The sequence below is a fragment of the Pseudomonas sp. NY15364 genome, assembly GCF_048068235.1.
GTDB lineage: Bacteria > Pseudomonadota > Gammaproteobacteria > Pseudomonadales > Pseudomonadaceae > Aquipseudomonas > Aquipseudomonas mendocina_D.
In genome coordinates, this window is the sequence record NZ_JBLUPX010000001.1 from 451,916 (window position 1) to 503,469 (window position 51,554).

Annotated in this window: 49 protein-coding genes and 1 pseudogene (1 of these 50 cut by a window edge); 18 read left to right on the plus strand and 32 right to left on the minus strand. The window is 63.3% G+C overall.

Features of this window, described 5'->3' with window-relative positions; genetic code table 11:
• The 4 genes from ACNFCJ_RS02120 to ACNFCJ_RS02135 form a co-directional block, all read right to left on the minus strand.
• On the minus strand, positions 1 to 536 hold the 5' portion of the coding sequence (locus ACNFCJ_RS02120; RefSeq protein WP_179575306.1) for a choline ABC transporter substrate-binding protein. 409 nt of this gene lie to the left of the window's left edge; 536 of the gene's 945 nt are visible here — the first part of the coding sequence; its start codon is at positions 534 to 536; its stop codon lies beyond the left edge, outside the window.
• A gap of 30 nt (positions 537 to 566) precedes the next feature.
• On the minus strand, positions 567 to 1,451 hold the full coding sequence (locus ACNFCJ_RS02125) for an ABC transporter permease (protein WP_099522842.1): 885 nt from the start codon (positions 1,449 to 1,451) through the stop codon (positions 567 to 569).
• The gene (locus ACNFCJ_RS02130; protein WP_099522841.1) at positions 1,444 to 2,649 is read right to left on the minus strand and encodes a quaternary amine ABC transporter ATP-binding protein; all 1,206 of its coding nucleotides are present in this window, start codon (positions 2,647 to 2,649) and stop codon (positions 1,444 to 1,446) included. Before ACNFCJ_RS02130 ends, ACNFCJ_RS02125 begins: the two co-directional genes overlap by 8 nt.
• Before the next feature lie 941 nt (positions 2,650 to 3,590).
• Entirely contained in the window at positions 3,591 to 4,568 is a 978-nt protein-coding gene (locus ACNFCJ_RS02135; protein ID WP_416769520.1) for an ABC transporter substrate-binding protein, read from the minus strand.
• Between the two features lie 692 nt (positions 4,569 to 5,260).
• Between ACNFCJ_RS02135 and ACNFCJ_RS02140 the strand changes: the two genes are divergently transcribed.
• Positions 5,261 to 6,355, plus strand: a complete 1,095-nt coding sequence (locus ACNFCJ_RS02140) for a GlxA family transcriptional regulator (RefSeq protein ID WP_099522839.1) — start codon at positions 5,261 to 5,263, stop codon at positions 6,353 to 6,355.
• 103 nt (positions 6,356 to 6,458) lie between these two features.
• Here the strand turns inward: ACNFCJ_RS02140 and ACNFCJ_RS02145 are convergent, their stop codons facing one another.
• From ACNFCJ_RS02145 to ACNFCJ_RS02180, 8 genes are all read right to left on the minus strand, one after another.
• Entirely contained in the window at positions 6,459 to 6,710 is a 252-nt protein-coding gene (locus tag ACNFCJ_RS02145; RefSeq protein WP_099522838.1) for a hypothetical protein, read from the minus strand.
• A gap of 25 nt (positions 6,711 to 6,735) precedes the next feature.
• The gene (locus tag ACNFCJ_RS02150) at positions 6,736 to 7,509 is read right to left on the minus strand and encodes an electron transfer flavoprotein subunit beta (RefSeq protein ID WP_099522837.1); all 774 of its coding nucleotides are present in this window, start codon (positions 7,507 to 7,509) and stop codon (positions 6,736 to 6,738) included.
• A 101-nt stretch (positions 7,510 to 7,610) separates the two neighbouring features.
• Entirely contained in the window at positions 7,611 to 8,840 is a 1,230-nt protein-coding gene (locus ACNFCJ_RS02155) for an electron transfer flavoprotein subunit alpha/FixB family protein (protein ID WP_416769523.1), read from the minus strand.
• Positions 8,841 to 8,928: 88 nt separating this feature from the next.
• On the minus strand, positions 8,929 to 10,890 hold the full coding sequence (dgcB, locus tag ACNFCJ_RS02160; protein ID WP_416769525.1) for a dimethylglycine demethylation protein DgcB: 1,962 nt from the start codon (positions 10,888 to 10,890) through the stop codon (positions 8,929 to 8,931).
• Positions 10,891 to 11,055: 165 nt separating this feature from the next.
• Entirely contained in the window at positions 11,056 to 13,116 is a 2,061-nt protein-coding gene (dgcA, locus tag ACNFCJ_RS02165) for a dimethylglycine demethylation protein DgcA (protein WP_416769527.1), read from the minus strand.
• A gap of 103 nt (positions 13,117 to 13,219) precedes the next feature.
• On the minus strand, positions 13,220 to 13,750 hold the full coding sequence (locus ACNFCJ_RS02170) for a DUF5943 domain-containing protein (protein WP_296233113.1): 531 nt from the start codon (positions 13,748 to 13,750) through the stop codon (positions 13,220 to 13,222).
• 121 nt (positions 13,751 to 13,871) lie between these two features.
• Positions 13,872 to 14,849 (minus strand): dipeptidase, encoded by a 978-nt coding sequence (locus ACNFCJ_RS02175; RefSeq protein WP_416769529.1) that lies wholly within the window; start codon positions 14,847 to 14,849, stop codon positions 13,872 to 13,874.
• A 154-nt stretch (positions 14,850 to 15,003) separates the two neighbouring features.
• Complete coding sequence (locus ACNFCJ_RS02180) at positions 15,004 to 15,399, minus strand: YkgJ family cysteine cluster protein (RefSeq protein ID WP_037004502.1); 396 nt, start codon at positions 15,397 to 15,399, stop codon at positions 15,004 to 15,006.
• 229 nt (positions 15,400 to 15,628) lie between these two features.
• On the opposite strand from ACNFCJ_RS02180, the gene ACNFCJ_RS02185 reads away from it, so the two are divergent.
• The 8 genes and pseudogenes from ACNFCJ_RS02185 (at position 15,629) to ACNFCJ_RS02220 (ending at position 24,126) form a co-directional block, all read left to right on the plus strand.
• Entirely contained in the window at positions 15,629 to 19,237 is a 3,609-nt protein-coding gene (locus ACNFCJ_RS02185) for a DUF2339 domain-containing protein (protein WP_416769532.1), read from the plus strand.
• Complete coding sequence (locus ACNFCJ_RS02190; RefSeq protein ID WP_416769534.1) at positions 19,234 to 20,577, plus strand: DUF3999 domain-containing protein; 1,344 nt, start codon at positions 19,234 to 19,236, stop codon at positions 20,575 to 20,577. The genes ACNFCJ_RS02185 and ACNFCJ_RS02190 overlap by 4 nt, the downstream gene beginning before the upstream one ends.
• Before the next feature lie 198 nt (positions 20,578 to 20,775).
• Positions 20,776 to 21,003, plus strand: coding sequence for a histidine kinase N-terminal 7TM domain-containing protein (locus tag ACNFCJ_RS02195; protein WP_416769591.1), 228 nt, complete (start codon positions 20,776 to 20,778; stop codon positions 21,001 to 21,003).
• Positions 20,955 to 21,605 (plus strand): annotated as a pseudogene (locus ACNFCJ_RS02200) (GGDEF domain-containing protein); the annotation flags it as partial. The gene ACNFCJ_RS02195 and the pseudogene ACNFCJ_RS02200, both read left to right, overlap by 49 nt.
• 35 nt (positions 21,606 to 21,640) lie before the next feature.
• Positions 21,641 to 22,648 (plus strand): class 1 fructose-bisphosphatase, encoded by a 1,008-nt coding sequence (locus ACNFCJ_RS02205; protein ID WP_416769536.1) that lies wholly within the window; start codon positions 21,641 to 21,643, stop codon positions 22,646 to 22,648.
• Positions 22,648 to 23,250, plus strand: coding sequence for a DUF924 family protein (locus tag ACNFCJ_RS02210; protein ID WP_416769538.1), 603 nt, complete (start codon positions 22,648 to 22,650; stop codon positions 23,248 to 23,250). Before ACNFCJ_RS02205 ends, ACNFCJ_RS02210 begins: the two co-directional genes overlap by 1 nt.
• A 69-nt stretch (positions 23,251 to 23,319) precedes the next feature.
• Positions 23,320 to 23,571, plus strand: coding sequence for an outer membrane protein assembly factor BamE domain-containing protein (gene bamE, locus ACNFCJ_RS02215; RefSeq protein WP_106733706.1), 252 nt, complete (start codon positions 23,320 to 23,322; stop codon positions 23,569 to 23,571).
• A gap of 12 nt (positions 23,572 to 23,583) precedes the next feature.
• Positions 23,584 to 24,126, plus strand: coding sequence for a lipocalin family protein (locus ACNFCJ_RS02220; protein WP_106733707.1), 543 nt, complete (start codon positions 23,584 to 23,586; stop codon positions 24,124 to 24,126).
• A gap of 136 nt (positions 24,127 to 24,262) precedes the next feature.
• Here ACNFCJ_RS02220 and ACNFCJ_RS02225 read toward each other — a convergent pair whose 3' ends face one another.
• Positions 24,263 to 24,700: a hypothetical protein gene (locus tag ACNFCJ_RS02225; RefSeq protein ID WP_416769540.1), complete on the minus strand. Its 438-nt coding sequence runs from the start codon at positions 24,698 to 24,700 to the stop codon at positions 24,263 to 24,265.
• A gap of 78 nt (positions 24,701 to 24,778) precedes the next feature.
• Between ACNFCJ_RS02225 and pip the strand changes: the two genes are divergently transcribed.
• The gene (gene pip / locus ACNFCJ_RS02230) at positions 24,779 to 25,750 is read left to right on the plus strand and encodes a prolyl aminopeptidase (protein WP_416769542.1); all 972 of its coding nucleotides are present in this window, start codon (positions 24,779 to 24,781) and stop codon (positions 25,748 to 25,750) included.
• Positions 25,747 to 26,184, plus strand: a complete 438-nt coding sequence (gene dtd, locus ACNFCJ_RS02235) for a D-aminoacyl-tRNA deacylase (RefSeq protein ID WP_316914089.1) — start codon at positions 25,747 to 25,749, stop codon at positions 26,182 to 26,184. Before pip ends, dtd begins: the two co-directional genes overlap by 4 nt.
• Before the next feature lie 25 nt (positions 26,185 to 26,209).
• On the opposite strand, the gene ACNFCJ_RS02240 is transcribed toward dtd, so the two are convergent.
• The 9 genes from ACNFCJ_RS02240 to ubiE form a co-directional block, all read right to left on the minus strand.
• Positions 26,210 to 26,920 (minus strand): 16S rRNA (uracil(1498)-N(3))-methyltransferase, encoded by a 711-nt coding sequence (locus ACNFCJ_RS02240; protein ID WP_179575323.1) that lies wholly within the window; start codon positions 26,918 to 26,920, stop codon positions 26,210 to 26,212.
• Entirely contained in the window at positions 26,917 to 27,699 is a 783-nt protein-coding gene (tatC, locus tag ACNFCJ_RS02245) for a twin-arginine translocase subunit TatC (protein WP_343352304.1), read from the minus strand. The genes ACNFCJ_RS02240 and tatC overlap by 4 nt, the downstream gene beginning before the upstream one ends.
• Positions 27,696 to 28,040: a Sec-independent protein translocase protein TatB gene (gene tatB / locus ACNFCJ_RS02250; RefSeq protein WP_179575325.1), complete on the minus strand. Its 345-nt coding sequence runs from the start codon at positions 28,038 to 28,040 to the stop codon at positions 27,696 to 27,698. The genes tatC and tatB overlap by 4 nt, the downstream gene beginning before the upstream one ends.
• Positions 28,041 to 28,043: 3 nt before the next feature.
• Entirely contained in the window at positions 28,044 to 28,277 is a 234-nt protein-coding gene (gene tatA / locus ACNFCJ_RS02255; RefSeq protein ID WP_099522810.1) for a twin-arginine translocase TatA/TatE family subunit, read from the minus strand.
• Between the two features lie 22 nt (positions 28,278 to 28,299).
• Positions 28,300 to 28,635, minus strand: a complete 336-nt coding sequence (locus tag ACNFCJ_RS02260) for a phosphoribosyl-ATP diphosphatase (protein ID WP_125836707.1) — start codon at positions 28,633 to 28,635, stop codon at positions 28,300 to 28,302.
• Positions 28,628 to 29,026, minus strand: a complete 399-nt coding sequence (gene hisI / locus ACNFCJ_RS02265; RefSeq protein WP_143504529.1) for a phosphoribosyl-AMP cyclohydrolase — start codon at positions 29,024 to 29,026, stop codon at positions 28,628 to 28,630. Before hisI ends, ACNFCJ_RS02260 begins: the two co-directional genes overlap by 8 nt.
• Before the next feature lie 70 nt (positions 29,027 to 29,096).
• Positions 29,097 to 30,683: a ubiquinone biosynthesis regulatory protein kinase UbiB gene (gene ubiB / locus ACNFCJ_RS02270; protein WP_343352308.1), complete on the minus strand. Its 1,587-nt coding sequence runs from the start codon at positions 30,681 to 30,683 to the stop codon at positions 29,097 to 29,099.
• Positions 30,680 to 31,297 carry a ubiquinone biosynthesis accessory factor UbiJ gene (locus ACNFCJ_RS02275; RefSeq protein ID WP_343348666.1) on the minus strand — a complete coding sequence of 206 codons (618 nt, stop codon included), beginning with the start codon at positions 31,295 to 31,297 and terminating at the stop codon, positions 30,680 to 30,682. Before ACNFCJ_RS02275 ends, ubiB begins: the two co-directional genes overlap by 4 nt.
• Positions 31,297 to 32,067 carry a bifunctional demethylmenaquinone methyltransferase/2-methoxy-6-polyprenyl-1,4-benzoquinol methylase UbiE gene (gene ubiE / locus ACNFCJ_RS02280; RefSeq protein WP_099522805.1) on the minus strand — a complete coding sequence of 257 codons (771 nt, stop codon included), beginning with the start codon at positions 32,065 to 32,067 and terminating at the stop codon, positions 31,297 to 31,299. The genes ACNFCJ_RS02275 and ubiE overlap by 1 nt, the downstream gene beginning before the upstream one ends.
• A gap of 147 nt (positions 32,068 to 32,214) precedes the next feature.
• On the opposite strand from ubiE, the gene ACNFCJ_RS02285 reads away from it, so the two are divergent.
• From ACNFCJ_RS02285 to ACNFCJ_RS02295, 3 genes are all read left to right on the plus strand, one after another.
• Positions 32,215 to 32,490, plus strand: a complete 276-nt coding sequence (locus tag ACNFCJ_RS02285; protein WP_416769548.1) for a polyhydroxyalkanoic acid system family protein — start codon at positions 32,215 to 32,217, stop codon at positions 32,488 to 32,490.
• 193 nt (positions 32,491 to 32,683) lie between these two features.
• The gene (locus tag ACNFCJ_RS02290) at positions 32,684 to 33,130 is read left to right on the plus strand and encodes a phasin family protein (protein WP_416769550.1); all 447 of its coding nucleotides are present in this window, start codon (positions 32,684 to 32,686) and stop codon (positions 33,128 to 33,130) included.
• Positions 33,131 to 33,140: 10 nt separating this feature from the next.
• Positions 33,141 to 33,983, plus strand: coding sequence for a phasin family protein (locus ACNFCJ_RS02295; RefSeq protein WP_416769552.1), 843 nt, complete (start codon positions 33,141 to 33,143; stop codon positions 33,981 to 33,983).
• 188 nt (positions 33,984 to 34,171) lie between these two features.
• Here the strand turns inward: ACNFCJ_RS02295 and ACNFCJ_RS02300 are convergent, their stop codons facing one another.
• The 10 genes from ACNFCJ_RS02300 to ACNFCJ_RS02345 all read right to left on the minus strand — a co-directional run bounded on the left by ACNFCJ_RS02300 (position 34,172) and on the right by ACNFCJ_RS02345 (position 47,325).
• On the minus strand, positions 34,172 to 34,786 hold the full coding sequence (locus ACNFCJ_RS02300) for a TetR/AcrR family transcriptional regulator (RefSeq protein ID WP_416769554.1): 615 nt from the start codon (positions 34,784 to 34,786) through the stop codon (positions 34,172 to 34,174).
• 67 nt (positions 34,787 to 34,853) lie between these two features.
• Entirely contained in the window at positions 34,854 to 36,536 is a 1,683-nt protein-coding gene (phaC, locus tag ACNFCJ_RS02305) for a class II poly(R)-hydroxyalkanoic acid synthase (protein WP_416769556.1), read from the minus strand.
• Between the two features lie 204 nt (positions 36,537 to 36,740).
• A complete protein-coding gene (phaZ, locus tag ACNFCJ_RS02310; RefSeq protein WP_416769558.1) occupies positions 36,741 to 37,598 on the minus strand; it encodes a poly(3-hydroxyalkanoate) depolymerase in 858 nt (285 codons plus the stop codon).
• A gap of 153 nt (positions 37,599 to 37,751) precedes the next feature.
• Positions 37,752 to 39,431, minus strand: coding sequence for a class II poly(R)-hydroxyalkanoic acid synthase (gene phaC / locus ACNFCJ_RS02315; RefSeq protein WP_099522799.1), 1,680 nt, complete (start codon positions 39,429 to 39,431; stop codon positions 37,752 to 37,754).
• Between the two features lie 296 nt (positions 39,432 to 39,727).
• Positions 39,728 to 40,099 (minus strand): gamma-butyrobetaine hydroxylase-like domain-containing protein, encoded by a 372-nt coding sequence (locus ACNFCJ_RS02320; protein ID WP_416769561.1) that lies wholly within the window; start codon positions 40,097 to 40,099, stop codon positions 39,728 to 39,730.
• A gap of 289 nt (positions 40,100 to 40,388) precedes the next feature.
• Entirely contained in the window at positions 40,389 to 41,729 is a 1,341-nt protein-coding gene (gene hslU / locus ACNFCJ_RS02325) for an HslU--HslV peptidase ATPase subunit (protein WP_099522797.1), read from the minus strand.
• A 75-nt stretch (positions 41,730 to 41,804) separates the two neighbouring features.
• Entirely contained in the window at positions 41,805 to 42,335 is a 531-nt protein-coding gene (gene hslV, locus ACNFCJ_RS02330; protein WP_004372920.1) for an ATP-dependent protease subunit HslV, read from the minus strand.
• A 238-nt stretch (positions 42,336 to 42,573) separates the two neighbouring features.
• Positions 42,574 to 43,248, minus strand: coding sequence for an SPOR domain-containing protein (locus tag ACNFCJ_RS02335; protein ID WP_179546006.1), 675 nt, complete (start codon positions 43,246 to 43,248; stop codon positions 42,574 to 42,576).
• Positions 43,249 to 44,988, minus strand: coding sequence for an arginine--tRNA ligase (gene argS / locus ACNFCJ_RS02340; RefSeq protein ID WP_416769564.1), 1,740 nt, complete (start codon positions 44,986 to 44,988; stop codon positions 43,249 to 43,251).
• Between the two features lie 117 nt (positions 44,989 to 45,105).
• A complete protein-coding gene (locus ACNFCJ_RS02345) occupies positions 45,106 to 47,325 on the minus strand; it encodes a primosomal protein N' (RefSeq protein WP_416769566.1) in 2,220 nt (739 codons plus the stop codon).
• A gap of 158 nt (positions 47,326 to 47,483) precedes the next feature.
• Between ACNFCJ_RS02345 and rpmE the strand changes: the two genes are divergently transcribed.
• The 4 genes from rpmE to ACNFCJ_RS02365 all read left to right on the plus strand — a co-directional run bounded on the left by rpmE (position 47,484) and on the right by ACNFCJ_RS02365 (position 51,329).
• Entirely contained in the window at positions 47,484 to 47,696 is a 213-nt protein-coding gene (rpmE, locus tag ACNFCJ_RS02350) for a 50S ribosomal protein L31 (RefSeq protein ID WP_024306629.1), read from the plus strand.
• 26 nt (positions 47,697 to 47,722) lie between these two features.
• A complete protein-coding gene (locus ACNFCJ_RS02355) occupies positions 47,723 to 48,523 on the plus strand; it encodes a thermonuclease family protein (protein WP_416769569.1) in 801 nt (266 codons plus the stop codon).
• On the plus strand, positions 48,520 to 49,956 hold the full coding sequence (locus ACNFCJ_RS02360; RefSeq protein ID WP_416769571.1) for a M48 family metalloprotease: 1,437 nt from the start codon (positions 48,520 to 48,522) through the stop codon (positions 49,954 to 49,956). Before ACNFCJ_RS02355 ends, ACNFCJ_RS02360 begins: the two co-directional genes overlap by 4 nt.
• Before the next feature lie 104 nt (positions 49,957 to 50,060).
• Positions 50,061 to 51,329 carry a malic enzyme-like NAD(P)-binding protein gene (locus tag ACNFCJ_RS02365; RefSeq protein WP_416769573.1) on the plus strand — a complete coding sequence of 423 codons (1,269 nt, stop codon included), beginning with the start codon at positions 50,061 to 50,063 and terminating at the stop codon, positions 51,327 to 51,329.
• Positions 51,330 to 51,554 lie beyond the last annotated feature (225 nt).

The window sequence follows — 51,554 nt, forward strand, 5'->3', positions numbered from 1 at the left end:
CTGGACTCGACCATGCGGAAGTCGCCGAGGTCGAATTGATTGTTCTTGATCATGCCGTCGATCAGCAGGTTGCCGTCGTTACCCGGCTCGATGCCGTAGATCTTGCCGCCCAGTTGGTCCTTGAACTTGGCGATGTCCTGGAAGCTCTTCAGGCCAGCCTCGGCTGCGTAGGTCGGCACGGCGAGGGTGTACTTGGCGCCTTCGAGGTTGGCCTTGGGCAGCACCTTGACGCCGTCATCCTTTAGGAAGGGCTCGATCACCGAGTCCATTGACGGCGCCCAGTAGCCGAGGAAGACATCGACCTGGCCGCTCTTCACGCCAGTGAAGGCGATAGGCACCGAGGCCATGATCTTGCGTGGCTGATAGCCCAGACCTTCGGCCAGGGTCATGGCCACACCGGTGGTGGCGGCGATGTCGGCCCAGCCAATTTCGGCAAAGCGTACCTGCTTGCAGCTGGCCGGTTCAGCGGCCATGGCGCCCTGCATCAGTGCGCAGGACAACAGGCCGATGACGGCGGTGGTCTTGATCGTTTTCATCTGCGGTTCCCTGTGAAGTGAAAAAACGGATTAGCTGGACTGGCGCTGCAGCTTGCCACTGAACCAGGCGAATAGGCCGCGTTTGGCGGTCTGCGGCGTGCCGAAGCTTTCGGTGATGCGGTCGAGGATGATCGCCAGCAGCACCACGGCCATGCCGCTTTCGAAGCCTAGCCCGATGTCCAGGCGCTGGATACTCGCCAGTACATCGTTACCCAGGCCACCGGCGCCGACCATCGAGGCGATGATCACCATCGACAGGGCCATCATGATGGTCTGGTTGACCCCGGCCATGATCGACGGCATGGCATTGGGCAGTTGCACCTTGAACAGCAACTGGCGGCTGGTGCAGCCGAAGGATTGACCGGCCTCGACGATTTCCTTGTTCACCTGGCGGATACCCAGGCTGGTCAGACGCACGGCTGGCGGCATGGCGAAGATCACCGTGGCGATGATGCCTGGCACGCGACCGAGGCCGAAGAGCATGGCAGCCGGGATCAGGTAGACGAACGCCGGCATGGTCTGCATGAAGTCGAGAATTGGCCGGATGATGGTCGCCACGCGCTCGCTCTTGGCAGCCCAGATGCCCAGTGGGATACCCAGCAGCAGGCTAATCAGGGTGGCAGAGAAGGTCAGGCCGAGGGTGACCACGGTCTGATCCCAGAAACCGGTCATGACGATCAGGATGAAGGCCACGGCGGTGAAGATCGCGAAGCGTGCGCCGATGCGCCACAGGCCGAGAGCGACGAAGATGGCGATTAGCAGCCAGGCTGGCGGCAGCATCAGCACCTTCTCGATGGCCTCGGAGAAGCCGGCGACCACGCTGCCAATGCTGTCGAATGCACCGCTGTAGTTGTCCAGCAGGTGCTGGACGACGTCGTTGACCCAGCTACCCAGGTCGAGTTTCTTGTCACTCATTGGATTCCCCCTGCAGTCGGGTCAGCAGACGGCCCTTGCTGATGGCGCCGCAGTAATGGCCGTCGGCGTCCACCACCGGGATCGGACCTTCGTTGTCCACCAGACGGGTGATCACATCTTCCAGCGGCATGTCTTCGGGCACCGGCACGACCTGCTTGAGCGCATCCGCTTCGAGTGGTCGGGGTTCGTCGCCGTCGACCATCAGGGCGATCTTCTCCAGGCTGATGGAACCCTGGAAGTTGTTCTGTTCGTCGACGATGAAGGCGTAGTGCTTGTCCAGCGCCTGCAGCTCCTTGCAGATCTTCGCCGCGTCCGGCGCGCTGCCGTTGTAGACGTAGGTCGGCACGCTGTCGGCCTTGAGCTGGCCGGCGGTGAGGTAACGGCTGGTGTCGACGGTGTCGAAGAAGTTGCGCACGTACTCGTTGGCTGGCTTTTCGATCAGTTCCTGCGGGGTGCCGACCTGGATCAGCTTGCCGCCTTCCATGATGCCGATGCGGGTACCGATGCGCATGGCCTCTTCGATGTCGTGGGAGACGAAGATGATGGTACGGCGATGGGTCTTCTGCAGCTCCAGCAACACGTCCTGCATCTCGCGGCGTTTGAGCGGGTCGAGGGCGGAGAAGGCCTCGTCCATGATGATCATCGATGGGTTGACCGTCAGCGCACGGGCCAGGCCGACGCGTTGCTGCATGCCGCCGGAGAGTTCGTGCGGGTACTTGTGGGCGAAGGTGTCCAGGCCGACCTGCTTGAGCACTTCCATGGCGCGCTTCTCGCGCTCCTTGCGGCCGGTGCCGGCCACTTCCAGGCCGAATGCGGCGTTGTCCAGCACGCTGCGCGAAGGCATCAGGGCGAAGGACTGGAAGACCATGCTCATGTCGCGGCGGCGCAGGTCGATCAGTTGCGACTGCGGCAGCTTGGCCACGTTCTGGCCATCGATGTAGACGTCACCGCCGCTGGGCTCGACCAGGCGGTTGATCAGACGGATCAGGGTGGATTTGCCAGAACCGGACAGGCCCATGAGCACGAAGATTTCGCCCTCTTCGACACTGAACGACACATCGCTGACGCCGATCACGGCGCCTTTCTCGGCCAGAATCCTCTCCTTGCTCCAGCCTTCCTTGAGCAGGTCGATGGCTTCTTGTGGGTTAGGGCCGAAAACCTTGTACAGGTGTTCGACCACGATCTTTCCAGACTGCATGGGACGTTTCCCCTTCAATCGGCATCCAGTTCGCGCTGGCACGGCTGGGTACGCATCGTCGAAGCGTAGAACAGCGGTGTCAGGCTTCTGATGCCTGTTTGGGTGTTTGCTGGGTTTCGGGGCTGGCGAGCGCTTCGCTGCGGGCGTCGGATGTGGCGCTCGGGCACGCTGCAGCGGACGCGGCTGGTGGCAGAAACTGCCCACTGCGTCGTTGCAACCTGTTGATGAGTGACCACTGTCTTGCCGTGCTGCAAACCGCTTTCCAAACCCTCTGGCAGTGTTTCGAAGCCCATTCCTTTGGGGTTTCATGCGTCGTCCTGGCGCATGCGTACATCCGAAATTTCTTGTTGGGCTGGCGCCCTATCGATGGTGGGCCAGCGCTTATCTGTTCTTCGGTCCGGGGCGGTGGGCCCCAGTCTGCCGGTCCCCTCGGGAGGCGGCAGCGACGTCATCGGCTGACTCAACGATATAGTCTTGGGGTCTGCGCAATTATCGGTTTGCGACCCTGACGTGTTGGGCGACGACATGGCCCGTCACACCCCGTATTTTTCCATGTTTTCGCCGTTTTTCGGGCTCCTGAAAGCACTGCGTGATGCCGTTTTGAATAGCGCTCGATGTGAGCATCGAGAAGCGCTTTCGAGAACGTGCTTTAAAAACCTTAACAGACTTTTTCGTCCCTTGGCCAAGGCTGAAAGCCGCACCGGTGCTGGTTTTCAGTCCTTTAAGCGAGGCGCGGGCGGCGTAGCGCGGGGGCTGTGGCGATGTTGAAAAAAACTTACAGCCAGAGGTGGAGGCGTGCCGAAAAGCGCTGAAAAATCCAAAGGTGGCGCAATGTGACCGGTCGGTCATGGCTGGCCAGGCTTGCGAGCCTGGCCGTGATTCTCGACACGACAAGGGAAAACCCTTTCGAGCCATGTGGCGGTCTCTGCTTTCTGCCATTTTTATTGATTTTTCTCGGCTATTTCGTCGAATTTATCAGTCATTTTTGCTAGCGATACGTCGAATACCTTGCTGATGGGACCGCCTTGATAGCGAGTCACACCTTCCAGCCAGGACGCAACCATCTGCGGGTTGTCTTCGATCCACTGCTTGGCCACGCGGCGGCGATTGGTATTGCCTTCCAGCACGGCGCTCATCAAATGGTTTTCTGCGGCGATGGTGAAGGTCATGTTGCGAAACAGCTTGGCCAGATTGGGACACTGCTGGCTGAAGCCGCCGCGTGCCACCGTGTTGACCTGCGCTGCACCGTAATTGGGGCCGAAATAATCATCGCCACCGGCCAGATAGCCCATCTTCAGACGCGCGTTCATCGGGTGCGGTTCCCAGCCCAGAAAAACTGCCCATTTGCCCAGGCGCTGAGCGCGTTCGACGTGGCTGAGCATGCCGCTTTCGCTGGATTCCACCAGGGTGAATCCCTGCAAGCCGAATACGTTGTTGCGGATCATGCCTTTGACCATCTCGTTGCCTTCGTTGCCGGGCTCGATGCCGAAGATCTGCCCGCTGAGCTCGTCCTTGAAACGATGGATGTCGGCGAAGTCCTTGAGCCCCGCGTCATAACCTGGTGCCAGCACTGCCAGGGTGTAGCGCACCGTGGGCAGGTTGGTGTGCAGTTTTTCGATCTTGCCGCTGTCCAGGTGCGGCTGTACCTGCTCGCTCTGTGCCGGCATCCAGTTGCCAAGGAACACGTCCAGCTGGCCTTCGGACAATCCACGATAGGTATCGGGCAGTGACATGCGGCGGATCTGCGAGCGATAGCCGATCTCGCCCAGTATCAGGCGAGCCACGGCGGTGGTCATGGTGATGTCGGTCCAGCCTACATCGCTGAGGCGTACCAGCTCGCAGCGCTCGGATTCTGCGGCGTACAAGGTGGTGGAGGAGGTGAGGGCGATCACGAGCAGCCAGCGAGCAAATCTGTTCATGGGGTGTGCCTCTGTTCGGGCGGCTGAAGCCGCTGGAAGATTCCTGGAGCGGACGATTGGCTATTTCACAGCAAGAGGTGGGCCGCCCTCTGGGCGAGAAGCGACGCTGGCATGCCGAGAAAAGACCTTGATACGGCTGCTCGCTGCGGCGCGATTGAATATGTACGAGTCGGTTGGAAATCTGGACGTGATGGCGAAAGTTGGATCATCGCGAACCTGTTGCGGATTCGTCAGGTCGCTTGTCGATATCAGGTCTGGCGGCTGGCACTTTGGTGAGCGTTGACCTGTGCTGGTGCAGTGATTCCGGCTAGGCCGCCGCTTCGCGAGATTTTGGTGCGACGCGTGCGGGCATCGACTTTATCGGTCGTGACCGAGAGGTCGCTGCTGTTACCGTCCGTCCGTTACTGGTAATCAGGGCAGCCGTAGCAGGCCACTCAATCCGTGCTACCGAAATGCTCAAAGCCTTGCGGCAAGAGGCTTTGAGAGCGTTTCGCAAGCTCTTGGGTTCGCGTCAAGAAGCCCGTCTGGCGCGCCACGCATGGAAGGCTCTGTTTTTATTGAACGCTCGATCAACTTAGGCATGACCTTTGCGTAGAGATGCATAGCCATCGGGTTTTCAGACCTGGCCAAGATAAAACAGAGGCCCACTTCAATTGGGCTCACACCGTGCTTAGCGTGAGAGGGTTCCATCCATGTCGCAGTTCAGCCAAGGGGCGCATCCCCAGAACCGTGTCGCCCAGTCCATCGGCTTCCTGCTTCTGGACAACTTCACCCTGATTTCTCTCGCTTCGGCGGTAGAGCCCCTGCGCATGGCCAACCAGCTTTCCGGCAAGGAACTGTTTCGCTGGCATACCCTGACTCATGATGGCCTGCCGGTCTGCGCCAGCGATGGCTTGCAGATCACCCCGGACGCGGCCATGCAAAGTGCGCCGGCGCTGGATGCGGTGATCGTCTGTGGTGGCGTGGATATTCAACACAGCGTCAAACGTGAACATGTCAGCTGGCTGCAACTGCAGGCACGCCAGGGGCGCCTGCTCGGTGCGGTGTGCACCGGCAGTTGGGCGCTGGCCAAGGCTGGCCTGCTCGACGGCTACGATTGCAGCGTGCATTGGGAGTGCCTGGCCTCGATGCAGGAAGCCTTCCCGCGTGCGGCCATCACCACTCGCCTGTTTTCCATCGACCGCAATCGCCACACCTCCTCTGGCGGTACCGCGCCGATGGATATGATGCTGCACCTGATCGGCCAGCAGCATGGCCGCGAGCTGGCAGCCGGCATCTCCGAAATGTTCATCTACGAACGTATCCGTAACGAGCAGGATCACCAGCGCGTACCGCTCAAGCACATGCTCGGCAGCAACCAGCCGAAGTTGCAGGAAATCGTTGCGCTGATGGAGGCGAATCTTGAGGAGCCGATCGATCTCGACGAGCTGGCCTGCTTCGTCGACATCTCCCGTCGTCAACTCGAGCGCCTGTTCCAGAAGTATCTGCACTGCTCGCCGTCGCGTTATTACCTCAAGCTGCGCCTGATCCGTGCGCGCCAGCTGCTCAAGCAGACCAGCATGTCGATCATCGAAGTGGCCTCGGTTTGCGGTTTCGTCTCCACCCCGCATTTCTCCAAGTGCTACCGCGAGTACTTCGGTATTCCGCCACGCGACGAGCGTGCCGGGCAGCAAGGTAACAACCTGGTGGTGTTGTTGCCGATCCCTGAGCAGCAAGCTCATTCCGGTGCCATGTTGGCGCTCAACCGTGCCCAGGGCGAGTCGACTTTCGCCAGCGTACGTATTTAGGTCGAGCTGCAATGAAAGCGGGGCGCCAGTGGTGCCCCGTTTTCATTGTGTCGTTGCTGTAGGGTGTCCGTCCTTAGGGGCGCGCGGTGTGCACCGAGGAATATCAAGCCGGCTTGGGCACCAGCGCTGGCAGTAGGTGCTTGCTGATGGCTTCGCGCACGTTGGGCAGCAGTGTGGCGCTGCCGCCGAGCAACTCCTCCACCAGATGACGCAAGGCCACGGCGCGTTCGGCGCTGAGGCCGCTGACGGCCAGCTCGCAAGCCTGCTCGGGCGTGACGCCTGCTGGAATGCTCAGGCCCAACGCGATCAGGCGTTCACGGAAGTCTTCCTGGTCGATCAGATCGGCATGCATCATGGTCGTGGCTCCTTGGCTTGGGGCGTCAACGCAGGACGCCCTCTTCGATCAACAGCTTGAAGATAGCCTCTGCTCCTTCCTGTGGCGAGACATCCTTGAGGATCTGGCCGCCGCCACCACTGGCTTTGGCCGTGGCTGCCTTCATCCGTTCCGCGCCGGTCTTGGCCTTGATCACCTTGAGACGCTTGGGCCGCGGCTTGGCCGGCTGCAGGCTAGCCTCGGCCAGCAGCGTGTCATCCACCACCGTCACTTCATGTGCTTCGATCTGTCCGCGTCGTGCCGGGCCAAAGGCGCTCTGGCGAGCGACGGGTGCGGCGTTGTCCACGCTGGCCACGCACGGCAAGCGCACCTTGAGGCGACGCCGCTGGCCACGCGGCAGTGCTTGCAGCACCTGGGCTACGCCGTTCTCGACCTTCTCCACTTCGGCCAGGCCAACGACCATCGGCCAGCCCAGCCGCTCGGCGAGCAGGAACGGCAGCATGCCCGAGCCTTCGCCGGTTTCCGCCTGGCTGCCGGTGAGCACGAGCTGCGTGCGGCTGCCTTGCAGGTAGTCGACCAGCAGCGGCAAGGCGTCGGCGCCTTCGGGCTGCTCCAGCACGTCGAGCTGTTCCAATCCCATGCCCAGGTAGCCGCGCAGGGCTTCGGCCTGGGGATCGCCAGCGTGCAACAGCTGCAGATTCTGTCCGGCCAGACGCAGGCCGAGCTCCACCGCGCGGGCGTCCTGCTCGGCACGCCGTGGGCGAGCGGAGGTCGGGTGAGCGCCGACCGAGACCAGGGCGACGATATTCAGATCAGTCATGGTGCCAACCTCGAACCGTGGTAGCGGCATTAGCCGCGATCTGGCCATGCACGCATTCTGTCGCGGCTGAAGCCCCTCCCACGAGGGGATATTTGTGAGGATTAGGCCGCATCACGTTTTCCTTCCTGACGCCAGGCAGCGACGCGTTCAATCAGTGCGGCAAGAATCGCCGCCGAGTCGCCAATCACCGAAAGGTCAGCGCGTTTGATCATGTCGCAGCCAGGATCCATGTTCACCGCCACCACCTTGTCGCAGGCGCCGATGCCCTGCAGGTGCTGGATGGCGCCGGAAATACCGACGGCGAGGTAGACGCGAGCGGTGACCCAGGTGCCTGTGGCGCCGACCTGACGGTTGCGCGGCATGAAGCCGTCGTCGACCGCCACGCGCGAGGCGCCTTCGGTGGCGCCGAGAGCGATGGCCGCCTGATGGAACAGCTTCCAGTCCTTCACGCCGTTGCCGCCGGAGAGAATGAACTCGGCTTCGGCCATGGGAATCTGCGCCGGATCCACGGCCACCGGGCCGAGATCCTCGATACGCGGCAGGCTGTGAACGATCTTCTTGCCCAGATCCAGACTGCGCGCTTCATGGCGTGTGTCGCTGACCGGCTCGGCGCATTCGGCCGCGGCGAGGATCAGCCGTGGCAGGGCGCGCTGGATATCCTGCTGGCCACTGCCGGCACGGCCAGTAGCCTGTTCGCCAGTGACTTGCCAGACGCGCGTCGCCGGGCGCTCGCCAAGCTTGGCGGCCAGGCGGCGGCCCAGTTCGCCACCACCGGTGCGGCTGTCGGGCAGCAGCCAGTGGCGGGGTGCCAGTTGGCTCTCCACGGCGCTCAGTGCGAGTACACGAGCTTCCGGGGCGTAGCCATCGAAGGCATCGCCGACGATACGCAGCAGACGGTCGACGCCGGCCGTGTCGAAAGCGCTTTCCTTGTCTTCACCGAAGATCACGGCGACTACGGCACCGCTATCGCCGGCCAGCTTGCGGGCCAGGCCTAGCAGATCCTTGTCATGGCTGGACAGACGACCACCGACCATGTCCGGTACCACGCAGATGTGGAACGCAGGCTGCTCGACGACGTGCAGTGGCAATTGCACCTCGACGCTGGCGCTGTTGCGTTTGCCGGCAGTGCCCTGCTGGGCGCCGCTGCGGTCGATGCGCTTGAGCCCGGCCGGGCCGACGAAACCGGCGGCAATGACGTGCGGGTTCTTGCGGATGATGCCATTGGGCCCCATCCAGCTGGTTTCGGCCTTCTGCATCGAGGCATGCAGCGGGTGCAGGCGGTTGCGGGCGATCCACTCGGCGCGTGGGTCGCGGCGGATGATGTCGCTCATTGCAGGGCCTCCAGGCTGTGCGTAGGGCGGGTGTAACCCGCCGGACAGATGCTGGCGGGTTGCACCCGCCCTACGTCGGTCGCATTCATCATTGCACCTCCGCCAGTTCGCGCTTGGCGGCGGGGCGTTTGGCCGCTACGTCGGTGGCTTCGATCAGCACTTCGGCGACCAGCTCGGCGATGTCCTTGATCTCCGGGCGCGGGGCGACCACGCCTTCGAGCATCGCGGTGCACTGCGGGCAACCGACGGCTACCAGTTCGGCACCGGTTTCCTTGATGTCGACCATGCGCATGTCGGGGATACGTTGCTTGCCGGGGATGTCGGTGATCGGCGCGCCACCACCGCCGCCGCAGCAGCGCGAACGGAAGCCCGAACGTTCCATCTCCTTGACCTCGATGCCGATGGCCTTGAGTACCGCGCGCGGCGCTTCGTACTCGCCGTTGTAGCGGCCGAGGTAGCAGGGGTCGTGATAGGTGACGCTGGCGGCCTTGCTCTGACCGAGATTCAGCGAGCCCTTGCGCACCAGCTCTTCGATGAAGGTGCTGTGGTGTAGAACCTGATAGTTGCCGCCGAGAGCTCCGTATTCGTTCTTCAGCACGTGGAAGCTGTGCGGGTCGCAGCTGACGATGCGCTTGAAGCGGTACTTGGTCAGGGTGGCGATGTTGCGCTTGGCCAGGTGCTGGAAGGTCGCTTCGTCTCCCAGGCGGCGCGCTACGTCGCCGCTGTCGCGCTCTTCCAGGCCGAGTACGGCGAAGTCGACGTCGGCAGCCTTGAGGATCTTCACGAAGGCCCTCAGCGTTCTCTGATTGCGCATATCGAAGGCGCCGTCGCCGACCCAGAACAGTACGTCGGTTTCTTGCTTGTCGGCGACCAGCGGCAGGTTCAGGTCGGCGGCCCAGTTCAGGCGACCGCCGGGGTTAAAGCCGCCGGGGTTGTCGGTGGCGATGAGGTTTTCCAGCACTTCGGCGCCCTTGTTCGGCGTCGAGCCTTTTTCCAGGGTGAGATGGCGGCGCATATCGACGATGGCGTCGACGTGCTCAATCATCATCGGGCATTCCTCGACGCAGGCGCGGCAGGTAGTGCACGACCACAGGGTGTCGGCGTCGACCAGGGCTTTGCCCTGCAGCGAAACGATTGGCTGGTGCGGGCCGCCGCCGTGTTCACCGAGTGGCTTGCCCGGATACGGCGAGCCGGCGAACTTGGCGTCATTGCCACCGGCCAGGCCGATGACCATGTCCTGGATCAGCTTCTTCGGGTTCAACGGCTGGCCGGCGGCGAAGGCCGGGCACATGGCCTCGCACTTGCCGCACTGCACACAGGCGTCGAAGCCGAGCAGCTGGTTCCAGGTGAAGTCGGTGGGCTTTTCCACGCCCAGCGGCGCTTTCGGGTTGTCGAGGTCGAGGGCTTTCAGGCCGGTGGAGCGACCGCCACCGAAGCGCTCGGCACGGCGGTGCCAGGCCAGGTGCAGGGCGCCAGCGAAGGCGTGCTTCATCGGCCCGCCCCAGGTCATGCCGAAGAACAGCTCGGACACACCCCAGGCCACACCAACGGCGAGGATCGCCGCCAGCACCCAGCCGCCAAAGTCGGCGGGCAGAATCCAGGCTACTGGCAAAGTGGCGATAAAGAAGCTGGCGGCGAATATCAGCAGGCTTTTCGGCAGACGCATCCACGGGCCTTTCGACAGGCGCGAGGGCGGATTCAGGCGGCGCTTGGCGACGAACAGGGCGCCGGTGAACATCAGCACCGTGGCTGCCAACAGGGCGAAACCGAGGATGCGGTTATGCAAGCCGAAACCGTGCACGAGGATGGCTAGCACCGCTGCCAGGACGAAGCCGCCAGCGGTGGCCACGTGGGTTTTGGACATGTACTTGTCGCGCTCGACCACGTGGTGCAGGTCCACCAGGTAGCGACGCGGCATCTTCAGCAGGCCGCCGATCCAGTCGACCTTGGCCGGCCGACCGCGACGCCACATGAAGAAGCGCTTGGCCGCCCCGATGACCGCGAGGGCCAGGGCGGCGAAGAGCAGGAGGGGGAGGATGGTGTTCAACATTTCGTGGTCTCCTTCGCGGGACCGGAAAACAACACGGTTCAGTCCCCTCGCCCCTGCGGGGAGAGGGTTAGGGAGAGGGGGAGCAGGGACCGAAAGTCACCGCCCAACGGACCCTCTCCCCCCGCCCTCTCCCGCAAGCAGGAGAGGGGGCCGTTCGTGTCGTGGCTAAAAGTCCTTGCACAGGCGCAAGGCGTCATAGATCGCCGCGTGGGTGTTGCGCTGGGCCACGCAGTCGCCGATGCGGAACAGCAGATAACCATCGCCCGGCTCGCTCAGGCACGGCTGCGGCTTGATCGCGAACAGCGCGTCGACATCGATCTGGCCCTTGTTGCGCGAGCCCTGCTTGAGTGCGTAGTACAGCGACTCGTCAGGCCGCACGCCGTTCTCCACCACCACCTGGTCGACCACGCGCTCTTCCTTGGCGCCGGTGTATTCGTTCTCCAGAACCGCTACCAGTTTGTCGCCCTCGCGGTAGACCTTCTCCAGCATCAGGTCGCCGGTCATGATCACTTCTTTCGGATACAGGCTGCGGTAGTAGGTCGGGAAGCTGGTCCCGCCAATGGCCACGCCCGGCTTGATGTCGTCAGTGACGATCTCCACCTGAGCGCCCTTGTCGGCCAGGTAGTCGGCCACGGACATGCCGGTGAACTCGCAGATGGTGTCGTACACCAGCACGTTCTTGCCCGGAGCCACTTTGCCCGAGAGCACATCCCAGCTGCTCACCACCAGGCCTTCGTCAGCGCCCCAGTGCTCGTTCTGCTCGAGGAAGGGATGGCCGCCGTTGGCCAGCACGATGATGTCCGGACGCAGGTCGAGCAGGGTGGCCTCGTCGGCCGCCGTGCCCAGGCGCAGGTCCACGCCCAGGCGGGCGATTTCCAGCTGATACCAGCGGGTGATGCCTGCGATCTGGTCGCGTTGTGGGGCGCGGGCGGCGATGCTGATCTGTCCGCCGAGGCTGTCCTGCTTCTCGAACAGGGTCACGTCGTGGCCACGTTCGGCAGCGACGCGCGCGGCCTCCATCCCGGCAGGGCCGCCGCCGACGATCACCACCTTGCGCTTGGCGCCAGTGGTTTTCTCGATGATGTGCGGCACGCCCATGTATTCACGGCTGGTCGCGGCGTTCTGGATGCACAGCACGTCCAGACCCTGATACTGGCGGTCGATGCAGTAGTTGGCGCCGACGCATTGTTTGATCTGGTCGATCTGGCCCATCTTGATCTTGGCGATCAGGTGCGGGTCGGCCATGTGCGCGCGGGTCATGCCGACCATGTCGACATAGCCGCCTTCGAGAATGCGTGTGGCCTGGTTCGGGTCCTTGATGTTCTGCGCGTGCAGCACCGGGACCTTGACCACTTCCTTGATGCCGGCCGCCAGGTGCAGGAACGGCTCCGGTGGGAAGCTCATGTTGGGAATGACGTTGGCCAGGGTGTTGTGGGTGTCACAGCCCGAGCCGACAACGCCGATGAAGTCGATCATGCCGGTGGCGTCGTAGTAGGCCGCGATCTGCTTCATGTCCTCATGGGACAGACCGTCCGGGTGGAATTCGTCGCCGCAGATGCGCATGCCGACGCAGAAGTCGTCACCGACTTCCTTGCGCACGGCCTTGAGCACTTCCAGCCCGAACTTCATGCGGCCCTCGAAGGTGCCGCCCCATTCGTCGGTACGCTTGTTCACGCGTGGCGACCAGAACTGGTCGATCATGTGCTGGTGCACGGCGGACAGCTCGACGCCGTCCAGGCCGCCTTCCTTGGCACGACGCGCAGCCTGCGCGTAGTTGCCGATCACCCGCCAGATTTCCTCGACCTCGATAGTCTTGCAGGTGGCGCGGTGCACGGGTTCACGGATGCCGGACGGCGACATCAGGGTCGGCCAGTGGAAACCGTCCCAGCGCGAGCGACGACCCATGTGGGTAATCTGGATCATGATCTTGGCGCCGTGCTTGTGCATGGCGTCGGCAAGATTCTGGAAATGCGGAATGATGCGGTCGGTGGCCAGGTTGACCGAACTCCACCACTGCTGCGGGCTGTCGATGGCCACTACCGAGGAGCCGCCACAAATGGCCAGGCCGATGCCGCCCTTGGCCTTCTCCTCGTAGTACTTCACGTAGCGCTCGGTGGTCATGCCGCCGTCGGTGGCGTAGACCTCAGCGTGCGCAGTGGAGAGCACGCGGTTGCGGATGGTCAACTTGCCGATCTGGATCGGCTGGAACATTGCTTCGAAGGCCATTACGGCATCCTCACGGTAAGCGCTATAGCGTTGTGGAAGGCGCTTCAGCGGCGAGGCTGTCGCCGCTGCAGTCCGGCCTTTCCACGGAATTCTTATGGGTGACTCAGAGTGGCCGGGTGACGAACAGGCCGTCGTCATGGCCTTCTTCGGAACCGCTGTATTCCTGCACGGTGACGGTGCGGATCGGGCTGCCCTTGGCGGCCAGAATCTGGTCGATGGCGCCGGAGAACCAGCCGGTGAACATGTAATCCACCTTGCGATTGACCTTGCCGTACACGTAAACGAAGGCCGAATGCTTGAGCTTGACTTCGGCATGGCCGGTTTCCAGGTCGAGCTTCTGCGTTTCGAACAGGCCCCAGCCGCGCTGCGACAGGCGCTTCATGTAGTGCTCGAATACCGCCGCGCCTGAAATGCCATGGCACTCGGCTTCTTTCTCGCACCAGTGCCAGGCGGACTTGTAGCCAGCCTTGTAGAGAATCTCGGCGTATTTCTCGGCGCCGAGCACTTCCTCGATGCCCATGTGGTTGTTGACGAAGAAATGCCGCGGCACGTACAGCATCGGCAGGGCGTCGGTGGTCCAGACGCCGGTTTCGTCGTCGACGGCGATGGGCATTTCGGGGGCGTGGGTGGACATGTACGCAAACTCCTGGGTTCGAATCGTAGGAGCGGCTTTAGCCGCGAAGCTTTAGGGCATGCCGTCCCTTCGGGACAGATCGCGGCTGAAGCCGCTCCTACAGAGGTTGGGGTGGAAGGGCTTACTCGCCCCAGACGTCTTTCAGTACCCTTACCCAGTTCTCGCCCATGACCTTGCGCACCACGCGCTCGGGCATGCCGCGTTTGATCAGGGTCTCGGTGAGGTTGGGGAATTCGCCCACGGTGCGGATGCCCAGCGGGTTGACGATCTTGCCGAAGCTGGTCAGGCGGCGGGCGTAACCCTTGTCGTGGGTCAGCCACTCGAAGAATTCCTTGCCGTGGCCCTGGGTGAAGTCGGTGCCGATGCCGATGGCGTCTTCGCCGACGAGGTTCATCACGTACTCGATGGCCTCGGCATAGTCGTCGATGGTCGAGTCGATGCCCTTGGCCAGGAACGGCGCGAACATGGTCACGCCGACGAAGCCGCCGTGGTCGGCGATGAACTTCAGCTCTTCATCGGACTTGTTCCGTGGGTGTTCTTTCAGGCCCGAGGGCAGGCAGTGCGAGTAGCAGACCGGCTTCTTCGATTCGAGGATGACTTCCTCGCTGGTCTTGGAACCGACGTGGGACAGGTCGCACATGATGCCGACGCTGTTCATCTCGGCGACGATCTCGCGGCCGAAGCCGGAAAGCCCGCCGTCGCGCTCGTAGCAGCCGGTGCCGACCAGGTTCTGGGTGTTGTAGCACAGCTGCACGATGCCCACGCCGAGCTGCTTGAACACCTCGACGTAACCGATCTGATCTTCGAACGCGTGGGCGTTCTGGAAGCCGTAAAGGATGCCGGTCTTGCCCTGTTCCTTGGCTTTACGGATGTCGGCGGTGGTGCGCACCGGGATGACCAGGTCGCTGTTCTCGCGGATCAGGTTATTGCTGGCAACGATGTTGTTCACCGTGGCCTGGAAACCCTCCCACACCGACACGGTGCAGTTGGCCGCGGTCAGGCCACCTTTACGCATGTCTTCGAACAGTTCGCGGTTCCACTTGGCGATGATCAGACCGTCGATGACGATGCTGTCGGCGTGCAATTCGGCTGGGCTCATCAGGCTTGTCCCCTAAACAGATGCGCCGAGTCGGTCGTCGGCGCTTTGGGGAGAGCTTATCCCTGGGGGGCAGGGCGACCCGGTGCAAAAACGACTGGGGGTTTGCCGAAAGCGTCAAGCCGAGGTCGTGGACGGATACGTCATGAGTAGACGGTCATTTTGGCTTATACGCGCAATACCCTGGCCGTGGGCCGACCTTGGGGTGATGACGGCAAGTGTCCGGGCGTTTTTCGTAAACGCTGCACAGGCGTGTCTTGCGATCCAGGAAAAGGCAGTCGTTGTTGGACATGCGGATCAGGGTGAAGATGCCCGACTTCTGGTTGAAGCGCTCGACGATGCCGTCCTTCTGCAGACGCTTGGCGATGTTCTTCGGCGGTTCGCTGCGCTCGAACTCGTCCACCAGCTCCAGGCGGATCAGGTCATTCAGGCGCACCTCAACCGGCATGGTGCAGCAGGTGGACATGCAGCTGTGGCACATGTCGGCGGTGTATTTGGCCCAGGTTTCCAGGCGGTCGATTTCTGCAGCGGCTATCAGGCGGGGCTTTATCATGGTTTGGCTATCGTGCGGTCTGCGCCGCTGCTGTCACGGGGCGGCGATGATAGCGAGCGCGCAGCATTTGTGAAGCACCGGCTGGCGGCTGATCGCTTTGCGTTGTGCCTGTGAACGGCTTGGCAGTCGTCTCTCTGGGTGTTGGTTGGTGCGACTCCTTATACTGATGCCCGTCTCGGGCACAGCAGGAGCGCGAGGCGACCTCTTTCTCAGGGTTGGGATATAACGCATGCAATGGATCTTCATGCTGGTCGGTTTGGTGCTCGGCGTGGGCGTCAGCGAATCGGTCACAGGCGCGCTGCTTGGCGGGCTGATCGGCCTTAGCCTAGGACAGATGCTGCGTCTGCAAGGGCTGGAAACGCGCAATGCGCAGCTGGCTGCGCAGCTCAAGGAGTTCGCCGAGCGCTTCGATCACGGTACCCGCGCCATTCACGAACGCCTGGTCAAGGTCGAGCAGGGCGAGCGCAGTGAGCCTGCCCCGATCCCCGTACCTGCTGAACCTATTGCCAGTGCTGCGCCCGAACCACTGCCGGAGCCGCTCTTTGCCGAAGAGCCGCAGCCAGAACCGGAGTTGGACTGGACGCTGGACCCATTGCCAGAAATCGAAAAGCATCCTGTCGATGAGCCTGTGCCGCTGGCTGCCCAGGTCGTCCAAGAGCCTCGACCGGCAGCGCAGCAAAGCCCCTGGCGCGAGCAAGCACCGCGTGAACCGAACCTGATCGAGCGTGGCATCGCCGCGGCCAAGGCTTGGCTGTTCGGCGGCAACACCTTGCTGCGAGTCGGTGTGGTGCTGCTGTTTCTCGGCCTGGCCTTCCTCCTGCGCTACGCCACCGAAGGCGTCGAGGTACCGGTAGAGTTGCGCTACATGGGCGTTGCGGCCAGTGCCCTGGCCTTGCTCGGCCTGGGCTGGTGGTTGCGCCGACGCAATCCCGGTTACGCCCTGGTGCTGCAAGGCACCGGCATCGCCGTGCTGTACCTGACGGTGTTCGCCGCCATGCGCCTGCATCCATTGCTCGACCCCGGCATGGCCCTCGGCCTGCTGGTGGCAGTGACGCTGTTCTCGGCAATTCTCGCCGTGCAGCAGAATGCCCTGGGCCTGGCCGCTGCAGCGGCGATCGGTGGTTTCGCCGCGCCGATTCTCACATCCACCGGCAGCGGCAACCATGTCGCGCTGTTCTCCTATTTCACCCTGCTCAACGCCGGCATCTTTGCCATCGCCTGGTTCAAGGCCTGGCGCCTGCTCAACCTGATCGGCTTCGTCGGCACCTTCGGCATCGGTTTCGCCTGGGGCCTGCGTTCCTATACGCCGGAGCTGCTGTGGAGCACCGAGCCGTTCCTGCTGCTGTTCTTCCTGATGTACGTGGCCATCGGCCTGTTGTTCGCCCGCCGCACCCTGCGTGACGCGGCGGATGCGCCCGAGGCGCGTAACGAGCTGCTGCGCTGGTCGCTGCGCCGTGGTGATTACGTCGATGCCACCACGCTGTTCGGCCCGGCTCTGGTCGGCTTCGGCCTGCAGGTGGCATTGGTACGACACATCGAATTCGCCGCCGCTTTCAGTGCCCTCGGCCTGGGTCTGTTCTATCTGCTGCTGGCGCGTATGCTCAAGGCGCGCGCTGGCGACCGTGCGCTGCTGCTGGTTGAAACCTGCCTGGCGCTTGGCGTGGTGTTCGCCAGCCTGGCCATTCCGCTCGGTCTCGATGCGCGTTGGACGGCGGCGGCTTGGGCCGTGGAGGGCGCCGGCATCTTCTGGTTGGGGCTGCGGCAGGGGCGACCGCTGGCGCGTGCGTTCGCTCTGTTGTTGCAGGTGGGTGCGGCGTTGGCGTTCGTCAGCGGTCTGGATTTTGGCTACGACAGCCTGCTCGATGGTTCGCCACTGGGCGCACTGATGCTCGGTGCGGCATTGCTGTTCAGCTACTGGCAGTTGCGTCAGGTGCCGCAGGCTGCCAGCGCCTGGGAAAACCGCCTGCTGCCCTGGTTGGGTCTGGCCGGGCTGGCATTCATCTACCTGATTGCGCCGCTGCTGTTCGAGGCGCCCGGCACTGCCATCGCCTGGGCGCTGGGTGGGCTGGCGACCTTGTTCGTCGGCCTGCGTATCGCCGCGCCAAGTTTCGTTTACAGCGCTTTCGCCATCCAGTTGTTAGGCGGCCTGCTGTTCCTCGGGCAGATGGCGCTGGACTCACTGTTTGGCCGTGGTGGCTTCAGTGCTGGCTGGTTCGGCCTGCTGGCTGCGTCGTTGGTGGGACTGGGGCTGATCGCCGGCATGCTACTGGCGGCGCGCGATCCTCAGATTCGCGAGAACCGCCGGCTGCTCGGTGCCTTGTCGATGGTCATGCTGGTGGGCCTGGTGTTCATCAATCTGGCGGTGCTGTTCGTCCTGCCCTGGGTCGCAGCCGCGGCGGTGTGGGGCGGTACGGGGCTGTTGATTCTTTGGCTGGCGCTTTATCTGCAGCAGCGCGCGGCCTTCCTGTTCAGCCTGGTGTTGCAGGTATTCGCTGGCCTGGCCTTCCTTGCCGCCGGGCCGTTGCTGCTATCGGGTATCAGTGGCGAGGGCCTGTCACCGCTGGCACACACCGGTTTCTGGACCCCAGCCGTACTCGGTCTGGCCGCGCAGATCGGCGCCTGGCGCCTGCACGGCCTGGCGCGCAGCGGGCGGGAAACCGGGTTCGATGGCGTCAGCCTGCAGCGTCTGGGGCAGCTCTTGCTGGCCTGGGGCGCGGCCTGGTGGGCACTGGCTTTGGCCAGTGAGGTGATGCGCTTCGTCAGCGTTGAGCTGCAGGCCAGCGTGCTGCTGGTACTGGCCGCTGTGTCGAGCCTGGCCTGGATGCTGCTCGCGCTACGCACGGGCTGGCGCGACCTGGCCGTGCTGTGCAGCCTGCTGGCGCCGGTGGCAGGCCTGATTCTGGCCTATGCCTGGCATCCGCTGTATCACCCGGCGGCGAACTATGGCTGGCTGGGTTGGATCGCCGTGATCGCCGCGCATCTGTTGATGCTGAGGCGTTTGAGCGCGCTGCTACCGAACACTGCGGCCAGCGCCGCCCATGTGCTCGGGTGCTGGTTGTTGCTTGGCGTGCTGGCGTTGGAGCTGCGCTATCTGCTGCTGAGTCTGTCCGAGCACTACAACGCCTGGCGCTGGTTGGGCTGGGCGTTGATACCTACCGCCTATCTGTGGGCCATGGCCCAGGCGCGTCGCCTGCCCTGGCCGGTGGCCAGTTTCGAACGTGAGTACCGGCTGTGGGCGGCGGCGCCGCTGGCGGTATTGATGCTCGCCTGGTTCTGGCTGGCCAATGCCAACAGCGCTGGCGACAGCGACCCGCTGCCGTACCTGCCGTTGATCAACCCGCTGGAACTGGGACTGCTGTTGTGCCTGGGCGCGCTGTTCGTCTGGGCCCGCGATGCGCTACCGCGCTTCGGTCTGCAGCCTGCGCGTGCGCAGCAAGTGGTGCAGGGCGTCGCTGGACTGTCGTTGTTCGCTCTGCTGACCGTGATGGTGATGCGTACCGCGCACCAGTGGGGCGGCGTGCCCTGGCACAGTGCGGCACTCTACGACTCGATGCTGGTGCAGGCCGGCCTGTCCATCGTCTGGACCCTGATCGCCCTGGCGCTGATGCTGTTTGGCCACCTGCGTGCGCGTCGCGAACTGTGGCTGGTCGGCGCCGCGCTGATCGCGCTGGTGGTGGCCAAGTTGGTCTTCGTCGAGCTGGGCAACCGCGGCGGCCTGGAGCGTATCGTGTCGTTCATTGGCGTCGGTGTGCTGCTGTTGGTGGTGGGCTATTTCGCCCCGCTGCCGCCGCGCAAGGTCGAAGAGTCGGCCGCTAACGAACAGGAGTCTGTCGTATGAACTTCATCCGTTGGGGCCTGCTCCTGGGGTTATCGTTGAGTGCGCTCAGCCAGGCCAGTGATAAACCTCAGGACTATCGGCATGGCGCAGCGCTGCAACTCGCTGGTGAAGGACCCTGGTATCGCCTGGAGCTGCCCTTCGCCGCTCACCTCGCCGCCGAGCATGGCGATTTGCGCGATCTGCGCGTATTCGACAGCAACGGCCAGATGCAGGCCTACGCGTTGATTCCGGGGCGTAGCGAAACCGTGCAGCAGGAACAGGAGCATGGCGTGCGCTGGTTTCCGTTGCGAGGCCGCGCCGATACCCAGGACATACCTGCGCTGCGCGTCGAGCGCAGCACCACTGGTACGTTGATCGAGCTGCGCGGCGATGCGCCGGTCGAAAGCGAGCAACAGCTTCGGGGTTGGTTGCTCGATGCCAGTACCATCGATGCGCCGCTGGTGCGTCTGAATCTGGACTGGAGCGGCGCCGAGGAAGGATTCCAGCGTTTCAGCATCGAGGCCAGTGATGACCTGCAGCACTGGCGCAGTTGGGGGGAAGGGCAGGTGGCGCGTCTGAGCTTCGCCGATGAGCGCATCGATCAGCGCCAGGTCGAGCTGCCTGGGCAGCGTGCCCGGTACCTGCGTCTGCTGTGGCGCAATCCTGCCCAGGCCCCGCAACTGCAGGCCGTTACCCTGCGCAGTCAACGGCAGGCTCATCAGGCCGCGCCGCTGGTGTGGTCCGAGCCCATGTCGGCGCAGACCAGCGCTGAGGGGCAGTACCAGTGGCAGCTGCCCTTGGCATTGCCTTTGGAGCGACTGCGGGTCGAACTGCAACAGAGCAATACGCTAGCGCCACTGCGTTTCGAGGCGCGCAGCAGCGATCAGGGCGCCTGGCGTCAGCTGACAAGCGGGGTGCTCTATCGTCTGCCTGAGGCTGGGCGTGAAGTGGTTAACGATGAGTTGAGTCTGCCCGGTTGGCCGGTGCGCCAGCTGCGTGTGCAGGTGGATGCCCGGGGCGGCAGCTTGGGTGTGGATACGCCACGCTTGCAGGTCGCGCTGCGTGCCACGCAACTGGTGTTTCTCGCCCGTGGCGAGCCGCCTTATCGGCTGGCGTTGGGTAGCTCGAGCGCGCAGGCGGCAGCCTTGCCACTGCACACCCTGATCCCTGGTTATCAGGCGGAGCGACTGGCCAGCCTTGGCCGTGCCGAGTTGACCGAGGCGTTTGCCTCTGCGCTCGAGCCACAAGCCGGCTCCGGTCAGGATTGGCAGCGCTGGGGACTCTGGGCTGTACTGTTAGTGGGCGTTGGGTTGCTGGCCGCGATGGCAGCCAGTGTGCTGCGTCGCCCGCCAGACGTCTGAGAGGCATGGATCGATAAAGCCCAGCTGCGGCAGGGCTTTTGCCGTATTTAGGCTCCCCTCGCCAATCCAGCATTGAAGGTCAGGAAGGCCCTTGCGTATTTCGATTCGCGTCATCGCCCAGTCGTCTTGTGTCGCGTGTGTACGTGATTCAAGTACTGCCTCGCCGGGAATACGGAGGCGTCGCTGATGCAGGCCTGCATGGCTTCCGGCTGGAGTTTCTCGGCACCGGTATTGGTGACGCTGCTGGTATGCCTCGGCGTGATCCTGCTGGCGCACTGGGTGACCCGCCAGCGCGACTTTCCCGGACGTGAGCGGTTCATCCTGCTGCATCTGGCCAGCCTCTGGTGGATGGTTACTGCAGCGCTGGAAATGACCTTCCTCAGCACCACCTCAGTGAACTCAAGCTGGCTGAAGCACTGGCGCTGAGCGAGGAGCGCCTGCGCACCATCTCCAGCCTGCACGAACAACTGCGCGAACAGGCCCTGTGTGATCCGCTGACGGGTTTGTACAACCGGCGTTACCTGGATGAGTTCTTCGAACGCGAACTGGCCAGGGTGCAGCGCGAGAACCTGCCATTGGCGTTAGCCCTGATCGATCTCGATCACTTCAAGCGCCTTAACGACGAGTGCGGACATCTGGTCGGCGACGACGTACTCAAGGCCGTCGCCCGGCACCTGCTGGGCAACCTGCGCAGCACCGATGCGGTGTTTCGTATCGGTGGCGAGGAGTTTTTGCTGATATTGCCGGGCGCCGATCCACGTGAGGCCAGTGAACGCCTGCAAAGTATCGGCACGCAGCTGGCCGCTCAGGAGGCCGCGACCCGTGGTGGCGATCAGCGTGTGACGCTGTCCGCCGGCCTGGCCCATTGGCCTGAGCAGGGCCTGGCACTCGACGAGCTACTGCAGGCTGCCGACGCCGCGCTTTATCAGGCCAAACGCGACGGGCGTAACCGCGTCTGCGACCTTTTGCCCGGCGCGGATCTCAGCCATCCATCCCGGCAGGCAGCATTGCGCGGCGACTCGGGTTAAACTGCGCGCGATTTTTCCCCTTTCCGGAGCCGTCCATGTCCCGCGTCACCCTGAGCCGCTACCTGATCGAGCAGACTCGCAGCCATAACACCCCGGCCGACCTGCGTTTCCTTATCGAAGTCGTGGCGCGGGCCTGCAAGGCGATCAGCCATCAGGTGTCCAAGGGCGCCCTTGGCGGCGTGCTGGGCAGCCTGGACAGCGAAAACGTGCAGGGCGAAGTGCAGAAGAAGCTCGACGTAATCTCCAACGAGATTCTGCTCGAAGCCAACGAATGGGGCGGCCACCTGGCCGGCATGGCGTCCGAGGAAATGGACAATGCCTACCAGATTCCCGGCAAGTACCCGAAAGGTGCCTACCTGCTGGTATTCGACCCGCTGGACGGCTCCAGCAACATCGACGTCAACGTCTCGGTAGGCACCATCTTCTCCGTGCTGCGCTGCCCTGACCGCAACGGCCAGACCGGCGACCTGGGCGAGGAGGCCTTCCTCCAGCCGGGCACTCAGCAGGTCGCTGCCGGCTACGCCATCTATGGCCCGCAGACCATGCTGATGCTGACCCTAGGCGACGGCGTGAAGGGCTTCACCCTGGATCGTGAGCTGGGCAGTTTCGTGCTCACCCATGACAACATCAAGGTGCCGGAGTCGACCAAGGAATTCGCCATCAACATGTCCAACCAGCGCCACTGGGAAGCCCCTGTGCAGCGTTACGTTTCCGAGCTGCTGGCCGGTGAAACCGGGCCACTGGGGCGTAACTACAACATGCGCTGGATCGCCTCGATGGTGGCCGATGTGCATCGCATCCTCACCCGTGGCGGCGTGTTCATGTACCCGCGCGATGCTCGCGAGCCGGACAAGCCGGGCAAGCTGCGCCTGATGTACGAGGCCAACCCGATGTCGATGATCATCGAACAGGCCGGCGGCTCCGCGACCGACGGCAGCCAGCGTATTCTCGATATCCAGCCCACTTCCCTGCACCAGCGTGTGCCGGTATTCCTCGGCTCCAAAGAAGAAGTGCTGCGTATCACCGCCTACCACCGCAGCTGATGCAGGCCTGGCAGCCGCTGCTCGACTGGTGGTTCGGTGCCGATCACGGCACGGCCACCGAGGTGGCTGCGGCGCACCAGGCGTTGTGGTTCGGCAAGCGTGACAGCCAGGATCGTGAGGCCGAGGCGCGTTTCGGCGCCCTGGTCGAGCAGGCACTGGCTGGCGAGCTCAGGGATTGGCTGGATGACCCGCAGGGTTGGCTGGCACAGCTGATCCTGCTCGATCAACTGCCGCGCATGATCTTTCGCGATACACCACGCGCATTTACGGGAGACCAACGGGCTCGCCCGCTGCTGCGCGATGGTCTGGAGCGCGGCTGGGACCGCCGGCTGACGCCGATACAGCGTGTCTTTGCCTATCTGGTCTTCGAGCACGCCGAAGATCTGCCGTTGCAGAACCGTGCGGTTGAACTGTTTGCTGATCTGCTCAGCGAAGCCGCTGCCAATGAGCGGCCATTGTTCGCCAACTTCCTCGATTACGCCGAGCGCCATCAGAGGGTGATCGCTCGTTTCGGTCGTTTTCCCCATCGCAATGCGATTCTCGGTCGCGCATCCAGCGACGAAGAGCAGGCTTTTCTGCGGGAACCCGGCTCGCGGTTCTGAACTCCAAGCGGGCAAGTCGTCGCCGGCTATGCCAAGCTTGTTGGCACCTTCCCATCAGGAGCTTCATCCATGTCGATGCGTATCGTCGCGTTGCTCGCCTGTTGCCTGCTCGCCGCCTGCGGCAAGGTCAATCAGGAAAACTACTCCAAGCTCAAGGCCGGTATGAGCAAGCAGGAGGTGGAAAGCCTGCTCGGCGCGCCGGGCGAATGTGCCGGTGCGTTGGGGATGACCAGTTGTACCTGGGGCGACGACAAGGCCTATATCAGCGTCCAGTACGCCGGGGACAAGGTCATGCTGTTCTCCGGCAAGGGACTCAAGTAAACAGGAGCCTCCATGCGTTCGATCCTAATTGCCAGCGCCATTCTCGCCCTCGCCGGCTGTGCCAACTCGGGTACCGGCAGCATTCAGAAGCCGCCACCACAGACCATGCAGGTCGACCTGCAGCGCTACCAGGGCACCTGGTACGAGCTGGCGCGCCTGCCGATGTTCTTCCAGCGCAACTGCGCGCAGTCCGAAGCGCACTACGGTTTGCGTGACGACGGGCGCATCGACGTCACCAACCGCTGCCGTGACAAGGACGGTGAATGGATCGAGGCCAAGGGCGTCGCCGAGCCGCAGGTCGAAGGGAAGACCGACAAGCTCTGGGTGCGCTTCGATAACTGGGCCAGCAAGATACTGCCGATCAAGGGCGACTACTGGGTGATCTACCACGACGAGGATTATCGTGTAGCGCTGGTCGGCCACCCGAAGCACAAGTACCTGTGGCTGCTGTCACGCACCCCGGAGATCGATCAGGAAACCCGCGACAAGCTGCTCAGCGTCGCGCGTGAGCAGGGTTACGTGACCTCGGATCTGATCTGGCGCCAGCCCGATTGATGCCGCTGTAGCCTTGCATCGATCGCGTAACTGGGTGCGTTAGGCCTGGTCCCTACAGGAGCGAGCTTGCTCGCGATCAACATCGAGAGATCGCCGGCAAGCAGGCTCCCACGCAGGCGGGAGCCAGGCTACGATTTTACTCCCAGTCCAGCCGCGCGAGTTTCCACTCGTTGCCGTCCAGCCACCATTCCAGCTTCACCGAGTAGTGCCGCGCGCTGTCGGGAATCAACCCTTCGGCGCCGCTAAGACCCACCTGCGCTTCGGTATAACCCTTGCTGCTGATTGCCGAGTCGATCCAGCTGTTCTTGCCCAGTGCGATGACCTTGATGTTCTTGTGGCGCAGGAACAGCAGGGTCATGGTGCGTTTGGCCCATTCACGGTCCAGCTCCTGGCGGGTCAGGAAATCATCATGTAGCAGGTCCAGCACTGCACCGGTGCTCTTGGCCTCGATATTGTCCTGCAACTGCTGTACGGCCGCATCCAGCGCTGCCTGTGGGTCGTCACGACCGCCGCAGCCGGCGAGCAGGAGGGTGATGGACATAAACAGCGACCAAGCCAGATGACGCATCGACATGCTGAACTTCCTTTTCATGGTTATGATGCCGGGCAGAGTGGAGCACGGCAGTTGTAGCCCAGCCAACAGGAGCCAACCATGCAGACTTTGTATCCGGAGATCAAACCCTACGCCCGCCATGAGCTGGCGGTCGAGCAACCGCACGTGCTTTACGTGGACGAGAGCGGCTCTGCGGATGGGTTGCCGGTACTGTTCATCCATGGTGGCCCTGGCGCCGGCTGCGATGCGGCCAGCCGCCGCTACTTCGATCCTGCGCTGTATCGCATCGTCACTTTCGACCAGCGTGGCTGCGGCCGCTCCACTCCGCATGCGAGCCTGGAGAACAACACCACCCAGGCGTTGATCGCCGATATCGAGCGTATTCGCGAGCATCTGGGCATCGACAAGTTCGTGCTGTTCGGCGGCTCCTGGGGCTCCACCTTGGCGCTGGCGTATGCGCAGACGCATCCGCAGCGTGTGCATGGTTTGATCCTGCGCGGCATCTTCCTGTGCCGGCCGCAGGAACTCGGCTGGTTCTATCAGGAAGGCGCCAGCCGCCTGTTCCCCGATTACTGGGAAGATTACGTGGCGCCCATCCCGGTCGAGGAGCGCGGTGACCTGATGCAGGCCTTCTACAAGCGCCTGACGGGTACCGACCAGATCGCCCAGATGCATGCGGCCAAGGCCTGGTCGACCTGGGAGGGGCGCACTGCCACCCTGCGTCCGAACACTCAGGTGGTCGAGCGCTTCAGCGAGGCGCATCGGGCACTGTCCATCGCCCGTATCGAGTGCCACTACTTCGTCAACGACGCCTTCCTCGAGCCTAACCAGCTGCTCCGTGACATGCCGAAGATCACCCACCTGCCGGGCATCATTGTGCATGGCCGATACGACGTGATCTGCCCACTGGATAATGCCTGGGCGCTGCATCAGGCATGGCCCAACAGCGAGCTGCAGATCATCCGTGACGCCGGCCACTCGGCGGCGGAACCCGGTATCACCGATGCGCTGATCCGCGCCGCCGAACAGATGGCCCGGCGCCTGCTCGACCTGCCGCCGGAGGATGCATGAAGCTGCTGATCCAGCGCGTCACTGAGGCGCGGGTGGAGGTGGAAGGGGAAGTGGTCGGGCGCATCGATCAGGGCCTGTTGGCGCTGGTCGGCATCGAACCGCAGGACGATCAGGCCAGTCTGTCGCGCGCGCTGCACAAGCTGCTGAATTACCGCGTGTTCAGCGATGAAGCGGGCAAGATGAATCGTTCGCTGACGGATATGCAGGGCGGCCTGTTGCTGGTCTCGCAGTTCACCCTGGCGGCCGACACCAAGAGCGGTATGCGCCCCAGCTTCTCCAGCGCTGCACCGCCGGTGCAGGGGGCTGCGCTGTTCGACGGTTTGGTCGAAATGGCCAAGGCCCAGCACCCGCAGGTCGCCACCGGGCGTTTCGGCGCCAATATGCAGGTGCACCTGGTCAACGATGGGCCGGTGACCTTCCTGCTGGAGGTATAGCGGTAGCTTGTGGGAGCGTTCGTGCTTAGAACAATCTGGCCAGCAACGCCGGCACGGCCGTCTCCACCCGCAAGATTCGCTCGCCGAGCTGCACCGGCTGCAGGCCTGCGGCTTCACGCAGAAGCTCGACTTCGTAGGGAATCCAGCCGCCTTCCGGGCCGATGGCCAGGGTCACTGGCTCCTGTACTGCACGCGGGCAGGTTGGGTGATTGCCGGGATGGCCGGTCAGGCCGAGCGTGCCGGCTGCCAGCGCCGGCAGGCGATCCTCGACGAAGGGCTTGAAGCGTTTCTCGATGCTCACCTCGGGTAGCACCGTATCACGCGCCTGTTCCAGGCCCAGGATCAGCTGTTCGCGAATGGCCTCTGCCTCGAGAAATGGCGTCTGCCAGAAGCTCTTTTCCACGCGATAGCTGTTGACCAGCACCAGGCGCGGCACGCCCATGGCGCTGACGGTTTGCAGCACGCGCTTGAGCATCTTCGGGCGGGGCAGGGCGAGGATCAGCGTCAGCGGCAGCTTGGCGGGTGGGGGTTGGTCGAGGCTGACCTGCAGTTCGGCATGCTCGGCATCCAGAGCGATCAGTCGACCTTCGCCCATCAAGCCGTCAAGGCGACCGACGCGCAGGCGGTCACCGGTTTCGGCGCGATGTACTTCATGTAGGTGCTTCAGGCGCCTACCAGTGAGACGTACCCGGTCGCCGTCAACGAAGTCGGCGTCTTCCAGCAGCAGCAGATTCACGGCTGTGGTGCGGGTGGTTGGTCTTCGGGCTCGGCCTGTTCCTCGTCGCGCTTGCGCTTGACCATGGCGCCAGCCAGCACGCCGGCCTCGAACAGCAGCCACATAGGTACTGCCAGCAGCGTCTGCGAGAACACGTCCGGCGGCGTCAGTACCATGCCGACCACGAAGCAGCCAACGATCACATAGGGACGGCTCTTGCGCAGTGTGGCGACGTCTACCAGCCCGACCCAGATCACCAGAAATGTAGCGATGGGGATCTCGAAGGCCACGCCGAAGGCGAAGAACAGCGTCAGGACGAAATCCAGGTACTGGCCTATGTCGGTCATCATCGCCACGCCTTCCGGCGTCACGCTGGCGAAGAAGCCGAACATGATCGGGAACACCACGAAGTAGGCGAAGGCCATGCCGGCATAGAACAGGAAAATACTGGAGACCAGCAGTGGCACCGCGATACGCCGTTCGTGGGTGTACAGCCCTGGCGCGATGAAGCCCCAGATCTGGTGCAGGATCACCGGCATGCCGAGAAACAACGCACACATCAGCGTCAGTTTGAACGGTGTGAGAAACGGCGAGGCGACGCCCGTGGCGATCATCGTCGCGCCTTCCGGCAGGTAGGCCCGCAGCGGCGCTGCTACCAGAGCGTAGATATCCTGAGCGAAGTAGAACAGGCCGGCGAAGATCAGCAGGATGATCACTACACAGCGCAACAGGCGAGTACGCAGCTCGGCCAGGTGCGAGACCAGGGGCATTTCCTGGTCGGCTTGTGGATTATTGCTCATGGCTGGGGATTCTTGTCCTGAACGCTCTGGGCCGTTTCGGTGGTCGGTTTGGCGCTGTTCTCGGCTGACGGGCTGTTACTGCTGCCGGTGCCGAGAATGTCCTGCTTCATCGCCTTCATCTCGCGCTCCAGCTCAAGAATCCGCTCGTTGTGCAGCTGGCGACGAATTTCATCAGCGCCGATCTCGCGCTCCACCTCGGCCTTGATCGAGTTGAAGCTGCGCTTGATCCGGCCGATCCACAGGCTGGCCGTGCGCACGGCGCCGGGCAGGCGCTCAGGGCCGAGCACCACCAGAGCCACGAGGCCGACCAGTAATAGCTCGGTAAAACCGATGTCGAACATGGCTTAGTCTTTCTTCGCCGGCTCTTCGACCTTGCGTGCCTGGGCATCGATGGTCTGGCCCTTGGGCTCTTCCACGGCGGGCTTTTCAGCTTCGCTGCTATCCATCGATTTACGGAAGCCCTTGATCGCGTCGCCCAGATCCGAGCCCAGGCCTTTCAGGCGCTTGGTACCGAAAAGCATGACCACGATGAGCAGGATGATCAGGAGTTGCCAGATGCTGATACCGCCGAAACCCATGATGAGTTCTCCGTTGTGAAAGTTATTCGGATTGCGGTCGCGCGGCTTTTTCCGCGTGGCCGGAGAGGCCGAAACGGCGATCCAATTCATCCAGCACGGCCTGAGGATGCTGGCCCAGGGCCGCGAGCATGACCAGACTGTGGAACCACAGATCGGCGGTTTCGTAGATCAGGTCCTTGCAGTCACCGCTGCTGGCGGCGTCCTTGGCGGCGAGGATGGTTTCCACCGATTCCTCGCCGACCTTTTCCAGAATCTTGTTCAGGCCCTTGTGATAAAGGCTGGCGACATAGGAGCTGTCGGCCGCTGCGCCCTTGCGCGCTTCCAATACCTCGGCCAGGCGGCTCAGGGTGTCACTCATGGCTATGTCCTGCATAGATGGCGTGCGGGTCTTTCAGCACGGCGTCGACGGTTTTCCAGTCGCCGTTCTCGTACACGCGGTAGAAGCAGCTCTCGCGACCGGTGTGGCAAGCGATGCCGCCCAGTTGCTCGACCATCAGCACGATGACGTCGGCATCGCAGTCCAGGCGCAGTTCGTGCAGCTTCTGCACATGGCCGGACTCTTCGCCCTTACGCCACAGCTTGCCACGTGAGCGCGACCAGTAGATGGCACGGTTCTCGGCGGCGGTGAGAGCGAGGGATTCACGGTTCATCCAGGCCATCATCAGGATGCGGCCGGTCTGGTGGTCCTGGGCGATGGCCGGCACCAGGCCGTCTTCGTTCCAGTGGATTTCGTCGAGCCAATCGTTCATCGGTGTTCCAAGTCTGCCGGGGCTGCCGGACTGTCAATTCGCCAAGTGTGCCAGTGCCGTGGCTAGCTGGCTATCGGCGCAGCACCAGATAGAGTCCGCCGCCAACCATCAGCCAGGCGGGCCAGGCGGCCAGCAGCGGTGCCAGGCCTTGAATGGTACCGGCAGCAATCAGTGCGGCGCCGAGCAGGCGTAGTGGCCATCGGTCGCTGCTGGGGTGCTGCTCTTCCCGTTGCTGCGAGCGCTGCAGGCGCTCCAGGGTGTCGCGGGCGATCTGCGACAGGTGCGGCACCTGCTCGGCCTGTTGCTGCAGATTGCGCAGCAGGTGTAACGGGCTGATGCGTTCGCGCATCCAGCGTTCGAGATAGGGCTGGGCGGTGCTCCACAGGTCCAGGTCCGGATACAGCTGGCGACCGAGGCCTTCGATGTTGAGCAGGGTCTTCTGCAGCAGTACCAGCTGCGGCTGCACTTCCATGTTGAAGCGCCGTGCGGTCTGGAACAGGCGCAGCAGCAACTGGCCGAAGGAGATGTCTTTCAGCGGCCGTTCGAAGATCGGCTCGCAGACGGTGCGGATCGCAGCCTCGAACTCGTTGACCTTGGTCTCCGCCGGCACCCAGCCGGAGTCGATGTGCAGCTGCGCGACCTTGCGATAGTCACGCTTGAAGAAAGCCAGCAGGTTGCGCGCCAGGTAGTCCTGATCCTCGTCGGTGAGGCTACCGACGATGCCGCAGTCGATGGCGATGTACTGCGGGCTCCAGGGCGTGCGCGTGCTGACGAAGATGTTGCCGGGGTGCATGTCGGCGTGGAAGAAGCTGTCGCGGAACACTTGGGTGAAGAAGATTTCCACGCCGCGCTCGGCCAGGAGCTTCATGTCGGTGCGCTGGTCGGCCAGGGTCGCCAGGTCGGTGACCGGGATGCCGTAGATACGCTCCATCACCAGCACCTGTGGACGGCACAGGTCCCAGTACACCCGCGGTACGTAGAGCAGCGGCGAACCATCGAAATTGCGTCGCAGCTGGCTGGCGTTGGCCGCCTCACGCAGTAGGTCGAGCTCGTCGTAGATGGTCTTTTCGTAGTCGCTGACCACCTCGACCGGATGCAGACGACGGGCATCGGCGGAAGCCTTTTCGGCAATGCGGGCGATCAGAAACAGCCAGGCCAGATCCTGGCGGATCACCGGCTTGAGGCCTGGCCGTACTACCTTGACCACCACTTCTTCGCCGGTCTTGAGCTGCGCGGCGTGCACCTGCGCGACCGAGGCAGAGGCCAGCGGCTGGCTGTCGAAGCGGGCGAACAGTTCGCTCACCGGTGCGCCGAGCTGACGCTCGATCAGGGCGATGGCCTGGGCTTCGGGGAACGGCGGTACCTGATCCTGCAGACGCGCCAGTTCGTCGGCGATGTCCGGCGGCATCAGGTCGCGGCGGGTAGACAGCAGTTGGCCGAACTTGATGAAGATCGGTCCGAGGTCTTCGAACGCCAGGCGCAGGCGTGCACCGCGCGACAATTGTGACGGCTTGCGCGGCAGCCAGCGCCACGGCAGCAGCCAGGACAGTGCGCGCAGCCAGAATGGCAGCGGCAGTTCGAGGAGCAGGTCGTCCAGTTGATAGCGGATGACCACGCGCTGGATACGCAGCAGACGGCGAACGGCAAGCAGCTTCATGCGTCGGACTTATTGGCAGAAGTGAGGCGCTCGATGCGTGCTTCCAGGCGGTCGAGGGCGAGTTTGAGATGGTCCAGTTCGGCAAAGCGCACATCGGCTTCGCGCTGGCCCACCAGCGTGCGTGATTCTTCGGCCAGGTAGTCGGCCAAATCCTGCTTGAGGCTGGCCGCTCCGTTGCTGGCCAGGTTCACCCGGCTGCGCAGATGGCCGGCGAGCAGGGTAGTGGCCACCGGGCCGAGCCAGCGGGAGACTTCGTATTCCCAATCCAGCTCCAGATCCTGGAGGATGCCGGCCAGTTGCAGCAGCACCGCGCTGTCGCCATCGAGCGAGACTTCCGGGCGGTGCAGCACGGCGGTCTTGTCGCGGCTCAGTGCCAGGCGCGCCAGGCTGGCGGCGGGTGCGGTGAGCGTGCAGTCGGGCGGTGCGTGCCATTGCGACGCCAGTTGCAGGCCGTCGCCGCTGGGCAGGATGAACAGCTCCAGGGTGGGACTCTGGCAGTGCACGGCGATGACCTTGCCGCTCAGCGCCTGCAGGCGCGGCAAGGCCGTGCCATCGAGGCCGAGAACCCGGTTGAGGCCCGTTTCGACGCCTGCCAGCAATCCGGTTATGAGCATTAAGGCTTGATGCCGCGGTGCAGGGCGACGATGCCGCCGGTCATGTTGTGGTAGGTCACGCGTTCGAAGCCGGCATCGACCATCATCGCCTTGAGGGTTTCCTGATCCGGGTGCATGCGGATCGACTCGGCGAGGTAGCGGTAGCTTTCCGAATCATTGGTGATCAGCTTGCCAGCCAGCGGCATGAAGCTGAACGAATAGGTGTCGTAGACCTTGGCCAGCAGCGGGTTGCCGGGCTTGGAGAACTCCAGCACCAGCAGGCGGCCACCGGGTTTGAGCACGCGCAGCATGGAGGCGATGGCCGCATCCTTGTGGGTGACGTTGCGCAGGCCGAAGGCGATGGTGACCACGTCGAAGTGATTGTCGGGGAACGGCAGCTTCTCGGCATCGGCTTGAACGAACTGCACGTTGCCGGCCACGCCCTTGTCCAGCAGGCGGTCGCGACCGACCTTGAGCATGGAATCGTTGATATCGGCCAGCACCACTTCACCGGTCGGGCCGACGATGCTGGCGAACTTGCGGGTCAGATCACCGGTGCCGCCGGCGATGTCCAGCACACGGTTACCGGGGCGCACGCCGGACAGCTCGATGGTGAAGCGCTTCCACAGGCGATGCAGGCCGCCGGACAGCACGTCGTTCATCAGATCGTACTTGGCCGCCACCGAGTGGAAGACTTCAGCCACCTTTTCCGCTTTCTGGCTTTCCGGTACGTCCTGGAAACCGAAGTGGGTGGTGGGTTCCTGCTCCTGGGCCTTGCGTGGATCGCTCATGTCGCTCTCACCGGGTAGAAAACCGCACCATTCTAAAGGCGCCTGGCGCCTTTGTCTTGCCTGGGTGCCCGCTTGCCCGATGGGCTGGTAGAGTGATGTGACCTCATGCCGCAGCCACGCGGCACGCTGCCAGTTCAAGGAGTTTTCATGTCCCGTATTCGTGTCGAACGATCCCATTCCCTTGGTCGCGAGGGCGCCCGCGAAAAGGCCGAGCGCCTGGCCGAACGCCTGGCCAGCGAGTACGACGTGCGCTATCGCTGGAACGGCGACACCCTGGAGTTCAAGCGCAGCGGTGCCGACGGCAGCATCGCGGTGGGTGAAGACACCGTGCGTGTCGAGCTCAAGCTCGGGCTGTTGCTGTCGCCCATGGGCGGCATGATCCAGCGCGAGATCGAGCAGGTCCTGGATAAGTCGTTGGTGTGAAGAGGCCGCAGGTTACAGGCGGCAGGTAAGAGCAAAAGCAATTCGCTACGCTGCTTGGCCTGAAGCCTGAAGCCTGAAGCCTGAAGCCTGAAGCCGCTCTTAGTATGTGATTTCTAATTTTTCTCCCTAGTGTGTACCCAAGCCTGCAAACCGTGGGCGTTTCCGCTAACTGTCAAAGCGCGTGAGGTGCACCATGTCGAAAGTTGCCGTGAAGAAAAAAGTCGAAGCCGTGGTCGAAGACAAGGCCGGTCTGTTCGACGACGTGAAGGGCTACGCCCGCAAGATCTACCTCGCCGGCCTGGGCGCCTACGCCAAGGCGGGTGCCGAGGGCGCCGAGTATTTCAAGGAGCTGGTCAAGGCCGGTGAGGGCGTCGAGAGCAAAGGCAAGAAGCTGGTCGACGAGCAGGTAGAGGCCGCCAACAGCCAGATCGAATCGGTCAAGCAGTCGGTCAATTCCAATGTCACCAGCGTTAAAGGCAAGGTCGAAGTTCAACTCGACAAGATCGAGAAGGCTTTCGATACTCGTGTGGCTTCCGCTCTGAACCGTATCGGCATTCCGTCCAAGCAGGATGTTGAAGCACTCTCTGCTAAGCTGGATGAGCTGAGCGCGTTGCTCGAGCATGTCGCGCGTACCAAATAAGGAGATCAGGATGGCTGTTAAGAAGAAAACCGAGAAACAGACCAGCTCCTGGATCGGCGAGGTCGAGAAATACTCGCGTCAGATCTGGTTGGCAGGCTTGGGCGCTTACTCCAAGGTCAGCAAGGACGGCACCAAGCTGTTCGATACGCTGGTCAAGGACGGCGAGAAGGCTGAGAAGCAGGCCAAGAGCGAAGTCGACAAGCAGGTTGGCGCGGTGAAAGCCGGCGTCGGCTCCAAGGTCGGTTCCGCCAAGTCCAAGGTCGATGAAGTTCGGGGCAAGGCGATCGGCAAGTGGGGTGAGCTGGAAGAGGCTTTCGACAAGCGTCTGAACAATGCCATCTCGCGTCTGGGCGTGCCCAGCCGCAACGAGGTCAAGGCATTGAACGACAAGGTCGACAGCCTGACCAAGCAGCTGGAGAAAATCACTGGCGTATCGGCCAAGTCGGTCGCCAAGCCTGCTGCCAAAGCTGCGCCCAAACCTGCTGCGAAGGCTGCCGCCAAGCCGGCTGCGAAAGCAGCTGCCAAACCTGCTGCCAAAGCTGCAGCCAAGCCCGCTGCCAAGCCGGCTGCCGCGAAACCTGCAGCCGCCAAGCCGGCAGCTAAACCTGCGGCGAAACCGGCAGCCAAGGCCGCAGCGAAACCCGCTGCCAAGCCAGCGGCCGCCGCCAAGCCTACAGCTAAGCCAGCAGCCAAGCCTGCTGCAGCGAAGAAGCCGGCTGCGAAGAAACCGGCAGCACCCAAGGCAGCTGCGCCGAAACCGGCTGCACCGGCACCAGCTCCGGCCGCCGCTGCAACGCCGGCTGCTGCACCGGCTCCGGCTGCCACTCCGGCAACTCCAGCCACCCCGTCCTGAGTTTCTCGGGACTGAAAACGCCCGGCCTGGCGCCGGGCGTTTTCGTTTCAGGTCGCAGGGCGGGCCATGCGCAACAACCGTGGATGCGTCTCGGCTTTGTAGGGCGGGTGCAACCCGCCATTTGCGCTCTGGCGGGTTGCACCCGCCCTACATTCCCAGCGTGTCATTGGCATGCGTACGGCTGCGCATCAGGCTTCCAGATAACGCTGTGCCAAGTGCTCGACGGTGCCGCGTGACGGCTGGTTCAGGTGCGGCGCGACCAGCATCATGATCTGGTACACCACCAGGCGGATTTCACCCTGCTGGTCGAGGATGCGCTGGTAGTCGAGGGAGAACAGCAGGGTCAGGGTGATCTGCTCGACCAGTTGGCCGAGCGCCTGAGTGCCGCTGTTCAACTGCCCATCCGCCATCAGGCGGGCGAGCAGGGCAGCCAGGGTGCGTTTCAGCGCGTTCAGCCAATGACGAATGCCTCGTGCCAGCTTCGGCAACCTTCCCGCCAGGTTGGACATATCCTGGAAGAGAAAGCGGTACTGCGACAGGCGCTCGACGATCAGGTGCAGGAACAGCCAGTAGTCCTCGACATCCAGCTGGGCCTCTGCGGGCGGATCGAGCAGCGGCGCCATCTCGCTCTGGAAGCGCTCGAACAGTTCCAGTACCAGCGGCTCCTTGCCATGGAAGTGGTAGTAGAGATTGCCTGGGCTGATGTCCAGCTCGTTGGCGATCTCCAGGGTCGAAACATTGGGCTCGCCCTGCTCGTTGAACAGCTGCAGGGCGGTTTGCAGAATGCGTTCGCGGGTTTTCATCCTTGGCTTCTTGTTCGACTGCGCGAGGGCTGACGATAACCGGCCGACGTGCTGGCGGCCACCGCTTTCAGCGGATATGCACGTAGGTGCCGGGTGCCGCTTCCATGGTCGGATGCTTCTGGCTGCCCAGGGTCATCAGCGTGGCGCGTTGCTCGCCGGAGCGCGCCTGAATCCACTCCAGCCACTGCGGCCACCAGCTACCCTGCTGATGCTGGGCGTCGTGATACCAGGCGCGCGGGTCTGAGGTGAGCTTGGCGTTCTCATAGTAGTTGGCCTTGGGGTTGCCCGGCGGGTTGAGAATGCTCTGGATATGGCCGCTGTTGGAGAGGATGAAGCGGCGGTTGCCGCCGAGCAGCAGGGTCGAGCGGTAGACCGCGTCCCAGGGCGTGATGTGATCGTTGATGCCGGCCACGCTGAAGCTGTCGACGTTGACTTTACTGAGGTCCACCGGCGTGCCACAGACTTCCAGACCGCCGCTGCGGCTGAGTGGGTTGTGTTTGAAAAAGTCGATCAGGTCACCATGCAGTGCGGCGGGCAGGCGGGTGTTGTCGTTGTTCCAGTAGAGGATATCGAAGGCCGGAGGCTGCTTGCCGAGCAGGTAGTTGTTGATCCAGTAGTTCCAGATCAGGTCGTTGGGGCGCATCCAGGCGAATACCCTGGCCATGTCGCGACCATCCAGCACGCCTTGCTGGTAGGAGCGGCGCTTGGCTGACTCGAGGGTTTCCTCGTCGGCGAAGAGCATCGCCGGGCTGTCGATCTGACTGTCGAGCAGACTGACCATATAGGTAGCGCTGGCCACCTTGCGTAACTGCCGGCGCGCCTGCAGGTGGCCTTGCAGAGCGGCGATGGTCAGACCACCGGCGCAGGCACCGAGCAGATTGACGTCCTTGCTGCCGGTGATGGCGCGGCAGGCGTCGACGGCCTCCTCGACCGCCTGCACGTAGCTCGACAGGCCCCATTCGCGATGCCGTGGATCGGGGTTGCGCCAGCTGATCATGAAGGTCTGCAGGCCGTTCTTCAGTGCGTACTGGACGAAGCTCTTATCGTTGGACAGGTCGAATATGTAGTACTTGTTGATCTGCGGCGGCACGATCAGCAGCGGGCGCAGGTACTGCTTTTCGCTCATCGGCTTGTACTGGATCAGCTCCAGCAGCTCATTGCGAAACACCACTGCGCCGGGGGTGCAGGCCAGGTTACGACCGACCTCGAAAGCATGCTTGGTCACCTGGCTGGGCAGGCCGTCGTTATGCAGCAGGTCGTCGAGCAGGTGGCGCAGGCCCTTGAAGGCACTGCTGCCGCCGGTGTTGAACAGCTCCTTCACCGCCTGCGGATTGAGCGGGCTGTTGGATGGCGACAGCGCGTCGCTCATCAGCGAGGCGAGAAAGCGTGCGCGGGCGCGATCATCGGCCGACAGGTCGCTATCGTCGATCCACGCCGCCAGCTGTTTCTGCCAGGCCAGGTAGGCCTGCAGGCTGCGTCGATAGAAGGGGTTGAGGTGCCAGGTGGGATCGGCGAAACGCGCATCCTGCGGATTGACCTTGTGCAGGGTATCGCCGAGCAGCACGCGGCCCAGCTGGCCGCCGAAGGCCAGCAGATGCCGGCCGCTGCGGACTGGATTCTTCAGGCTCTGGGCGGCCAGCAGGCGCATGGTCGATAACAGATCGCGCCCGCGTACGCCCACTACTGCGCTTTGGGCATTCATGAAGGTGGCAGGTGCCGGCAGTGAGGCCGGGTTCGACTTGTCTCGCATGGGGCAACACTCCGTCGTCAAACCGTCTAGAGACTTTCATGGCGCGGACTGCCTGACACGCACCTTGTGCTTATGCACGTCGTGCAGCAAGCCCTGTACCAGGCGCGCGGAACGTGCATTCCAGAGCGCCGCACCGAAAAGCGAAGGGGCCGTCACCGGCCCCTTTCTCGAGCATGCAGAACATTGCGCACCATGCCGGTGCCGTCAATGCTGGCGAACCGGGGTGGGCTGCGGGTGCATCACCGCACGGTGCCGCTCCTCTTCGAGAAATTTCATGATGATCGGCGCCACCGCTTCGGCACGGGTCACCAGAAACAGGTGGCCGTCGTCGATGATGTGCAAGTCAGCGTTGGGAATGCGCCAGGCGAGCAGGCGCATGTTGATCAGCGGGATCAGCGGGTCGTCGTCGCCCGCCATCACCAGGGTCGGTTGGCGAATCTTGTGCAGCCAATGGATGCTGGTCCAGCCGAGGCCGGCGAACAGTTGCCAGTAGTAGCCCATCTTGCCGCCCGAGCGCACCTTGCTCGCATGCGCCATGGCCAGCTTGGGATCGCGGCGGAAGGCGCCGCCATAGATATCGGGGGCGATGCGCACACCGTAAGACGGCTGTACGTAGCGCCTTGGACTGGCCATGCGCCAGAGCACCTTGGGCTTGCCCGGTACCATCACCGCCCCAGCCGAGGTGGCGGCGAGAATCAGCTTCTTGCAGCGCTCGGGATAGTCATGGGCGAACTGCTGGGCCAGGGCGCCGCCCCAGGACACGCCGATGGCGTTGACCTGACCGTAGTCGAGATAGTCCAGCATGCGCGCCGCCAGCTTGGCCAGACCGGGAAACCGGTAAGGGGTGGCCGGCGTAGAGGATCCACCAACGCCAGGAACGTCGAAGGCGATGATTTCCAACTCCGGATCCAGGGCGGCGACGAAGGGCATCACCAGCTCCAGGTTGGCGCCGATGCCATTGAAGATCAGCAGCGGCACCAACTGGCTGTTGCCCGGCCGCACCGCGGTGCGGATGGTCTGCCCATCGAGGTCGATGGTGCGGAATACGAATGGTTGCGGCATGGGCGCAGCCCCTATGGAGTTAAGCGCTGGAGGCGACGATCCTGGCCGCTTCCAGAATGACCAGGGCAATCCTGGTTCGTCACGCCCGGCCAGGCCATCGTGACGTGCGGCACTTCCCAGTGCCGCGGGCAGTGTGGCGCCAGAGGCGCCGTATCAACGTTCATGTACATAGGTGCCCGGGGCGGCTTCGCCGGCCGGGAATTTCTTGTTGCCCAGGGTGGTGGACGCGTTCTTGGTCTTGCCCGAGCGCTCGGCCAGCCAGGTCTGCCAGTGCAGCCACCAGGAGTCAGCATGCTTGGTCGAGCTTTCCTGCCAGGCCTTCGGGTCCAGCGGCATCTCGCTGTTGGTCATGTAGCGCGCCTTGGGGTTGCCCGGCGGGTTGAGGATGCTCTGGATGTGGCCACTGTTGGACAGCACGAACTCGCACTTGCCGCCGAACAGGTGAGCCGACTTGTAGCAGGAGTCCCACGGCGTGATGTGGTCGGTGGTGCCGGCGACGACGAAGAAATCGCAGGTGACCTGCTTGAGGTCGATCGGTGTGCCGCAGACTTCCAGCGCGCCCGGACGGGTCAGCGGGTTGGTCTGGAACATCTCGATGAACTCGCCGTGCAGGGCGGCTGGCAGGCGCGTGGTGTCATTGTTCCAGTAGAGAATGTCGAACACCGGCGGCTCGTTGCCGAGCAGGTAGTTGTTGACCCAGTAGTTCCAGATCAGGTCGTTGGGGCGCATCCAGGCGAACACCTTGGCCATGTCGCTGCCTTCCAGCACGCCGGCCTGGTAGGAGCGGCGCTTGGCTGCCTCCAGGGTCTTCTCGTCGGCGAACAGCGCCACCTGGGTGTCGAGCTGGGTATCGAGCACGCTGACCAGCAGGGTCAGAGCGTTGACCTTCTGCTGGCCGAGAGCAGCGTAGTGGCCGAGCAGGGAGGCGGTGGTCAGGCCGCCAGAGCAGGCGCCGAGCATGTTGACGTCCTTGCTGCCAGTAATGGCGCAGATGACGTCGATGGCTTCCTTTAGCGCCTCGATGTAGGTGGACAGGCCCCACTCGCGCTGCGCCTTGGTTGGGTTGCGCCAACTGACCACGAAGGTCTGCACCTGGCTGCGCAGCAGAAAGCGCGCCAGGCTCTTGTCCGGCGACAGGTCGAAGACATAGAACTTGTTGATCTGCGGCGGCACCACCAGCAACGGGCGCTCATGCACGCTCTCGGTGATCGGCTTGTACTGGATCAGCTCCAGCACGTCATTGCGAAAGACCACGGCGCCGTCGGTGGTGGCCAGGTTCTTGCCGACCTCGAAGGCCTCCATGTTCACCTGGCTGGGCATGCCGCCGTTGTGCACCATGTCCTTGGCCAGGTGCGACAAGCCGTCGAGCAGGCTCTTGCCGCCGGTTTCGAAGAAACGTTTGACCGCGGCCGGGTTGGCCATGCTGTTGGAGGGTGCCATGGCTTCGGTCATCAGGTTGATCACGAAGTGGCCGCGGCTGGCGTCCTGCTCGGACAGCGAGCTGTGCTCGATCCAGTCGTGCAGTTCCTTGCGCCAGGCCAGGTAGGTCTGCAGGTAGCGGCGATACAACGGGTTCTGGCTCCAGGCCGGGTCGGCGAAGCGGCGGTCACCGTCTTCAGGCTTGAGCGCGGACTGGCCGAGCATGACGTTCTTTAGCTCGAGGCCGAAATGGGCGACATGCTTGGCGCTGTGGAAGGGTTGCTTGAGTGCCTGGGTGAGCACCATGCGGGCAGATGTCAGGAGATCCTTGCCGCGGATGCCAATCACTGGGTTGAGCCCCAGGGTGTTTTCCGAGGCCTGGCGTTTCAGGTCTTCGTTATTCTTATCACTCATCTACGACGCTCCATTGTCCTGAGACGAATACCGGCCTGTGGGGGCGCGCGGCGACACAGGGCCTGGTACTGCTCGGGTTAACCGGGGGCGGATCGAGTCCGCATCTTTCGTTGCATCTGGCACAGCCAAATGCAGGGAACCTGCCAGTTCCTTGGTTACCCGAGTTTTTGAAGTTAAGCAAGCTGGTCAGTGGGGCAGGAGTATGCCGCGATAGATTAGAAAACGCGCTCTAACTGTCGCTAACGTGACTCTATGTGATGGGCGCGAGCGCTCTGCGTCGAGGCTTTTGCAGCCGCTCAGAGCATCAGGCGGACGACCGACTCGCTGGGGTCGCGAGATTTTCCAGCAGCGCTGAGTTCGGCCAGGTAGTCGGTCCACAGCGCGTCCTGGCGTGTGGCCAGTTCGTACAGGTAGTCCCAGGTGAACAGGCCGCTGTCGTGGCCATCGTCGAAGCACAGTTTCAGTGCGTAGTTGCCAGCCGGTTCGATGCGCTCGAGACCGACGTTGAGTTTGCCGGTCTGCAGGATCGGCTTGCCATGCCCCTGCACTTCGGCCGAGGGCGAATGCACGCGCAGAAACTCGGCACTGAGCCGATAGCTCTGCTCGCCATAACGCAGCTCCAGGGTTTTCGAGGCCTTGTGCAGTTTGATCGCGCTGGGGATGGGCATGGCTGATTTCCGTGATCTTTTGGGGGGGCTTGCACTGTCCTGTAGGAGCGGCTGGGCGGCATTGCGCTTCAGCCGCGAAATTCGCGGATAAATCCGCTCCTACAGAATGGCGCGGGTCACCAGCGACAGGATCGTGCGCCTGGATTTACCAGGCTGTTGAAAAACTACCTACGTTGCCATTGCTGGGTTAAAAACAGGCTCAAAATGCTCATTTACAGCTCGTAAACTCCGCTTTATCGCCTGTTTTTGCCTTGCACTGGCTGCCTCGCCTACGTTTTTCAACGGCCTGTTACAGGATATAGCGCGACAGGTCTTCGTCCTGCGCCAGCTCACCGAGGTGGCCGTTGACGTAGGTTGCGTCGATGCGAATCGGTTCGCCGTTCTGCTGGCCAGCCAGATCGCCGGCACTGAAGGAGACTTCCTCCAACAGGCGTTCGAGCAGGGTGTGCAGGCGACGGGCACCGATGTTCTCGGTCTTCTCGTTGACCTGCCAGGCGATCTCGGCGAGACGCTTGATGCCGTCTTCGGCGAATTCGATGCTCAAACCCTCGGTCTGCAGCAGCGCACTGTACTGCTCGGTAAGCGAAGCGTGCGGCTCGCTGAGGATGCGCTCGAAGTCCTGCGGGCTCAGTGCCTTGAGCTCGACGCGAATCGGCAGACGACCTTGCAGCTCGGGCACCAGGTCGCTCGGCTTGCTCAGGTGGAAAGCGCCCGAGGCGATGAACAGGATATGGTCGGTCTTGACCATGCCCAGCTTGGTGTTGACCGTGCAGCCCTCGATCAGCGGCAGCAGGTCGCGCTGCACACCCTCGCGAGAAACATCGGCGCCGCCGGTGTTGCCGCGCTTGGCCACTTTGTCGATCTCGTCGATGAAGACGATGCCGTGTTGCTCGACGGCTTCCAGTGCGCGGGCCTTGAGTTCTTCCTCGTTGACCAGGCGCGCGGCTTCCTCGTCGCGCACCAGCTTGAGGGCATCGGCGACCTTGAGCTTGCGGCTCTTCTTCTTGCCCTTGCCCATGCTGGAGAACAGGTTCTGCAGCTGGTTGGTCATCTCCTCCATGCCCGGCGGGGTCATGATCTCGACGCCCATGGGCGAGTCGGCCACTTCGATATCGATTTCCTTGTCGTTCAACTGACCTTCGCGCAGGCGCTTGCGGAACAGCTGACGGGTATTGGAATCCTCGCTGCGCGCAGGCTCGTCGCCAAAGCCCTGGCGTGCAGGCGGCAGCAGGGCATCGAGGATGCGCTCTTCGGCGGCATCTTCGGCACGGTGGCGGACCTTGGTGATTTCCTGCTCACGCAGCATCTTCACCGCAGCATCGGCCAGGTCGCGGATGATCGACTCGACGTCGCGGCCGACGTAGCCGACCTCGGTGAACTTGGTCGCCTCGACCTTGAGGAACGGCGCGTTGGCCAGCTTGGCCAGGCGACGGGCGATTTCGGTCTTGCCGACACCGGTCGGGCCGATCATCAGGATGTTCTTCGGTGTCACTTCCTGGCGCAGTTCAGCCGGAAGCTGCATGCGCCGCCAGCGGTTGCGCAGGGCGATGGCGACGGCGCGTTTGGCGTCGTCCTGGCCGATGATGTGGCGGTTGAGTTCGTGGACGATCTCGCGGGGCGTCATGGACATGGAATCTGGCTCGCTATCGGGAAACTGTGAGCGCCTGTTCGTCGGCATCGGGAACAGGTTCTGAGGCAGTGGACGCTACTCGGCAGCGTCCAGTTCCTCGATGGTCTGATGATGGTTGGTGAACACGCAGATGTCGCCGGCGATGCCCAAGGCGGTTTGCGCCACTTCCAAGGCAGACAGGTCGGTCTTCATCAGCAAGGCGCGCGCGGCAGCCTGGGCGAAGTTGCCGCCGGAGCCCATGGCGATCAGGCCTTCTTCGGGTTCGACCACGTCGCCGTTGCCGGTAATGATCAGGGAGGCATCCTTGTTGGCTACGGCCAGCATGGCCTCCAGGCGGCTCAGGCTGCGGTCGGTACGCCAGTCCTTGGCCAGCTCGACGGCGGCGCGTACCAGGTGGCCTTGATGTTTCTCGAGCTGGCCTTCGAAGCGCTCGAACAGGGTAAAGGCATCGGCGGTGGCGCCGGCGAAGCCGGCCAGCACCTGGCCGTGGTAGAGGCGGCGCACCTTCTTGGCGTTGCCCTTCATGACGGTGTTGCCGAGGGAAACCTGGCCGTCGCCAGCCATCACGACCTTGCCGTGGCGGCGCACTGAAACGATGGTGGTCAAGGGTGAATCTCCACGCTGCGGGGCGAACTTGCCCTGATGGAAACTCAGATGGGGTGCCCGCCCCAGCTTTTCAACCGGCGGCGGGCTCAACAGGCTGTTGAAAAACTACCTGCGTTGTCTGGCCGTCGTTAAAAACAGCCTCAAAATGCTCATTTACAACGCGTAAACTGCGCTTTTTCGGCTGTTTTTGCCTCGGCCAGCCTGCCTCGTCTACGTTTTTCAACGGCCTGTTGGGCGATCAGCGGACCTGGCGCTGCTGTAACAGCAGATTGCTGTAGCCGTTGCCTGCGAGGGTCTTCTGCGCGGCCGCGAGTTGCTCGCGACTGGCGAAGGGGCCGACCAGGACGCGGTGCCAGGTCTCGTCGCGCACCTTGCCAGTTTCCACGCGTACGTTCTGGCCGAGCAGGATGATCTGCGCGCGCACGGCGTCGGCGTCGTCGCGCTTGCGGAACGAGCCGGCCTGGAGGAAGAACTGCGTAGTGACCGGAGCATTGGCCAGCACCGGTGGTGGAGGCGGCGGCACCTGGCCGTTGAGCGCAGCTTCGGCGCGAGCGGTGTCGATCTTCGCCGCTTCTTCCGGGGTGACCGGTTTCTGTTCGGGCACGGGGGGCGGCGTTTCTTCCAGTGCCTGCGGCAGGATCACTTCCGACTCCGGCAGCAGGGTGTAGAAATCGTACTTGGGTCTGGACGGCTCGGGTTGCGTCGGCTTCGGCTCCGGTTTGGTACTGCGCACCTGCTCGCCCTTGTCGCGCTTGATCTCGTCACGGCCCGGTTCGAGGCTGAACAGGAACATGAAGAAACCACCGACCACCAGGCCGCAGGCCAGCCAGATCCATCCTGGTACGGGCTTCTTCGCCGGTGCTTGATAGCGACTGGCGCCGCGTTTCGGTGCCGGCTTCTTGCGCGCTGCCATTTACATCCGCTCCAGGGTTTCCAGGCCGAGCAGCTCCAGGCCCTGCTTGAGAGTGCGGCCGGTGAGGGCGGCCAGACGCAGACGGCTGTCGCGGGTGGCTTCGTCCTCGGCACTCAGGATCGGGCAATTCTCATAGAAGCTGGAGAACAGACCGGCGAGGTCATACAGGTAGGCACAAAGGATATGCGGCGTGCCCTTGTCGGCGACGTTGCCGAGCAGCTCGTTGAATTGTGCCAGCTTGGCGGCCAGGGCTTGCTCCTGATCGGCAACCAGGGTGATTTGCCCGCCGATCTCGTCCACGCCCTTGCCTAGCTTGCGGAACACGCCGGCTACGCGGGTGTAGGCGTACAGCAGGTAGGGGGCGGTGTTGCCCTCGAAGCTCAGCATCAGGTCGAAGTTGAAGCTGTAGTCGCTGGTGCGGTGCTTGGACAGGTCGGCGTATTTCACCGAGGCGATGCCGACCACGCGTGCAATTTTGCGCAGTTCGTCTTCGCCGAGGTCCGGGTTCTTGTCCTTGACCAGGCTGTAGGCGCGCTGTTCGGCTTCGTCGAGCAGTTGCACCAGTTTCACGGTGCCGCCGTCACGGGTCTTGAACGGGCGACCGTCCGGACCGTTCATGGTGCCGAAGCCCATGTGCTCCATTTCCATGCTGGTGGGGACGAAGCCTGCCAGACGCGCGCAGGCGAAGACCATCTGGAAGTGCAGGGCCTGGCGCTGGTCGACGAAGTACAGCACGCGGTCGGCCTTGAGCGTGCCGGCGCGGTAGCGGGTGGCGGCCAGGTCGGTGGTGGCATACAGGTAGCCGCCGCCGGCCTTCTGTACGATCAGCGGTAGCGGTTTGCCTTCGGCATTCTTGAACTCGTCCATGAATACGCACTGCGCGCCGTTGTCTTCGGTCAGTAGACCCTTGGCGGCCAACTCGGCAACCACTTTCGGCAGGTCGTCGTTGTAGGCGCTCTCGCCTTTGACGTCGGCCATGCTCAGCTTGACTCCGAGGCGGTCGTACAGCGCCTGGCAATGCGACAGGGAGATGTCGTTGAAACGATGCCACAGGCGCAAGCACTCGGCGTCGCCGGCCTGCAGCTGCACCACCAGCTCGCGGGCGCGGTCGGCGAACTCGGGGGATTCGTCGAAGCGCTTCTTGGCGGCGCGGTAGAAGCCTTCCAGGTCGGCCAGCTCGCTTTCGGCGGCGGCCGGGTTTTCCTGCATATAAGCCAGCAGCATGCCGAACTGGGTGCCCCAGTCGCCGACGTGGTTCTGGCGGATCACCGTGTCGCCGAGAAACTCCAGCACGCGCGCCACGCCGTCGCCGATGATGGTCGAGCGCAGGTGGCCTACGTGCATTTCCTTGGCCAGGTTGGGCGCCGACAGGTCGACCACCACACGCTGCGCCGGGCCGTTCTTGCGTACGCCCAGCTTGGCATCTGTCAGCGCGGCCTCCAGGCGCTGGGCCAGGGCATCGCTGTTCTGGAAAAAGTTGAGAAAGCCGGGGCCGGCGATTTCCACCTTGGTGATCTGCGCGTCGGCCGGCAGGGCTGTGATCAGTTTCTCGGCCAGGTCGCGCGGCTTCATGCCAGCCGGCTTGGCCAGCATCATGGCGATGTTGCTGGCGAAGTCGCCGTGGCTCTTGTCCTTGGTGTTCTCCACCTGGATGGCCGGCGTCAGGCCCGCTGGCAGCACGCCTTCGGCGGTCAGGCGGTCGAGGGCTTGCTGGATCAGGTGGCGAATGCTGTCTTTCATGTTCGGCTCGGGTTGCCTTGGGGCTTTGGTCGAAAACTGCGCATTATAGAAGTAGCTGCAGGTTGCAGGCCACAGGCTTCAGGCAAAGCGATCGGCCTGCAGCTTGCAGCCTGAGGCCTAGAAAAGATCGATCGGGTCGACATCCAGCGACCAGCGCACTGCGCGGCCGCTGGGCATTTGCTCCAGTGCATGCAGCCAATGGTTGAGCAGGCGGTGCAGCGGGGCGCGGGCATTGCCCTGCAGCAGCAGTTGCGCGCGAAAACGTCCGGCGCGGCGTTCCATCGGCGCCGGTACCGGGCCTAGCAGTTCGATGCCGGACAGTCCCAGCTCGCCCAGCAGATGTTCGGCCTCGCTGCAGGCCTCATCGAGAAAACTTTCTGCCTGGCCGGGCTTGTGCGCTTCGGCGCGCAGCAGCGCCAGATGGCAGAACGGCGGCAGGCCGGCGCTGCGGCGTTCGCTCAGCGCCTGTTCGGCGAAGGCGAAGTAGCCCTGTTCTGTCAGTTGCACCAGCAGCGGATGATCGGCCAGGTGGCTCTGGATGATCACCTTGCCTAGCTCCTCGGCCCGCCCGGCGCGGCCAGCGACCTGTACGATCAACTGCGCCATGCGCTCGCTGGCGCGAAAATCCGCCGAGAACAGGCCGCCGTCGGCATCGAGGATCGACACCAGCGTCACCCTTGGGAAGTGGTGACCCTTGGCGAGCATCTGCGTGCCGACCAGGATGCACGGCTCGCCCTTGTTGATGGTGGCGAACAGGCGATCCATCGCGCCCTTGCGCGAGGTGCTGTCGCGGTCGATGCGCAGCACCGGGTAATCGGGGAACAGCAGCGCCAGGCGCTCCTCGGCGCGCTCGGTGCCGGCGCCGACCGGGCGCAGGTCGACGTGCTGGCATTTCGGGCAATTGCTTGGTTGCTTCTCGACATGGCCACAATGGTGGCAGCGCAGTTCCTGATAACGCTGGTGCACGGTCATGCGCGCATCGCAACGCGGGCACTCGGAGAGCCAGCCGCAGTCGTGGCAGAGCAGGGTCGGGGCGAAGCCTCGGCGGTTGAGGAATACCAGAACCTGTTGGCCGGCCGCCAGGGTCTGGGCAATGGCCTGCTGCATCGGCCCGGAGATGCCCGAGTCCAGCGGCCGGCTCTTCACGTCTAGACGCAGGAAGCGCGGCTGGCTGGCACCGCCCGCGCGCTGGGTCAGCTTGAGCAGGGCGTAACGGCCGCTATAGGCGTTGTGCAGGCTCTCCAGTGAGGGCGTGGCGGAGCCGAGCACGATCGGCACGTCTTCCTGGCGGGCGCGTACCAGTGCCAGATCGCGGGCGTGATAGCGCAGACCTTCCTGCTGTTTATAAGAGGCGTCGTGTTCTTCGTCGACTATGATCAGCCCAGGGTTCTTCATTGGCGTGAACAGGGCCGAGCGGGTGCCGATGATGATGTCGGCCTCACCATCGCGCGCCGCCAACCAGGCGTCCAGACGCTCGCGGTCGTTCACCGCCGAATGCAGCAGGGCGATGCGTGCGTTGAAGCGGCGGGCGAAGCGGTCGAAGGTCTGCGGGCCGAGGTTGATCTCGGGGATCAGCACCAGCGCCTGCTTGCCGGCTTCCAGGCATTGGTGGATCAGCTGCAGGTAGACCTCGGTCTTGCCGCTGCCGGTAACACCCGCGAGCAGGAAGGCATTGAACTGATTCCAGCCCGACGCCACGGCATTCACTGCGGCGCGCTGCTCTGCGTTCAGCGGCAGTTCCGGTTGCGCCAGCCAGTGCGCGGGCTTGGCATGCGGCTGGGTGCGGCGCACCTCGACCCGCACCAGTCCCTTTTCATGCAGCAGCTGCAGGCTGTCGCGATTGAGTTGCAGTTGGCTGAGCAGGCTGTGGGCCACGCCATGAGGGTGTTGCGCCAGAGCCTTGAGCGCGTCGCGCTGGCGTGGCGCGCGGGCCAGGCGTGGGTCGTCGACGCTGGCGCCTTTGCTGGCCAGCCAGTAACGCTCCTGGCGGGTTTCGGCCGGCTCGCCCTGGCGTAGCAACACGGGCAAGGCCCAGCTCAGGGTGTCGCCGAGGCTGTGCTGGTAGTACTGCGCCGTCCACAGGCACAGCTTGAACAGCGACGCCGGTAGCGGTGGGCGAGCATCGAGCAATTCCAGGGCGGGCTTGAGCTTGTCGAGTGGTACCTCACTCTGGCTGTCGACTTCAACCAGTACGCCGATCATCTCGCGCCGGCCGAAGGGCACGCGCAAGCGCACGCCTGGCTGCAAGGCGCTGCGCGATACGCCAGCGGGGGCGAAGTAGTCGAACAGGCGGCGCAGCGGCGAGGGCAGGGCAAGGCGCAGGATCAGGTTGGGCAAGCCAGGAGCTCCTTTGACAGGCCGGCGATCTTAGCACGCGACGGCCGGCACCTTGCGCAGCTTGCATCGTGTCGGGTGTCTGGTAAGATGCGCGGCCTATTTCTGTGCGGTGCCTGACATTGTTCGGGTGGCGGCACGACTACCCCGAGGAAAGCACCATGAAAGCCGATATCCATCCGAACTACGTCGAGATCGACGCCACCTGCTCCTGCGGCAACGTGATCAAGACCCGCTCCACCATTGGCAAGAACCTGAGCCTGGACGTTTGCTCCGAGTGCCACCCGTTCTATACCGGTAAGCAGAAAGTGCTGGACACCGGCGGCCGTATCGATCGCTTCAAGCAGCGCTTCGGCGTATTCGGCGCCAAGTAAGCGACCGAACGAAAACGGAAACTGGCATGCGCCACTCCGTGATACTGAAAAAGGCGTCCCTGGTGGGCGCCTTTTTCGTTTCTCTGCTTTGTGCCGGCCTAGCCCAGGCCTTTTGTCCACCGCGTACCGATCTTGCTCAGGTCGCCGTGCGCCAGGTGGTCGATGGCGACACGGTGCGCCTGGCCGATGGGCGCAGCATTCGCCTGATTGGTATCAACGCACCTGAACTGGGGCGCAAGGGCCGCAGTGACGAGCCTTTCGCCGTGCAATCCAGGCGCCGTCTGCAGGCGCTGGTCGATGCCAGCGAAGGGCACGTCGGCCTGCTTTACGGCAAGCAGCGCAAGGACCGCTACGGGCGCACCCTGGCGCATCTCTATGACCGCCAGGGGCGTAATCTCGAAGCGCAGTTGCTGAGTGAAGGTCTCGGTTTCATGGTTGCGGTGGCTCCCAATGCTGCGCTGGCCAGCTGTCAGGCGCAGGCCGAGCGCCAGGCGCGGCGTCAGCGCCTCGGCCTATGGCGTACCAATCAGGTGAAGGCGGCCGGTCAGCTGAAAGGTGGCGGTTTCGCCCTGCTCGGCGGTCGGGTCGTCGAGGTGCAGCGCAATCGCGGCGGCCTGTGGATCGATCTCGATGGCGGTCGGGTGCTGCGCGTCGCGCCCGAACTGCTCGGCGAGTTCGATCTGCCCGCTTTGCAGAAACTCAAGGGGCGGCGAGTGGAGGCGCGCGGCTGGGTAATCGACCGCCAGAGTCGCGGTGGCTTGAAATCCGGTCAGGCACGCTGGATGTTGCCGCTTACCCATTCGGCGATGCTGGAGGTGTTGCCATGATGCGTGCATTGATGCTGTGTCTGTGCTGCAGCTGGCTGGCCGGTTGTGCGGTCAACCCGGCGACCGGTCGCACCGACTTCGTGATGATGAGCGAGCGTCAGGAGCTGGACCTCGGCGCGCGTTACAACCAGGAAATCCTCAGGCAATACCCGCGCTACGAAGACGCCAAGCTGCAGGCCTATATACAGCGCGTGGGCGAGCGGGTAGCGCGCAGCAGCCATCGCAACCAGCTCAACTACGTCTTCACCCTGGTCGACAGTCCGGACGTCAATGCCTTCGCGCTGCCGGGCGGCTACATCTATATCCATCGTGGCCTGCTTGCCTATCTCAACTCCGAGGCAGAGCTGGCTGCCGTGCTGGGGCATGAGGTCGGTCACGTGACGGCGCGTCATAGCGTGCGCCAGCAGAGTCAGTCCACGGCCTGGGGCTTGCTCGGCCAGGCCGCCGCCATCGGTACCGGTGTCGGCGCGTTGGGCGATCTGACCAGCGTCATGGGCAATGCCTTCGTGCGCGGCTACGGTCGCGACATGGAGTTGGAGGCCGATGGCCTCGGCGCGCAATATCTGGCGCGTGGTGGCTACGATCCTAAGGCGATGATCGAAGTGGTCAAGGTGCTCAAGGGGCAGGAGGATTTCGCCCGCGAGCAGGCGGCCAAGCGTGGAGAGGCGCCAGCGGCGGGTGGTTACCACGGTTTGTTCGACACGCACCCGGATAACGATCGTCGTTTGCAAGAGGTGATCGGCCCGGCGAGTGCGCTGGTGGGTGGCAATCAGGAAGTGGGGCGTGACAATTTTCTGCAGATGCTCGACGGCCTGGTGTTCGGCGATTCGGCAGCCAGTGGCATTCGCCGCGGGCGCCATTTCTATCACGGCGAACTGGACTTCACTCTGACCTATCCGCAGGGCTGGCAACTGGTCAATCGTCCCGATGTACTTATCGGCCATACCCAGGATGAGCAAGCCTTTATCGCCATGACGCTGGAGGCAGCGGACAAGCAGCTTTCGCCCGCCGAGTATCTGCGCCGGCGCGTTGGCAATCAGCGCCTGGTTGCTGGTGAGGAGCTGCGTCTGGGGGCGCTGCAAGGCTATACGGCGGTGTTGCAGGGGCAGTCGGCGCGGCGCGTGGCGGTGATTTATCGTGGCGACAGTGCGTACCTGTTCGTGGGGGCGGTGAAGGGGCGCGCTTCGCTGGAAACCGAGGACCAGCGTTTCCTCGAGGTCATCCGCAGTTACCGGCCACTGAAGGCGGCCGAACGCAAGCTGGCCGAGCCGGTGCGCCTGCGCTTGATACGGGCCAAGGCGGGGCAGAGCCTGTCTACTCTGGCCAAGGACTCGCCGCTGCCAACTGATGGCGAGGCCCAGTTGCGTTTGCTCAATGGGTTCTATCCAAGCGGTGAGCCGCGCCCTGGCGAGTGGCTGAAAACGCTGCGCTAGTGCGGCGCTTCAATCGCGACCGAACGGTCTTGTGCAGGTGTATACAACTTGCGTATCCTCGGCCGCCTGCCCGTTCAACAGCCAACAAAAGCGGAAATGCCACTATGTCAGATCTAAAAACTGCCGCTCTCGAATATCACGCCCAGCCCCGTCCCGGTAAGCTGAGTGTCGAGTTGACCAAAGCCACTGCTACCGCCCGCGACCTGTCGCTGGCCTACAGCCCGGGTGTCGCCGAGCCGGTTCGCGAAATCGCGCGTGATGCCGAGCTGGCCTACCGTTACACCGGTAAAGGCAACCTGGTAGCCGTGATCTCCGACGGCACTGCCATCCTCGGTCTGGGTAACCTCGGCCCGCTGGCTTCCAAGCCAGTGATGGAAGGTAAAGGCGTACTGTTCAAGCGTTTCGCCGGTATCGACGTGTTCGATATCGAAGTCGACTCGGAAAGCCCGCAGGCCTTCATCGACACCGTAAAACGCATCTCCATCACCTTCGGCGGCATCAACTTGGAAGATATCAAGGCCCCCGAGTGCTTCGAGATCGAGCGCGCACTGATCGAGCAGTGCGACATTCCGGTATTCCACGATGACCAGCACGGCACCGCGATCGTGACCGCCGCCGGTATGCTCAACGCCCTGGAAATCGCCGGCAAGACCCTGGAGGAGGCGAAGATCGTCTGCCTGGGCGCCGGTGCTGCTGCCATCTCCTGCATGAAGCTGCTGGTGAGCATGGGCGCCAAGGTCGAGAACATCTTCATGATCGACCGCAAGGGCGTGATCCATGCTGGCCGTGACGACCTGAATCAGTACAAGGCCGTGTTCGCCACCGAGACCGACAAGCGCACGCTGTCCGACGCGCTCGACGGCGCTGACGTGTTCGTCGGCCTGTCCGGTGCCAACCTGCTGAGCCCGGAAGATCTCAAGCGTATGGCGGCCAACCCGATCGTCTTCGCCTGTTCCAACCCGGATCCGGAAATCAAGCCGGAGCTCGCGCATGAGACTCGCAATGACGTGATCATGGCTACCGGTCGTTCCGACTACCCGAACCAGGTCAACAACGTGCTGGGCTTCCCCTTCATCTTCCGCGGTGCGCTGGACGTTCGCGCCACCCGCATCAACGAAGAAATGAAGATCGCCGCTGCCCTGGCCCTGCGTGATCTGGCCAAGCTGCCAGTGCCGCAGGATGTCTGCGACGCGTACGGCGGCATCAAGCTGGAGTTCGGTCGCGAGTACATCATTCCGAAACCGATGGATCAGCGCCTGATCACCGTGGTCTGCGACGCCGTGGCTAAGGCTGCCATCGAATCCGGTGTGGCGACTCTGCCGTATCCGAAGCACTATCCGCTGAACTCGGTGGACGATGTGTTCAACGGCTAAGCCGGCTGAATGCACAAACAAAAAACCCGCCTAGCAGACTGTGTGAAAACGTTCTGAACTGAACCGGTTCAATACAAACGCCTCGATTGTTTCGGGGCGTTTGTGTTTTTACTAGTGCAATGATGCAAAGTGCAGCGCTCAGGTCAGCAGCTCGATCATGCGGCGTGCCCCGAGTACCGAAATAGCACGTTTGAGGTTGTAGGCTTGCACGGCCATCGCCATCTC

Coding starts and splice junctions, on each gene's coding strand:
- ACNFCJ_RS02360 (WP_416769571.1), top strand. CDS start 48,520: ATGATGCGTGCATTGATGCTGTGTCTGTGCTGCAGCTGGCTGGCCGGT.
- ACNFCJ_RS02180 (WP_037004502.1), bottom strand. CDS start 15,399: ATGATAAAGCCCCGCCTGATAGCCGCTGCAGAAATCGACCGCCTGGAA.
- ACNFCJ_RS02295 (WP_416769552.1), top strand. CDS start 33,141: ATGGCTGTTAAGAAGAAAACCGAGAAACAGACCAGCTCCTGGATCGGC.
- hisI (WP_143504529.1), bottom strand. CDS start 29,026: ATGAACGATTGGCTCGACGAAATCCACTGGAACGAAGACGGCCTGGTG.
- ubiE (WP_099522805.1), bottom strand. CDS start 32,067: ATGAGCGATCCACGCAAGGCCCAGGAGCAGGAACCCACCACCCACTTC.
- ACNFCJ_RS02260 (WP_125836707.1), bottom strand. CDS start 28,635: ATGAGTGACACCCTGAGCCGCCTGGCCGAGGTATTGGAAGCGCGCAAG.
- phaC (WP_416769556.1), bottom strand. CDS start 36,536: ATGCGAGACAAGTCGAACCCGGCCTCACTGCCGGCACCTGCCACCTTC.
- ACNFCJ_RS02220 (WP_106733707.1), top strand. CDS start 23,584: ATGCGTTCGATCCTAATTGCCAGCGCCATTCTCGCCCTCGCCGGCTGT.
- dtd (WP_316914089.1), top strand. CDS start 25,747: ATGAAGCTGCTGATCCAGCGCGTCACTGAGGCGCGGGTGGAGGTGGAA.
- ACNFCJ_RS02135 (WP_416769520.1), bottom strand. CDS start 4,568: ATGAACAGATTTGCTCGCTGGCTGCTCGTGATCGCCCTCACCTCCTCC.
- pip (WP_416769542.1), top strand. CDS start 24,779: ATGCAGACTTTGTATCCGGAGATCAAACCCTACGCCCGCCATGAGCTG.
- tatB (WP_179575325.1), bottom strand. CDS start 28,040: ATGTTCGACATCGGTTTTACCGAGCTATTACTGGTCGGCCTCGTGGCT.
- ACNFCJ_RS02130 (WP_099522841.1), bottom strand. CDS start 2,649: ATGCAGTCTGGAAAGATCGTGGTCGAACACCTGTACAAGGTTTTCGGC.
- ACNFCJ_RS02285 (WP_416769548.1), top strand. CDS start 32,215: ATGTCCCGTATTCGTGTCGAACGATCCCATTCCCTTGGTCGCGAGGGC.
- ACNFCJ_RS02195 (WP_416769591.1), top strand. CDS start 20,776: ATGGCTTCCGGCTGGAGTTTCTCGGCACCGGTATTGGTGACGCTGCTG.
- ACNFCJ_RS02205 (WP_416769536.1), top strand. CDS start 21,641: ATGTCCCGCGTCACCCTGAGCCGCTACCTGATCGAGCAGACTCGCAGC.
- ACNFCJ_RS02170 (WP_296233113.1), bottom strand. CDS start 13,750: ATGTCCACCCACGCCCCCGAAATGCCCATCGCCGTCGACGACGAAACC.
- ACNFCJ_RS02155 (WP_416769523.1), bottom strand. CDS start 8,840: ATGAGCGACATCATCCGCCGCGACCCACGCGCCGAGTGGATCGCCCGC.
- phaC (WP_099522799.1), bottom strand. CDS start 39,431: ATGAGTGATAAGAATAACGAAGACCTGAAACGCCAGGCCTCGGAAAAC.
- ACNFCJ_RS02320 (WP_416769561.1), bottom strand. CDS start 40,099: ATGCCCATCCCCAGCGCGATCAAACTGCACAAGGCCTCGAAAACCCTG.
- ACNFCJ_RS02140 (WP_099522839.1), top strand. CDS start 5,261: ATGTCGCAGTTCAGCCAAGGGGCGCATCCCCAGAACCGTGTCGCCCAG.
- ubiB (WP_343352308.1), bottom strand. CDS start 30,683: ATGAAGCTGCTTGCCGTTCGCCGTCTGCTGCGTATCCAGCGCGTGGTC.
- ACNFCJ_RS02175 (WP_416769529.1), bottom strand. CDS start 14,849: ATGAGCCCAGCCGAATTGCACGCCGACAGCATCGTCATCGACGGTCTG.
- rpmE (WP_024306629.1), top strand. CDS start 47,484: ATGAAAGCCGATATCCATCCGAACTACGTCGAGATCGACGCCACCTGC.
- ACNFCJ_RS02355 (WP_416769569.1), top strand. CDS start 47,723: ATGCGCCACTCCGTGATACTGAAAAAGGCGTCCCTGGTGGGCGCCTTT.
- tatA (WP_099522810.1), bottom strand. CDS start 28,277: ATGGGTTTCGGCGGTATCAGCATCTGGCAACTCCTGATCATCCTGCTC.
- ACNFCJ_RS02275 (WP_343348666.1), bottom strand. CDS start 31,297: ATGCTCATAACCGGATTGCTGGCAGGCGTCGAAACGGGCCTCAACCGG.
- ACNFCJ_RS02185 (WP_416769532.1), top strand. CDS start 15,629: ATGCAATGGATCTTCATGCTGGTCGGTTTGGTGCTCGGCGTGGGCGTC.
- argS (WP_416769564.1), bottom strand. CDS start 44,988: ATGAAAGACAGCATTCGCCACCTGATCCAGCAAGCCCTCGACCGCCTG.
- ACNFCJ_RS02145 (WP_099522838.1), bottom strand. CDS start 6,710: ATGATGCATGCCGATCTGATCGACCAGGAAGACTTCCGTGAACGCCTG.
- ACNFCJ_RS02210 (WP_416769538.1), top strand. CDS start 22,648: ATGCAGGCCTGGCAGCCGCTGCTCGACTGGTGGTTCGGTGCCGATCAC.
- hslU (WP_099522797.1), bottom strand. CDS start 41,729: ATGTCCATGACGCCCCGCGAGATCGTCCACGAACTCAACCGCCACATC.
- ACNFCJ_RS02335 (WP_179546006.1), bottom strand. CDS start 43,248: ATGGCAGCGCGCAAGAAGCCGGCACCGAAACGCGGCGCCAGTCGCTAT.
- dgcA (WP_416769527.1), bottom strand. CDS start 13,116: ATGGCCTTCGAAGCAATGTTCCAGCCGATCCAGATCGGCAAGTTGACC.
- dgcB (WP_416769525.1), bottom strand. CDS start 10,890: ATGTTGAACACCATCCTCCCCCTCCTGCTCTTCGCCGCCCTGGCCCTC.
- ACNFCJ_RS02190 (WP_416769534.1), top strand. CDS start 19,234: ATGAACTTCATCCGTTGGGGCCTGCTCCTGGGGTTATCGTTGAGTGCG.
- ACNFCJ_RS02365 (WP_416769573.1), top strand. CDS start 50,061: ATGTCAGATCTAAAAACTGCCGCTCTCGAATATCACGCCCAGCCCCGT.
- ACNFCJ_RS02125 (WP_099522842.1), bottom strand. CDS start 1,451: ATGAGTGACAAGAAACTCGACCTGGGTAGCTGGGTCAACGACGTCGTC.
- phaZ (WP_416769558.1), bottom strand. CDS start 37,598: ATGCCGCAACCATTCGTATTCCGCACCATCGACCTCGATGGGCAGACC.
- ACNFCJ_RS02290 (WP_416769550.1), top strand. CDS start 32,684: ATGTCGAAAGTTGCCGTGAAGAAAAAAGTCGAAGCCGTGGTCGAAGAC.
- ACNFCJ_RS02225 (WP_416769540.1), bottom strand. CDS start 24,700: ATGTCGATGCGTCATCTGGCTTGGTCGCTGTTTATGTCCATCACCCTC.
- ACNFCJ_RS02150 (WP_099522837.1), bottom strand. CDS start 7,509: ATGACTGATCTGAATATCGTCGCCCTGGTCTCGGTCGGCGCTCACCCG.
- ACNFCJ_RS02300 (WP_416769554.1), bottom strand. CDS start 34,786: ATGAAAACCCGCGAACGCATTCTGCAAACCGCCCTGCAGCTGTTCAAC.
- tatC (WP_343352304.1), bottom strand. CDS start 27,699: ATGAGCAATAATCCACAAGCCGACCAGGAAATGCCCCTGGTCTCGCAC.
- bamE (WP_106733706.1), top strand. CDS start 23,320: ATGTCGATGCGTATCGTCGCGTTGCTCGCCTGTTGCCTGCTCGCCGCC.